This window comes from Niastella yeongjuensis, assembly GCF_900110245.1.
Lineage (GTDB): Bacteria > Bacteroidota > Bacteroidia > Chitinophagales > Chitinophagaceae > Niastella > Niastella yeongjuensis.
The window spans coordinates 1-57,671 of record NZ_FOCZ01000007.1 but is presented as its reverse complement, the minus strand read 5'-3'; the positions used below and the strand labels follow the sequence as shown (position 1 = coordinate 57,671).

At 45.5% G+C, this 57,671-nt stretch carries 51 protein-coding genes and 1 tRNA gene (1 of these 52 running past the window's edge); 19 read left to right on the top strand and 33 right to left on the bottom strand.

All coding sequences use genetic code 11. The features are described 5' to 3' along the window. From BMX95_RS19220 to BMX95_RS19185, 8 genes are all read right to left on the bottom strand, one after another. Positions 1-37: the 5' end (the start) of a DinB family protein gene (locus BMX95_RS19220; protein WP_081204039.1), read on the bottom strand. 464 nt of this gene lie to the left of the window's left edge; only the first 37 of its 501 coding nucleotides appear in the window; it begins with the start codon at positions 35-37; its stop codon lies beyond the left edge, outside the window. Positions 38-116: 79 nt separating this feature from the next. Beyond that, a complete protein-coding gene (locus BMX95_RS19215; protein WP_165759096.1) occupies positions 117-656 on the bottom strand; it encodes a YceI family protein in 540 nt (179 codons plus the stop codon). A gap of 208 nt (positions 657-864) precedes the next feature. Beyond that, on the bottom strand, positions 865-1,563 hold the full coding sequence (locus BMX95_RS19210) for a Crp/Fnr family transcriptional regulator (protein ID WP_081204041.1): 699 nt from the start codon (positions 1,561-1,563) through the stop codon (positions 865-867). Positions 1,564-1,651: 88 nt separating this feature from the next. Further along, positions 1,652-4,618 carry an SBBP repeat-containing protein gene (locus BMX95_RS19205; RefSeq protein ID WP_081204042.1) on the bottom strand — a complete coding sequence of 989 codons (2,967 nt, stop codon included), beginning with the start codon at positions 4,616-4,618 and terminating at the stop codon, positions 1,652-1,654. Between the two features lie 184 nt (positions 4,619-4,802). Beyond that, positions 4,803-5,879 carry a fatty acid desaturase family protein gene (locus BMX95_RS19200; protein ID WP_081204043.1) on the bottom strand — a complete coding sequence of 359 codons (1,077 nt, stop codon included), beginning with the start codon at positions 5,877-5,879 and terminating at the stop codon, positions 4,803-4,805. Between the two features lie 442 nt (positions 5,880-6,321). After that, positions 6,322-6,705, bottom strand: coding sequence for a DUF3037 domain-containing protein (locus BMX95_RS19195; protein ID WP_081204044.1), 384 nt, complete (start codon positions 6,703-6,705; stop codon positions 6,322-6,324). Continuing rightward, entirely contained in the window at positions 6,683-7,477 is a 795-nt protein-coding gene (locus tag BMX95_RS19190; protein ID WP_081204045.1) for a HipA family kinase, read from the bottom strand. The genes BMX95_RS19195 and BMX95_RS19190 overlap by 23 nt, the downstream gene beginning before the upstream one ends. Positions 7,478-7,849: 372 nt before the next feature. Further along, positions 7,850-8,404 (bottom strand): hypothetical protein, encoded by a 555-nt coding sequence (locus BMX95_RS19185; protein WP_081204046.1) that lies wholly within the window; start codon positions 8,402-8,404, stop codon positions 7,850-7,852. 590 nt (positions 8,405-8,994) lie between these two features. Here BMX95_RS19185 and BMX95_RS19180 point away from each other — a divergent pair. Then, entirely contained in the window at positions 8,995-9,813 is an 819-nt protein-coding gene (locus tag BMX95_RS19180; RefSeq protein ID WP_133054068.1) for a hypothetical protein, read from the top strand. 95 nt (positions 9,814-9,908) lie between these two features. Here the strand turns inward: BMX95_RS19180 and BMX95_RS19175 are convergent, their stop codons facing one another. The 4 genes from BMX95_RS19175 to BMX95_RS19160 all read right to left on the bottom strand — a co-directional run bounded on the left by BMX95_RS19175 (position 9,909) and on the right by BMX95_RS19160 (position 13,857). Continuing rightward, positions 9,909-11,261 carry an alpha-L-fucosidase gene (locus BMX95_RS19175; protein WP_081204048.1) on the bottom strand — a complete coding sequence of 451 codons (1,353 nt, stop codon included), beginning with the start codon at positions 11,259-11,261 and terminating at the stop codon, positions 9,909-9,911. 52 nt (positions 11,262-11,313) lie between these two features. Further along, positions 11,314-12,084 (bottom strand): SDR family oxidoreductase, encoded by a 771-nt coding sequence (locus BMX95_RS19170; protein ID WP_081204049.1) that lies wholly within the window; start codon positions 12,082-12,084, stop codon positions 11,314-11,316. Between the two features lie 34 nt (positions 12,085-12,118). Continuing rightward, positions 12,119-12,985, bottom strand: coding sequence for an alpha/beta fold hydrolase (locus BMX95_RS19165; protein WP_081204050.1), 867 nt, complete (start codon positions 12,983-12,985; stop codon positions 12,119-12,121). Between the two features lie 323 nt (positions 12,986-13,308). After that, positions 13,309-13,857, bottom strand: coding sequence for a TetR/AcrR family transcriptional regulator (locus BMX95_RS19160; RefSeq protein WP_081204051.1), 549 nt, complete (start codon positions 13,855-13,857; stop codon positions 13,309-13,311). Between the two features lie 318 nt (positions 13,858-14,175). On the opposite strand from BMX95_RS19160, the gene BMX95_RS19155 reads away from it, so the two are divergent. Both BMX95_RS19155 and BMX95_RS19150 read left to right on the top strand, forming a co-directional pair. After that, positions 14,176-15,210, top strand: a complete 1,035-nt coding sequence (locus BMX95_RS19155) for an LLM class flavin-dependent oxidoreductase (protein ID WP_081204052.1) — start codon at positions 14,176-14,178, stop codon at positions 15,208-15,210. A 123-nt stretch (positions 15,211-15,333) separates the two neighbouring features. Continuing rightward, positions 15,334-16,752 (top strand): alpha/beta hydrolase family protein, encoded by a 1,419-nt coding sequence (locus tag BMX95_RS19150; protein WP_133054069.1) that lies wholly within the window; start codon positions 15,334-15,336, stop codon positions 16,750-16,752. Between the two features lie 262 nt (positions 16,753-17,014). On the opposite strand, the gene BMX95_RS19145 is transcribed toward BMX95_RS19150, so the two are convergent. Both BMX95_RS19145 and BMX95_RS19140 read right to left on the bottom strand, forming a co-directional pair. After that, positions 17,015-17,635: a YciE/YciF ferroxidase family protein gene (locus tag BMX95_RS19145; RefSeq protein ID WP_081204054.1), complete on the bottom strand. Its 621-nt coding sequence runs from the start codon at positions 17,633-17,635 to the stop codon at positions 17,015-17,017. A gap of 104 nt (positions 17,636-17,739) precedes the next feature. Further along, positions 17,740-18,891, bottom strand: a complete 1,152-nt coding sequence (locus BMX95_RS19140; protein WP_081204056.1) for a KGG domain-containing protein — start codon at positions 18,889-18,891, stop codon at positions 17,740-17,742. Positions 18,892-19,537: 646 nt separating this feature from the next. On the opposite strand from BMX95_RS19140, the gene BMX95_RS19130 reads away from it, so the two are divergent. Together BMX95_RS19130 and BMX95_RS19125 are read left to right on the top strand one after the other, a co-directional pair. Next, positions 19,538-20,518, top strand: coding sequence for a glycosyltransferase (locus BMX95_RS19130; RefSeq protein ID WP_081204060.1), 981 nt, complete (start codon positions 19,538-19,540; stop codon positions 20,516-20,518). Next, a complete protein-coding gene (locus tag BMX95_RS19125) occupies positions 20,515-21,849 on the top strand; it encodes a glycosyltransferase family 4 protein (protein ID WP_081204061.1) in 1,335 nt (444 codons plus the stop codon). The genes BMX95_RS19130 and BMX95_RS19125 overlap by 4 nt, the downstream gene beginning before the upstream one ends. 198 nt (positions 21,850-22,047) lie before the next feature. On the opposite strand, the gene BMX95_RS19120 is transcribed toward BMX95_RS19125, so the two are convergent. The 8 genes from BMX95_RS19120 to BMX95_RS19085 all read right to left on the bottom strand — a co-directional run bounded on the left by BMX95_RS19120 (position 22,048) and on the right by BMX95_RS19085 (position 30,459). Then, on the bottom strand, positions 22,048-22,893 hold the full coding sequence (locus tag BMX95_RS19120) for an STM4011 family radical SAM protein (protein ID WP_081204063.1): 846 nt from the start codon (positions 22,891-22,893) through the stop codon (positions 22,048-22,050). Continuing rightward, on the bottom strand, positions 22,890-24,191 hold the full coding sequence (locus tag BMX95_RS19115) for an STM4012 family radical SAM protein (RefSeq protein WP_081204065.1): 1,302 nt from the start codon (positions 24,189-24,191) through the stop codon (positions 22,890-22,892). Before BMX95_RS19115 ends, BMX95_RS19120 begins: the two co-directional genes overlap by 4 nt. Then, positions 24,184-24,984: an STM4013/SEN3800 family hydrolase gene (locus tag BMX95_RS19110; RefSeq protein ID WP_081204154.1), complete on the bottom strand. Its 801-nt coding sequence runs from the start codon at positions 24,982-24,984 to the stop codon at positions 24,184-24,186. The genes BMX95_RS19115 and BMX95_RS19110 overlap by 8 nt, the downstream gene beginning before the upstream one ends. Before the next feature lie 17 nt (positions 24,985-25,001). Continuing rightward, a complete protein-coding gene (locus BMX95_RS19105; protein ID WP_081204067.1) occupies positions 25,002-26,117 on the bottom strand; it encodes an STM4014 family protein in 1,116 nt (371 codons plus the stop codon). A 6-nt stretch (positions 26,118-26,123) separates the two neighbouring features. Continuing rightward, positions 26,124-27,038, bottom strand: a complete 915-nt coding sequence (locus BMX95_RS19100; RefSeq protein WP_081204069.1) for an STM4015 family protein — start codon at positions 27,036-27,038, stop codon at positions 26,124-26,126. 88 nt (positions 27,039-27,126) lie between these two features. Then, on the bottom strand, positions 27,127-27,339 hold the full coding sequence (locus tag BMX95_RS19095) for a heavy-metal-associated domain-containing protein (protein ID WP_081204071.1): 213 nt from the start codon (positions 27,337-27,339) through the stop codon (positions 27,127-27,129). 10 nt (positions 27,340-27,349) lie between these two features. After that, entirely contained in the window at positions 27,350-29,599 is a 2,250-nt protein-coding gene (locus BMX95_RS19090) for a heavy metal translocating P-type ATPase (RefSeq protein WP_081204073.1), read from the bottom strand. Positions 29,600-29,898: 299 nt separating this feature from the next. Beyond that, positions 29,899-30,459, bottom strand: a complete 561-nt coding sequence (locus BMX95_RS19085) for a helix-turn-helix domain-containing protein (protein WP_081204075.1) — start codon at positions 30,457-30,459, stop codon at positions 29,899-29,901. A 58-nt stretch (positions 30,460-30,517) separates the two neighbouring features. Between BMX95_RS19085 and BMX95_RS19080 the strand changes: the two genes are divergently transcribed. After that, complete coding sequence (locus BMX95_RS19080) at positions 30,518-31,858, top strand: ankyrin repeat domain-containing protein (protein WP_081204077.1); 1,341 nt, start codon at positions 30,518-30,520, stop codon at positions 31,856-31,858. 219 nt (positions 31,859-32,077) lie between these two features. After that, positions 32,078-33,679 (top strand): ABC-F family ATP-binding cassette domain-containing protein, encoded by a 1,602-nt coding sequence (locus BMX95_RS19075; RefSeq protein WP_242673250.1) that lies wholly within the window; start codon positions 32,078-32,080, stop codon positions 33,677-33,679. 449 nt (positions 33,680-34,128) lie between these two features. Here the strand turns inward: BMX95_RS19075 and BMX95_RS19070 are convergent, their stop codons facing one another. Beyond that, entirely contained in the window at positions 34,129-37,377 is a 3,249-nt protein-coding gene (locus tag BMX95_RS19070) for an AsmA family protein (protein WP_081204081.1), read from the bottom strand. 251 nt (positions 37,378-37,628) lie between these two features. Here BMX95_RS19070 and BMX95_RS19065 point away from each other — a divergent pair, with 251 nt between their 5' ends. From BMX95_RS19065 to BMX95_RS19050, 4 genes are read left to right on the top strand one after another with little or no spacing between them, the layout of a single operon-like run. Then, complete coding sequence (locus BMX95_RS19065) at positions 37,629-38,429, top strand: SDR family oxidoreductase (RefSeq protein ID WP_081204083.1); 801 nt, start codon at positions 37,629-37,631, stop codon at positions 38,427-38,429. A 42-nt stretch (positions 38,430-38,471) separates the two neighbouring features. After that, positions 38,472-39,383, top strand: a complete 912-nt coding sequence (locus BMX95_RS19060) for a helix-turn-helix domain-containing protein (RefSeq protein ID WP_081204085.1) — start codon at positions 38,472-38,474, stop codon at positions 39,381-39,383. A 16-nt stretch (positions 39,384-39,399) separates the two neighbouring features. Continuing rightward, entirely contained in the window at positions 39,400-40,098 is a 699-nt protein-coding gene (locus BMX95_RS19055) for a DUF1826 domain-containing protein (RefSeq protein ID WP_081204087.1), read from the top strand. Between the two features lie 22 nt (positions 40,099-40,120). Next, positions 40,121-40,915, top strand: coding sequence for a hypothetical protein (locus BMX95_RS19050; RefSeq protein WP_081204089.1), 795 nt, complete (start codon positions 40,121-40,123; stop codon positions 40,913-40,915). A 53-nt stretch (positions 40,916-40,968) separates the two neighbouring features. Here the strand turns inward: BMX95_RS19050 and BMX95_RS19045 are convergent, their stop codons facing one another. Continuing rightward, positions 40,969-41,394 (bottom strand): cupin domain-containing protein, encoded by a 426-nt coding sequence (locus tag BMX95_RS19045; protein WP_165759097.1) that lies wholly within the window; start codon positions 41,392-41,394, stop codon positions 40,969-40,971. A gap of 523 nt (positions 41,395-41,917) precedes the next feature. On the opposite strand from BMX95_RS19045, the gene BMX95_RS19040 reads away from it, so the two are divergent. Beyond that, entirely contained in the window at positions 41,918-42,331 is a 414-nt protein-coding gene (locus BMX95_RS19040; RefSeq protein WP_081204093.1) for a hypothetical protein, read from the top strand. A gap of 346 nt (positions 42,332-42,677) precedes the next feature. Next, positions 42,678-43,778 carry a hypothetical protein gene (locus tag BMX95_RS19035; RefSeq protein ID WP_177193704.1) on the top strand — a complete coding sequence of 367 codons (1,101 nt, stop codon included), beginning with the start codon at positions 42,678-42,680 and terminating at the stop codon, positions 43,776-43,778. A 43-nt stretch (positions 43,779-43,821) separates the two neighbouring features. On the opposite strand, the gene BMX95_RS19030 is transcribed toward BMX95_RS19035, so the two are convergent. The 5 genes from BMX95_RS19030 to BMX95_RS34550 all read right to left on the bottom strand — a co-directional run bounded on the left by BMX95_RS19030 (position 43,822) and on the right by BMX95_RS34550 (position 46,442). Continuing rightward, on the bottom strand, positions 43,822-44,613 hold the full coding sequence (locus tag BMX95_RS19030) for a helix-turn-helix domain-containing protein (protein WP_081204097.1): 792 nt from the start codon (positions 44,611-44,613) through the stop codon (positions 43,822-43,824). Positions 44,614-44,619: 6 nt separating this feature from the next. Continuing rightward, positions 44,620-45,429 carry an oxidoreductase gene (locus tag BMX95_RS19025; RefSeq protein WP_081204099.1) on the bottom strand — a complete coding sequence of 270 codons (810 nt, stop codon included), beginning with the start codon at positions 45,427-45,429 and terminating at the stop codon, positions 44,620-44,622. Between the two features lie 207 nt (positions 45,430-45,636). Further along, positions 45,637-45,924: a hypothetical protein gene (locus BMX95_RS19020; protein ID WP_081204100.1), complete on the bottom strand. Its 288-nt coding sequence runs from the start codon at positions 45,922-45,924 to the stop codon at positions 45,637-45,639. A gap of 176 nt (positions 45,925-46,100) precedes the next feature. Continuing rightward, positions 46,101-46,174: transfer RNA gene (locus tag BMX95_RS19015), tRNA-Pro, on the bottom strand. Positions 46,175-46,301: 127 nt separating this feature from the next. Continuing rightward, on the bottom strand, positions 46,302-46,442 hold the full coding sequence (locus BMX95_RS34550; protein WP_177193703.1) for a RidA family protein: 141 nt from the start codon (positions 46,440-46,442) through the stop codon (positions 46,302-46,304). 62 nt (positions 46,443-46,504) lie between these two features. Here BMX95_RS34550 and BMX95_RS19010 point away from each other — a divergent pair, with 62 nt between their 5' ends. The 3 genes from BMX95_RS19010 (at position 46,505) to BMX95_RS19000 (ending at position 50,271) form a co-directional block, all read left to right on the top strand. Continuing rightward, positions 46,505-47,071 carry an NADPH-dependent FMN reductase gene (locus tag BMX95_RS19010; RefSeq protein WP_081204102.1) on the top strand — a complete coding sequence of 189 codons (567 nt, stop codon included), beginning with the start codon at positions 46,505-46,507 and terminating at the stop codon, positions 47,069-47,071. 126 nt (positions 47,072-47,197) lie between these two features. Beyond that, positions 47,198-49,645 (top strand): ABC transporter permease, encoded by a 2,448-nt coding sequence (locus BMX95_RS19005; RefSeq protein ID WP_081204103.1) that lies wholly within the window; start codon positions 47,198-47,200, stop codon positions 49,643-49,645. A 35-nt stretch (positions 49,646-49,680) separates the two neighbouring features. Then, a complete protein-coding gene (locus BMX95_RS19000) occupies positions 49,681-50,271 on the top strand; it encodes a hypothetical protein (RefSeq protein ID WP_081204105.1) in 591 nt (196 codons plus the stop codon). 52 nt (positions 50,272-50,323) lie between these two features. Here BMX95_RS19000 and BMX95_RS18995 read toward each other — a convergent pair whose 3' ends face one another. Then, the gene (locus BMX95_RS18995; RefSeq protein WP_081204156.1) at positions 50,324-50,674 is read right to left on the bottom strand and encodes a winged helix-turn-helix transcriptional regulator; all 351 of its coding nucleotides are present in this window, start codon (positions 50,672-50,674) and stop codon (positions 50,324-50,326) included. A gap of 68 nt (positions 50,675-50,742) precedes the next feature. Here BMX95_RS18995 and BMX95_RS18990 point away from each other — a divergent pair, with 68 nt between their 5' ends. Further along, complete coding sequence (locus BMX95_RS18990; RefSeq protein WP_081204106.1) at positions 50,743-51,603, top strand: SDR family NAD(P)-dependent oxidoreductase; 861 nt, start codon at positions 50,743-50,745, stop codon at positions 51,601-51,603. Between the two features lie 115 nt (positions 51,604-51,718). Continuing rightward, positions 51,719-52,366 carry a peptidylprolyl isomerase gene (locus BMX95_RS18985; protein WP_081204108.1) on the top strand — a complete coding sequence of 216 codons (648 nt, stop codon included), beginning with the start codon at positions 51,719-51,721 and terminating at the stop codon, positions 52,364-52,366. A gap of 107 nt (positions 52,367-52,473) precedes the next feature. Here the strand turns inward: BMX95_RS18985 and BMX95_RS18980 are convergent, their stop codons facing one another. Both BMX95_RS18980 and BMX95_RS18975 read right to left on the bottom strand, forming a co-directional pair. Beyond that, positions 52,474-53,256 (bottom strand): alpha/beta fold hydrolase, encoded by a 783-nt coding sequence (locus BMX95_RS18980; protein WP_081204109.1) that lies wholly within the window; start codon positions 53,254-53,256, stop codon positions 52,474-52,476. Positions 53,257-53,297: 41 nt separating this feature from the next. Then, positions 53,298-53,750 carry a VOC family protein gene (locus tag BMX95_RS18975; RefSeq protein ID WP_081204111.1) on the bottom strand — a complete coding sequence of 151 codons (453 nt, stop codon included), beginning with the start codon at positions 53,748-53,750 and terminating at the stop codon, positions 53,298-53,300. 127 nt (positions 53,751-53,877) lie between these two features. Here BMX95_RS18975 and thrS point away from each other — a divergent pair, with 127 nt between their 5' ends. Then, positions 53,878-55,821 carry a threonine--tRNA ligase gene (thrS, locus tag BMX95_RS18970; protein WP_081204112.1) on the top strand — a complete coding sequence of 648 codons (1,944 nt, stop codon included), beginning with the start codon at positions 53,878-53,880 and terminating at the stop codon, positions 55,819-55,821. A 169-nt stretch (positions 55,822-55,990) separates the two neighbouring features. On the opposite strand, the gene BMX95_RS18965 is transcribed toward thrS, so the two are convergent. Beyond that, positions 55,991-57,535, bottom strand: coding sequence for an IS1182 family transposase (locus BMX95_RS18965; RefSeq protein WP_081203640.1), 1,545 nt, complete (start codon positions 57,533-57,535; stop codon positions 55,991-55,993). Positions 57,536-57,671: the final 136 nt, after the last annotated feature.

Below are 57,671 nucleotides of genomic sequence, written 5' to 3'. Positions count from 1 at the left end.
GTACAAAAATCGTGTTTACAGCTTGTTGTAATTGCATTGGTCGGTTTTGTTCCTAAATATAAAATTATTTTTCTGTAAAGATTTTGCGTTCTTTTGGTTTTTACCGTATACCCGAACTATACTTTTCTGGCCGTCACTTTTAAGAATACCGTTAGATTATCGCTCACCGTACTTCCCCCGCCTACCTTAAAATCCCGGCGATTTATTTTAAACTCCCCATTGAACAAATATCCATCCTTAACAGGCTGCGCCGTAAAAGGAAAAGAAATATCCTTTGTGACTCCCTTTATGGTAAGCTTACCGGAAACAAATAATGTTCCGTTCTTTTTTGATCCGGTTACCTTTTGTGATACAAACCTGATCTGAGGGTGATTTTTGACATCAAAGTAATCGCTGCCGCGCAGGTGGTCATCGCGCATTTCAACGCCGGTATTAACCGTATTTGCATCAATATGTACATCAAAACTGCAGCCATCCGGGTTGTCGGGGTTGAAGGTGATATTGCCCGCCAGCCCGCTAAAAGAGCCGCCTGTATTGAATCCGAGGTTCTTTATTTTGAAGGTTACTTCCGACGCACTGTCTATCGGCGTCAATGATTGCGAAAAAAGCGGGAACGAAAGGAACAGGCCCAGAACAATAACCATTAATTTCTTCATATATAAAACCATTTAATGTAAAGTACTTCCGGTAAACTATATCAGATGTTAAATCTTTTAACAAAAAGCGGGGAAAACAATCCTCATTTTTACCCATACAGATGGCACAATTTGCTGATTATAAATAGCAATCCCCACAGCCTTTACGTAGTTTTTCAAAGGCCGGTTGTTGCTACTTATTCAATCAGACTTTATTGAAGCCTATCGGTTAGGCACCAGTGTAATGGTTTTGTATTTTTTTAACATCGGGAAAGCAGATCTCCCGGCGGTTGTAGGTAACCAGGCCATCGGTGGCCAGTTCGTTAAAAAGAGTGGTAACGCTTTGCCTGCTCGACCCTATCAGGTTGGCAATGTCTTCATGCGTAAGATAGTTGGGAATGCAGGTACTGCCGGCATTGGAGTCGCCGTGTTTTTGTACCAGCTGCCATAGAAAGTTAAGGAGGCGGCTTTTTACATCTTTGTTCAGTAGGTTCACCAGCCGGCTTTCGATCCGCCTGAGTTTAAACCCCACCATTTTGCTGTATTTAAGCGCCAGCAGCGGCTTTTTTTCCAACAGTTTTTGGAAGTCGTCGATGGCAAAAGCGCAGAGGTTCACTTCGCTTTTGTACGCCTGGGCAAATTCCCCATTCAAACTGTTTTTCTCCAGGGTGATCTGGCCAAACAGTTCGCCCTTCTGAATGATCTCCTTGATCACTTCCCGGCCGCTGTCGTCAATGTAGCCGATGCGGATAAACCCTTCTTTTACGAAATACAGTTTGTTGTGATGAAAAGCCTCAAAGTAAATGTAATCGCCTTTGGGCGCCTCAATAAAGTTGTGCACTATGTTGAGGTCCTCCATTTCCTGATCGGTTAAATGCGCCCACAGATCGTAATTGCGTATTAAAAGCCACTTATCATCTCCTGACATAGGGCGAAATTAAATAAAAAAAGCCCCCCACCAACCTTCGCCCAATAGGGGGAGGCAATGAGGGGCGCTGTATCAGCGTATTTCTGGATTAATTTTTAACCAGTTTCAACAAGATTTTTTCTGATCCCTGCACTATTTCTGCATAGTATACCCCCTTTCCGAAATTACCGCCTGTTCTCAAAGTGCCACTGGGTGCTAAACCAGTCTTCTTTTCTACCTGCCGGCCCATTACATCCGTAATGGTAATATTTACCGGTTTATCGCTGCCACTCCATTGCAGGTTGATGTATTCCGTAAAGGCATTGGGGAATGCCCGCGCGGTCAATTTAACCGCTGCCTGCTGCTCTATAACGCGGTTGTTTAGTTCGGGTATAGTTTCAGCCCGGGTAGTCAGTAGTGGTGTTTGTTCATATTTGATGGTAACATAATCGTTCCCCGTACCATCGCCAACGCTGTAGCCGGTAACATACACATTGCCATTTTTGTCGAGGCCAATAGCCGTGGGCATATCTGTGTGATTGCCTGGTCCGGTATACCTGGCCACCCATTGCTGCACACCCATGGCATTATACTTTACAGTGGCGTAGTCTTCAAACAAATTGTTATCGAGCCGGCTCGATCCCGTTACATACACATTTCCCTGGGCATCTACTGTCACGGCATTGCCTATATCTTCAGAATTGGCGGCATCGTAGCTGGCAGCCCATTGCTGCACGCCTGCTGCATTGTATTTAACGGTGGTAAAGTCAGCTCCGCTTCCGAAGTTCCCGCCGCTTCCTGTTACATACACGTTGCCTGCAGCATCCACGGCCAGGTCATTGGGCACATCGAAACCATTAGCAGGGCTGTCGTACCTCGCCAGCCACTGCTGCACACCTGCCGTATTGTATTTAATGGTGGTATAGTCTATTGTTCCGCTGTTACCCCAGCTATAACCGGTAACCAATACATTGCCTGCCGCATCCACCACCAGTTTTTTGGGTTCATCATCGGCATTATAGGGGGCATTAAATCGAACAACCCATTGCTGGTTTCCATTGGCATCGTACTTAATAGTTGCAAAGTCATCAAAGCTTGTTACTCCATAGCTTTTACCGGTTACATATACATTACCGGAAGCATCTACTGCAATCGACACTGCTTCATCGTAACTGTTCGCCGGGCCATTATACCTTTTCACCCATTTGGTATTTCCAGCTGCGTCGTACTTGATGGTAGCATAATCGCCATATAAATTGCTGGCGGTACTTATTCCTGTAACATATACATTGCCCTGGGCATCCACTGCAATGGCATTTGCGCGGTCAGTTAAATTATCAGGCCCATTATACCTTTTTCCCCACTGGGTATTGCCAGCTGCGTCGTATTTAACGGTGGCAAAATCTTCCAGTGATCCCTTGCCAAAACTGCCTCCGGTTACATATACATTGCCCTGTGCATCCAGGGTAATAGCAGTAGCCTGGTCGGGCCCAACGCCCGGACCGTTGTATGTTTTTTTCCATTCCCTGTCTCCGTTTGTATTATACTTGAAGGTGGTATAATCCGAACCCGTAATGAGCCTGGTCATACCGCCTGTTACATGCACATGCCCGTCCTTATCTACCGCAAGCGCATTTGCCATATCAGCGCCTCCCTTTAGTTCACCACCCGGGCCGTTATACCGCTTTAACCATTTTTGCATACCGGCTGAATTGTACTTAATGGTGGCATAGTCGGCACTATTACCAAGACTGCTTCGTCCGGTGATGTAGACATTGCCATTTTTGTCGACACCAATGGCGCTTGCCCTGTCTATATCATTTGCCGGACCGTCATAGTGGGCCAACCATTGCTGCACGCCATTGGCATTGTACTTAATGGTAACATAGTCCAGTTCAGCCTGAAAGGAACTGCCACCTGTTACATATACATTTCCCGCCGCATCCAATTCCAGGCTGCTGGCAAACGCGTCTGAGCCAAAAAAGCCATAACCAGCACCGCTATATATGGCTACCCATTGTTGTATGCCACTAGTGTTGTATTTGATGGTTACATAGTCGTTTTCCGGATCTTCAACGGTTGGGCCGCTCATCCCGGTTATGTATACATTTCCAGCCTGGTCAATTTTTAACGCATAGGCTTCATCCCGGCTTTGTTTGTTATACACTATTGCCCATTGCTGTACACCCGCTGCATTGTATTTGATGGTGGCCATATCGGTGGCACTGCCTTCACCCTGATTTTCTATTCTGGTAATATAGCCTGTTACGTATACGTTGCCGGCGCCATCAACAGCCAGGGCCCTGGCTATATCGAAATCATTGATGGGTCCATTATACCTGTTTACCCATTGCTGCACGCCATTTTTGTCGTATTTAATGGTGGTGTAATCGCCTCCTGTTCCACTACCGGTACTCCAGCCGGTTACATATACATTACCGTTATTGTCTACGGCAATAGCAGTAGCCTCATCGCTGCTACTTCCGGGGCCATTATACCTTTTCACCCATTTGGTATTTCCATTGATGTCGTATTTAATGGTGGTAATATCGGAACCGGTCCCATTGCCTGTGCTATAGCCCGTTACATATACATTGCCGTCTTCGTCCACAGCAATGGCAGCAGCTTCATCGGCGCCATTACCGGGGCCGTTAAATTGTTTAACCCATTTTGTATTTCCTTCCTCATCGTATTTTATAGTAGCAAAGTCGGTTTCGGTGCCGCTGCCGGTACTATAACCCGTTACATATACATTGCCTTTGCTGTCAACGACAGTAGCAGCGGCCTCATCATCGGCATTACCGGGGCCATTGAACCTTTTTACCCATTTTGTATCTCCCTCGTCGTTGTATTTGATGGTGGCATAGTCGTTACCGGAGCCTTTGCCTTCGCTAAATCCTGTTACGATCACATTGCAATAATGATCAACAGCCAGGGCATTGGCCCAATCGGGATTGTTAGCATCTCCGTTTTGCCGTTTCACCCATTTTTCAGTTACCTGGGCCATACAATTGATAGCCGAAAATAGCACACCCGCCAGAAGCAGTGACTTCCTAAGGCTCAGCACGTTCCTCATAATTTTGGTTTAAGAATTAACAATGGTGGTAAATAGTACTGTAAGCTATTTACACCACGTAGGAAATGAACGTGCTGCTGATATCTATCAGGTAAATACGGAGATATTACTGTTAAACGGCATCCGTTACCGTAAAACAAAAAAGGGCCCGTAAAGGCCCTTTCACAATTATTTGTACGTTGAACTAAGCTGGTTTTTTACCCAATTCACGGATCATGCGATAGTGCGATGCTATGGCCTGCTGCATGGTAGGAAACTCGTTGTAAGCAATGTTGAATTGCGCACAGGTTTGTTTTACAATGCGGTTGATAGCAGGATAGTGTATGTGACTGATACGGGGGAACAGGTGGTGTTCTACCTGATAGTTCAATCCACCCACATACCAGGAAATAAATTTATTACGGGGAGCAAAGTTAGCGGTAGTTCTTACCTGGTGAATAGCCCACTCGTTTTCAATTTTCATAGGTTCCACCTGGTCGGCATGTACGAAATCGGTGTCTTCAACCACGTGTGCCAGCTGAAATACCACGGCCAGGGTTAAACCCAGCGTCAGGTTCAGGGCTATAAAGCCGAACATCCAGGGCAACCAGCCTAATTGCAGAATAGGAATAACCACAAACAATGCAGCATACAGGAACTTGCTCAACCAGAAAATCACGTGTTCTTTGGTATCCATTTTGGTCATGGGTGTCGTGTGTACTTTCTGGTTGAAATATTTTGTAAAGTCCATCACAAAGAACCAGGCCAGTGAAGTGAACGCATACAATACAAAACCATAATAATGCTGGAACCGGTGTGGCGGTAACCATTTTTGGGTTTCGCACTGACGCATCAGCGGGCTGAGTGCGATGTCATCATCAACCCCATCGATGTTGGTATAGGTGTGGTGAACGATATTGTGTTTGAATTTCCAGATGTACGTGTTACCGCCCAGCAGGTTCGAACTAAGGGCCATGGTTTCATTTACCCAGCCTTTGCTTGAATAACTGCCGTGACAGGCATCGTGCATTACATTAAATCCGATACTGGCCAGTACAAAACCCAGGATACAACAAAGGGCAATGGACACAATAACCGGCATGGATAAAAACAGCAGGAATGCGTAGATCAGGATCGCCAGCGGAGCCAGAATAGCAGTTTTGCTATACAGGGCCCAGTTGCCGGTTCTCTTGATATTATGCGTAGCAAAATATTGATCAACGGACGACTTTAGTGTATTGAAAAAGCTCTTGTCTTTATTATTAAAGGTTACTTTAGGCATAATAATGCGAAAATTGTTTTAGTATCAACTTTTTAACTCTAATAAAATGCTACACTCAGGAGCGCTTTATTTGCCGTTTGGGGGAAGATACGTCAGGTTTTTTTAGCGTCGCAAAGGTATGGAAAGAAATGTTAAAGAACCCCCATTTAATACAATGATTTCAAATTGATAATTCTCATTTCTCCGGTTGACAATTGTCATAAAAATGTTGGTAGCCGGCGGTCAAAAAAACACAAATAACTGACAGGAGAGATTGCACTTTTAGTAGTGCAGGCGGGTTCATGAGACGGACGCAAAAAATTCATATGCGATCGGTTTTTACAGCATAAAATCAGAGTCATCGAAGATGAGCAAACTCTATGCCATGACAGATATTGGATATTTTCTAACTGGACCCCTTATAAACGGAATTTTCGCTAAAGAATTGTTCGCTTTGAACCAGTTATAAAACCAATTGCTGGTGAAGCCGTACCAATGCTTCCTGCGGATTTTGGCAAAAGCCCGGATGCACGCGCGAGGTCTGCAAAATGGTGCTGCGTTGGGCGGTTAACCACCGAAAACGCGAGGGCATATCCAACTGGGCAATAGGGCCGCCGTCTTTTGCACCCTGGCAGATCTTTTCAAATGCCTGCAGGTAGGCCAGCACCTCGGGAATGTCTGCTTTTTCATCCAGTGCTTTTACCTTGTTTTCGTTCACGGTATGCATAGCCTGCAAAAACTTTCGCTCTTTGCTGAACAAAATAATGCCCACATTGCAGAATTCTTCCCGTTCTACCCTGGGCACCAAACGGATGATGGCATATTCAAATAAGTATTTTTCCTGCATGTTGGGCTTCTTTTACAAAAATGTGTGACGATGCAATTCGGGTTATTAAAAAATCTGCGTACACCTGGCGGCGTTCAGCAACAGAGGCTTCAGCAAGATCGGTTGCCAGCCATTCATCGGGCACCAGCTCAACAATTGCGCGGATGCGTTCCGGTGTAAGCACCGCCCTGAATTCGGCATCTACTTCGGTGAGTTGTGAAGCCTGCGGCAGTAAAACATGGTCTTTTACCTGCACAAATGGTTTTTGTGCCTGCTCTTTCCAGTTTGGCCAGTTATGGTGGAAATATAAAGTAGCCCCATGGTCAATCAACCACAGCTCTTTGTGCCAGATAAGCATATTGGTATTGCGGGCCGTACGGTCCACATTCATCAGCAAACAATCGAGCCATACGATCCGGGAGGCCAGCAGGGCATCGATCTTTACTACAGCCGGGTCATAGGTGATGGCGCCCGATAAATAGTGCAGGGCCAGGTTCAACCCAACACTTGCTTTCAGCAGGTCCTGGATCTCCTCATCGGGTTCGGTTCTACCAAAAGCAGTATCTAAATTGGCGAATACCAGTTCGGGTATTTTTAAACTCAGTGCCCGGGCCACTTCACCGCCTATCAGTTCCGCGATCAGCGCTTTTATCCCCTGCCCTGCGCCCCTAAACTTGAGCACATACATAAAACCATCATCAGCTTCTGCAATGGCAGGCAGCGAACCACCCTCGCGCAAGGGCGTAACGTAACGGGTTACGTTCACTGTTCTTATTTCTGGTTGTTGTGACATAAAAAATGGGGCTAAAATTAGGGGAAAATGGGCAGAAGGCAAAAAGGGCAGAAGGCAAAGGGCATAAGGCAAATGGCAGAAGGCAGAGGGCAGAGAAAAAGGCAGTAGGCAGTGGGCAGTAGGCAATAGGCAGTAGACCAACCTTAAAACCACAGTACATGAAAAAAGCTACAAGCGTGTGTGCCTGTAGCTTAAGCATGTTTTACAAAAGAGCTTAGGCCTAAAGGTTAAAAAACGTTAGCGTACGAGGGCGACGACGAGGCCGATTGCCTATTGACCATTGCCTTTGGTTTTCCTCCACAGCCTACTGCCCACTGCCTACTGCCTTTTGTATTTCTCTCTGCCCTCTGCCCTCTGCCTTCTGCCCTTCTTTTACTTCTCACTCAAAGCAACACCAACAGAAACGCGGGTATCATCGTAAAACAGATTCAGGGCTGTAGGTTTGGCGCCGGCAGGAATTACATACGTCCAGCTTTCTTCTTTGCCGGTAGCTTCAGGTTGTGCACGCACGTAATCGGTACCAGTTTTGGCAACAACGTTGGTGCCGTTGTCTAATTGCAGGCGGCTGTCAGCATAAGAAACTGAAAAACCGGAACCATCTTTGATAGTTTGTTTATTGGTACCCTGTATTTTTATCACCAGTTCAATGCCATTGTCTTTACCATCGGGGTCGGTCATGGCCATGGCGGTAGCGCCGGTGAGCTTAACAAGAGCTTCTTTCTTTTTGCCTAAAATGGCAGAATCGGGGGTGAAGGCCACATTATATTCTTTGGGCTGGTTGGCAGCCGGTTTGGCTTCTTCACTGGAAGCAGGAGACGAAGAAGCAGTGGCAGCGTTTTCGCCGGTTTCTTCTTTTTTGGCGCCGCCTTTACAAGCTGCTAAAACAAGAACGGAAGCAATAGTACCTAGGAGAATTACTTTTTTCATAAATTAAAATAGTTTAAATAATCCAAGTTGGAAAAGCATGCAAATAAAATGTATTTGATAATAAAGCAATATTATCTGATTGATAAATACCTACTTACCTTAGTATTTGCGGCTTTTGATATCCTTTTTTTAATCGGATTATAAGTAGCCAATTCAATTAATTTGTTACAGCTGTAACGCCCAACCGCCGACTTTTTTCCTGTTCATCCTTACTGTTATACCATGTTTCCCTCAAACAAAGGCTACCTCAGCTATAAGTTACATTCACTTCAGCTTTATCAAACTCTCGTATATGTGCCGTATATGTTCCGTACATGTCTCGTATATGTCTCGTTCCTATAAAGAGACGAGACATGTACGGAACAACAGCTAAATAACTGGGCGTCAATAGGGTGATAGTAGTAAATCTGATATAAGGCTGACCTGAGCCTGGAATAAGGCCGCACAGGCAAAAACATAAGGAAAACGTGGATAAAGCAAGGAGAACACAAGACGCGTGAAAATTCCGAAAATATATAACCTTAACGCGAATGCGCTGTTACATATTTTTTGTAAATTACATGTATTAATTAATCATTAAACCAATTATCATGGGACGAATGAAAAAACCATTTGACCTTACCGGATCTGTAGGTAAGATCTCCATTTACAACATGAGGGGCTTCGATGAACCGATTGTTCGTAGAAAAGGCGGCCCCACCAAAAAGATGGTAAAAAACAGGGCGTCATTTGAAACTACCCGCCGAAACAACAGCGAATTTGGCGGAAGAGCGCACATAGCCAGCCTGGTAATGCAAATCCTTAGGCCGATGAAATATGTGGGCGATTATAATTTAGCCGGGCCGCTGACCTCACTATTCATCCCCATCCAGGTGCTGGATACCGTGAGCGAGCACGGGGAACGAAACATTGAACTTACAAAAAATCCCGGATTGCTGACGGGTTTTAATCTCAACCGGCGCACTCCATTTACCAACATTATTACTAACCCAATTAGCTATACGTTGTCGAAAGAAAAGCTATCGGCCACGGTTACTATCCCTGAACTTATACCAGGGGCCAATTTCTTTCCGCAAGAGCAATTCACCTGGTATAAATTTATCTCAATCCTGGGTGTTGTTGAAGATGTATTTTACGGCGCCAGGGGATATAAGACTAAAGCTGGTTACCCGCTAACACCTGGTTATCGGGTAATTGAACAAACCGGCTGGTTCAATATAACCCCTAAAAGCCAGGCCGTTACACTTACCTGCAGTTTCAACGCATCACCAGCCGAAGTAATAGGTTCCACAGAAATTAACAACTACAGTTGTTTACTGGCCATTGGCATTGCCTATGGATCTATGGAACGCGGGGAAGTTGAAATGGTCAAGTATGTTGGTGGCGGGAAGGTATTAGCTATGGAATAACGCAGGCCTCCCATCTGGCAGAAGGCCGGGAGGCGGCCGGGGGCCGTGCAGGGGTGTATTTCTTTCAGCCCTCTGCCCTCTGCCTTCTGCCCTTATTACATCAGCTCAATCACAATAATCGTATCCGGTTCTGCAATCGCCAGCCCCTCCGTAGAAACTGCTACGCCATTTTTCATTTTTGTGTATTTAACCGGTGTACCCGTACCCAATAGTTTTACCTGTTTAATTTTCATCTTGCCGTCGGGTAACAGAATAACGTCGGCATCAGGTGCTTTGAAAACGTGCAAATAAATGAACTTGCCTTTTTGCGTGGTTACGCCCCAATCCTGCGGTTTAAGCGGACCACCACGGGTTCCATATACGCTTTCGCCATATTGTTGCAGCCACTTGCCTGCTCCGGCCAGCGTATCGGTAAACTCCGATTGTATTACACCTGTAGGCATCGGCCCTACATTCAACAACAGGTTGGCATCCCGACCGGCAGCACCCACCAGTAAACGCACCACCTGGTTCACCGATTTATAATTACGATCGGTGATGTTATATCCCCAGGCGCCATTGGTGGTTTCGCAGGTTTCTAATGGCAATGCGTCTGATGGCTTTTGAAAGCTCAATCCCGACCTGTTCTCACCCGGCAGGTCCCGTTCGAACATTTGAAAATCTTCGCCCGCAAATGGCGTCATATGATGGTTGTTGCCGATCATACATTGCGGTTGCAATTTATGAATGAGCTCATAGATCTCGTTATACTTCCAGTCGATGCGCGAAGAACGATCGGCCTGGCCTTCGGGATTGGTCTGGTCCCAATGCCCATCGAACCAGATACACATGATATCACCGTAGTTCGTCAACAATTCGGTTAACTGGTTCTTCATGAACTGCAGGTACGAGGCGTAATCGCCTTTACCGGTTCTGCCCGTACCCTTTCCCGTACGACCGGTTTCCCAGGGATAATCGGTGCGGTACCAGTCGAGCAGGGAATAATACAGTCCGAGTTTTATGCCTTGTTTGCGGCATTCTTCCGACAACATTTTCAATACATCTTTACCATAGGTTGTATTGGTTATTTTCCAGTCGGAATATTTTGTGTCCCAGTTGGAGAATCCATCGTGGTGGCGGGTAATGAAAACAATGTATTTCATACCCGCGTTTTTGGCCGTAGCTACCCATTGCGCTGCATTGAAATCAACGGGGTTGAACGCATGCAGCAGGCGGGTATAATCAACCACCTTTATGTTCCGGTTATTCATTACCCATTCGCCATCGGCGAGTGTGCTGGATAAACCCCAATGAATAAACATCCCGAATTTATCGACCTGGAATTGTTGCCGGGCCTGCAGGTTTTGCTGCGTGGGCGTGTAACTACTATTGCTGTTGGCAGTAGATTGAGAAAACAGGCAGGCAGAAATAAGCAGTAAGCTGGCAATCGTTGCAAGAAGGTATTTCATGTTATGAAAATACCATTTCCCATTGAGATTTAACGATTGCAAGCCAACTAGTTTATATTGATTTTATTTCGCCGCCATCCATCCGGATAGCAGTACCCATGAGCCATTTGGCCCCGGGCGATACCATAAAGGCGATCAGTTCGGCAATGTCTTCCGGTTCGCCATAGCGCTCCAGGTGTGCTTCTGCCAGGAATTTTGTCTGCGCTGCTGCTATAGAAAGATTATTGGCTGTCGCCCATTTTGTAAGAAACTGCATGCGGCGGTTGCTCATAACGGGACCGGGTAACAGACTATTCACCTGAACACCATCCAGCAGCCCCTGTTCGGCAAAAGCTTTAGCAAGGGCGCAGATGGCCGCATTAAGTGTTGCAACAGCGGCAAAGCCGGGTTTGGGCGCTTCTGCTGAACTACCAGACATAAAAACAACCGATCCTTTAGCCGCTTTCAGCATTGGCCAGGCTTTGATAGTTAGCCTTCTGGCGCCATGCAGTTTACCTTCCGCGCCATCGTTCCATTGTTCATCGGTCATTTCAAACAGGTTGATCTGCGGCACAGCACCGGCGATATTACACAACGCATCGATGCGACCGAACCTATTATTGGTTTCACTGATCACCTGGTCTGCCGCGGCTGCCTGCCTAAGGTCTGCGACAATAATGAGCGGTTCCGCCCCCATTGCCCTGATACTTTCGGCGGTATTTTCCAATTCCTCTGCCCGTCTGCCTACCAATACCACCCGGTTGAAATCCTTAGCCAGTTTTACAGCGGTAGCCCGGCCAATGCCGGCGCTTGCCCCGGTTACTATTGCAACTTTTGTTTCCATAAGTAATGTCTTTACACTTGAATGAATGCGTTTGTTAACGGGGCAGTTTTGCCAGGAAGTTGATTATGTCTGCACCAATTTCGGGCGCATGTGTTTCCAGCGCAAAGTGTCCGGTATTGTAGAATTTTATGGTAGCGTTATGGATGTCTTTTTTATAGGCTTCGGCGCCGGCTGGTAAAAAGAAAGGATCTTTATTGCCCCAGGCAGCCAGAAATGCCGGTTGCTTTTCCCGGAAATAATTTTGAAATGTGGGATACAGGGCCACGTTATTGGCGTAGTCTTTAAACAGGTCCAGCTGAATTTCTACATTGCCTTCCTGATCGAGGAAGTATTGATCGAGGGTATATGACTCGGGTGCAATCAGTGATTCATCCTCCACACCCGTAAAATACTGAAATTTTGTTAGGTCAAGCGTGGTCATCATTTTCAATGCATTCCGGTTTTCGAGGGTGGGTTGCTGCCAGTATTTTTGAATGGGGTTCCAGCCTTCGCTTAATCCTTCTATGTAAGCATTGCCGTTTTGAGAAATAATACCAGTGATCTTTTCGGGATTGGCCACCGCGAGGCGATAACCTACCGGCGCCCCATAATCGAATACATACAGCGCAAACCGTTGCAAGCCCAATTGGTCAATAAACCCCTGGATGTGGCTGGCGAGGTTATCGAACGTATAAGCAAACGCCTTGAGTGATGGTTTATCTGAATAACCAAAACCGGGCAGATCGGGCGCTATCACATGATACTGTTCGCTCAGGATCGGGATCAGGTTCCGGAACATGTGCGAAGAAGTGGGATAACCATGTAACAACAATACTATCGGTGCACCGGGCACACCTGCCTCGCGATAAAAGATGTTTAGTTCATTTACTTTAATGTTGCGATAATTGATTGTAAAACTCATATTTATTGGTTTTATATTTACCGGGCGAATAAATACAGACAAGTCTGTTTTTTATAGCAAAAGAGCGAGGACATGCAAATACCAGGTTAACTATTGTTACGGCTCCTTTGACAAATCAAAGGTAAAGGAAAAGGCTTGAAACAGACAAGTCTGTTTTTATTTATTTAGAAGATTTTGCCGATTTTATGAACAACGGGCAGACGACGCTACTCCTCCGCCAGTTGCCGGATTCGTCGGGCGAGGCAGAAAGAAATGCCAAAGGCAGTGGCAGAGGGAAATACAACCACCCCTGCTCCTCCCGGGAAGGGATTCCTGAAACCGGGCTATAATAAGTGGTTGATGATGTTTTTGGCGCGTTCAATGGGCCATACCCGGTTATGTACTTTATTGGCCATGAGTGAGCCTTCGAACAGTACATAGATCTCATCGGCCAGTTGTTCTTTTCCGATGGGCGTCAACAGCTGCGTGAACAACGTACGCACGTTGTTTTTCTGATGCTGGATCTGTTTTACCACGCGTTCCGTACCGGCCGGGATCTCTGCGATTATATTGAGGAAATTACAGCCGTTGTATTCTTTTTGCTGCACCAGGTCGATCAGGTAATCAAATACCGCCAGTACTTTTTCTTTGGGACTGTTTCCTTTTTCCGAAGCCTGCTTTAATGCCTTATCGGTGGCTTCGCCTGCCGTTTCGAGGTAAGCCATCAGAATGTCTTCCTTGGTTCTGAAAGCCGTATACAAAGAGGACTTCACCACCCCTGACTCCTCCACAATCTGGTTGATACCGGTATTTCCATACCCCTGTTTATAGAACAGGCGGGAAGCAGTATCGATAACAGTCTGTTTTATTGAATTTTTCCTGTCCGTAGTCATACAACAAAGCTACACCAGTTAAATGAAACAGACAAGTCTGTCTGATTTGAAGCCGGGCCGCTTCCCTTTTGTATAGTACGGGGGATGAACGAAATTGATATACTTTTGGTTGATTAGAAGGGCAGAAGGCAAAGGGCAAAGGGCAGAGATGGATTACTCCATTTATCGGGTTCGCGATTAATGGCATTTAGCGTTCAGCTCTCAACTTAGAGCTTTAAACTTTAAACTGTTTTCTCTCTGCCCTCTGCCTTCTGCCCTCTGCCCGCATCTAATACTTATAAGCGAAACAATCATATAAAAAAGAGGAACAATCATAACATGGAAATTGGTATCAGTACGTTTGTTGAATTAACACCCGACCCGGCTACGGGGAAAAGTATTTCGCAACATCAGCGCATGAAAGACCTGATGGAAGAAGTGGAATTGATGGACCAGGTAGGACTGGATGTTTTTGCGGTTGGTGAGCACCACCGGCCCGATTTCATCGCCTCCTCCCCTGCTGTTATTCTGGCTGCAGCCGCTGCCAAAACCAAGAAATTAAAGCTAAGCAGCGCCGTGACCGTCTTAAGTTCTGCAGACCCGGTTCGGGTGTTCCAGGACTTTGCCACGGTTGACCTGATCAGCGATGGCCGGGCAGAGATCATGGCGGGTCGCGGATCATTTATTGAATCGTTTCCGCTGTTTGGGTACAACCTGAACGATTACGACGACCTGTTTGCCGAAAAGCTCGATCTGCTGGTTGAACTGACTAAAAACGAAAAAGTAAGCTGGAAGGGAAAGTTCCGTCCGGCTATCGATAACCTGGGCATCTATCCCCGCCCCTATCAGGCTGAATTACCGGTATGGGTAGCCGTGGGTGGTACTCCGCAATCGGTCATGCGCGCCGCTTCCTACGGCTTACCCCTGGCTATGGCCATCATTGGCGGCAGTCCCGATAACTTTGCCGGTCTGGCACAATTGTACCGGAACACGTATAAGAAATCCGGTCATGATGAGCAAAAACTCCAATTAGCCGTGCATTCACACGGGTATATTGCCGAAACCTCCCAACAGGCTGCAGATGAATTTTATCCTTCCTACAATTATGTAATGACACAGCTGGGAAAAGAACGTGGCTGGCAGCCCATGACGCGCCAGGCCTTTGACCACATGCGCAGCAAACGCGGAGCATTGGTTGTTGGCAGTCCGCAGGAGGTTACTGAAAAGATCCTGTACGAACAGGAACTGCTGGGCCTCACCCGTTTCCTGTTGCATATAAGCGTAGGCACCATGCCGCATGACAAAGTGATGAAAGCTATTGAATTGTTGGGAACAAAAGTAGCGCCGGAAGTGAGGAAATATACTAAGAAGTAAGTTGAAAGTTCAAAGTTTTAAGTTGAAAGTTTAAAGTTGAATGTTTTAAGTTTATAGTTGAAAGGCGGGTCTTTTTGGACCTGCCTTTTGTTTTATTAAAGCTTATTATATCTTTGATGCCATATGAAACTACTCACCTGCACTGGCTTGTTAATGGCTGCTTTTTGGGCCGAAGCCTGCGCCAATAATCCTACTGTGGCTACCGGGCACCGGGTGCCTGTGAAAGATAGCTTTGTAGTTGCACCAGTTGCGCAGATCGATTCTTTTGCGGTTGGTAAAGTGATCGACACCATCACCTGTGTGGCAGATGCGGAGCAGTCATACGCCGCTTATATTCCTGCCATCGGGAATAAAAAAGCCCTGCCGGTGATCTACTTTTTTGATCCGCATGCCAGCGGGGCCCTACCCCTGGAGAAGTACAAAGCACTGGCCGATAAATACGGTTTTCTGCTGATAGGCAGTAATAACTCAAAGAACGGGAACGACTGGCAGGTTACTGATGCCATCTGGCAAATATTGTCGGCCGACACAAAGCAGCGTTTTAAGATAGATCAACAACGGATATATACCGCCGGTTTTTCCGGCGGCGCCAAAGTAGCCGGTTTTGCCGCCTTGAACCATGCCGAAATAAAAGGCGTAATTGCCAATGGGGCTGGTTTGCCGGATGGCGCCGAAGTTAGTAACTATGCATTCAGCTTTACCGGCATAGCCGGCGAGGGTGATATGAACATGAGTGACCTGGTTGCTGTTTCGGCTGCACTCGATAAAACCAACACCCCCCACCGCCTGATGCTCTTCAATGGCAAACATGAATGGGCACCCGAAAAGACAATGGACATCGCTTTCGCCGGTTTTCAATTCGATGCCATGCGCAAAAAACAGTTACCTGTTAATACAACGCTCATCAATTCCTTTGTAGCCGACAGTAAAATAGCTGTAGACATTTACACCAAAGAAAATAACCTGTTGAAAGCAGTGGCTGAATGTACACTGGCCAGCAACCTGCTGAGTGGCTTATCATCTGAAGCTGCCTTCTTTAGTAAGAAAGCGACGTCCCTGATGAACCAGCAAGCCTTTAAAGAACAGAACCAGGAGCGGCAACAATTGCTGCAGGAGGAAGCAACAATAAAGGCCAACTACATGCAGCAGTTTAACGGCGGCGATGTGGAGTACTGGAAAAAGGAAGTGGCCGATCTGCAAACAAAAGCAAAATCGCCTACCGCACGGGGCGCCATGTATCAACGCTTACTGGCGTATTTGTCGCTGGCTTTTTATTCTTTCAGTAATCAACTCGTAGGCAACCACCGCGATGTGGGCGCTGAATATTATGTGAACCTGTATAAACTGGTTGATCCAACCAATAGTGAAGCCTGGTATTTTTCTGCTATCCTTCATGCCCGTTTGAATGATATGGCAGCCGTTGAAGCCGATCTGCTGAAAGCAGTGGAGTATGGCTTTAATGACAAAGCAAGGCTGCATGCGCAGAATGACTTTGCAGGAAGGCCGATCAACTTTGCCAAGATAGAAAGCCTTATGAGATAAGAGAAGGGCAGAAGGCAAAGGGCAGAGGGCAGAGATTTGAAGAAAGGGCAATGGGGCTGTAAGTAGCAAATGCAAGACTAAAGCAAAAGCCTAAAGCAAATACATTAAAGTCCCACCAAATAGAAAATCCCCGGACCATAATGATCCGGGATTTCCGTTTTAAACTTTAAACTGTATTCTCTCTGCCTTCTGCCCTCTGCCCTCTGCCTTCTGCCCTTTGCCCTTTGCCCTTTGCCTTCTGCCCTTTGCCTTCTGCCCTTCATTAAACTACCCATATCTTCTTATCCCAGCTATAGGCTCCTTCGTGCTCGGCTTCTACATTGATGTAGGTTTCGGCAATGTCGGTGAGCATATTGTCGGCACCTTCTTCTTCCATTAAGGTTTTATCGAGGATGTCGGCTGCGCGCTCCATACCCATGGTAACGGCCAGGGCTACCAGTCCGCCGTAGGAGGCTATTTCATAATGTTCTATTTTTTGTGCAGCGATGATCAGGGCGGCATCGCGGGTCATGGTATGTTCTTCCGTTTCCCGTATGATGTTCCTGCATTCCCTGAGTAATCCGTCCATGGCTTCACATTTCTTGCCCTCCGGTTTTTGTCCGATCATATGAAAGATCTTCTCCAGCCGTTTTACATGGCGTTCGGTTTGTTTCATATGGTCTTCTATGGCATCTTCCAACTCTTCGGTAGTGGCCGCATTTTTTACCTCGGGCAATGCCTTTAGTAATTCCTGTTCGGCATAATACATATCCTTTAACTGATCAATAAAAAATTTCTGTAAGAAGGACGGCGATTCTTCCTGTTGCAGGCTGCCCTTCTTTTTTGTTTCTGTTGTATCTGGTGTAAGACCGTTTCTTTTTCCTGTATCTGTAGTTGTTGCCATAATGCCAACTATTTTGGATGATTAAAATGATGGTAAAAGAAGGACAGCGTGTCAAACACGCTATCCTTCGGGGGGATAACCCTGTCTATAAAACAACTAATTATTTATCTCGAACTGCTTTTGCTGCGGTTCGAACCGGAGCGGTTCTTTCTTCCACTGGAACCGGAACCCATTTGGGAACGGTTGCCGGAAGTAGAGCGGTTATTCATGCCCTGGTTTTTATGTGACGCCTCACCGCCCATCCGGCCTATGCGGCGTACTTCTTCTTTTGGCATGCTGGCAAAGCCACGACGTGAAGTGCCGGAGCTGCCATAGCTGCTTCTGCCCATGCCGCGGTTTCCCTGTGGCCATGCACTGTAGTCATCTTCTTCCTCCTGGCCATAACGGCCCTGGCCGGTGTTGTATCCCTGATCGTATGCATGCTCCTGTTCGTATTGGTTGCCCATGCCATACATGCGCTGCCCGTGGCCCTGTTCATGCTGCATGCTGCCAAAACCCCGGCGGGAATGGCCCATCTGGTGTTGCCAGTCTTTATAACCGTCGTCATCTTCATCGAAACCCTCTTCTTCTCCTTCTTCACCATAACGGCCCTGCATATCGTAATCATCATCGTTTTCATCTCCGCCGCGATAATCCTGACCATAATCTTCTTCTTCTTCCTCATTGCCACGATAACGTCCCTGTGAGACCATGGGGTTATAATCTTCATCATAGTCATCTTCACCCTGTCCATATTGGCCATAGCCGCTGTGCTGGCCATATCCCTGGTGTTGTCCCCAACCGCCAGAGCCGCCCTGCATGCCACCCCAGCCTCCCTGACGGCCTTGCTGTCCGCTCCAGCCACCACCACCTTGCTGGCCATATCCACCGTAACCACCTTGCTGGCCTCCGTAACGTCCCCGCTGACCATATTGGCCTTCGTGACCATACCCACCAAAGCCTCCCTGCTGTGAACCATATCCCTGGTTCTGACCCCAGTTTCCGCCTTGTTGATAACCATAGTTGCCACGTTGTCCATAATTTCCCTGGTCATAGTTGCCATACCCTCTATGCTGTCCATAGTCACCTTTGTATCTGTTCCTGTCATTCTGTTCCCTGTAACCATAATTCGTTTGTTGGCCGTAACCACCCATTCTGCCTTGTCCCTGCTGACGTCCAAAGTCTCCATAGTCACCTTGTGATCCGTAACGACCACGGTTTCCTTCATTTTGCCGGCGGCTGTAATCCTGCCGGCTCTGCCGTTCTCTTCTTTGCATAACAAAAGTGTTTAAACGTTAGATAATTGGAATAATAATACCTGCAATTTTGATGCGAAGGGGTTGTTTATATATGCTGTTTAATAATTTTCAACTGGGATTTTCATGCTGAACTATTTCCTCAATATGGTACGTATAGATGTAGCATTCCTGTTCAATTGTACTGGCACATATTTTATAGCTTTTACCATAGATATTTCTCATAAAGGGGTGGTTTTGTAAAGCAAGGTTTATATCCTGAAATATTGGAGTATAAACAGAAATGCGAGATCTGAGAACAGACCCTTATAACCTGATCTGGATAATGCCAGCGAAGGGAGAGAAATTAACAGGGACTCCGGTACATCCGGAGTCTTTTTTTATGCTATAATAAATCGCTTCTCGCCTGGTTGGAGGCTGCTGAATTTTGATAATGCGCGTTCTTTTTTGAGCAGATCGTGTACAGCGCGAGAAATACGTAGAATCATTGCGATGAAAAGCGGGAGGTGTTGCATAATCTTTTCCAGGCAAACCAACCCGTTAAGATGGCCCAAATTCCCAAACAATACAGCGTGACCTGTAGACTTAAAGCTATACTTTTTCCACAAGATCTCGCGGCATTCTTTTTTAAGTCGTTCCTACAGCTATTTCAAATAAGCTATTATTTATGATTTCAAGATCTCATCAGCCTGACAGGTTGAAAATATTTACCTGGCACATTCATGGAAGTTATTTGTACTATTTATCTCAATGCAATTTTGATATTTACATTCCGGTAAATGATAAAAAGAATGAAGGCTATTATGGCCGGGGAAAAACATTTTTATTTGGCGATAATGTAATAGAGGTGCCGGTTTCGCATGTGAAAGCCCTGGATTTTGATTGTATCCTGTTTCAGTCGGAAAAGAATTTCCGCATCGATCAGTATGAAATACTGTCAGCCGAGCAACGAAAATTACCGGCTGTTTATTTAGAGCACAATGCGCCCTCGCCGTATGCGGTAGATTCTTCACATCCATTGTACGATCCCAGGGTGGTATTGGTGCATGTTACCCATTATAATAAGCTGATGTGGAAGAACAATGTACCGATGGTACGCGTCATTCAGCATGGCATTACCGAGGCTTCCCATACTTATACAGGCGAATTAAAGAAAGGAATTGTAGTGATCAACCACATAAAGGAGCGCGGCCGAACAACCGGCTGGGATATTTATGACCGCGTACGCGCAGAAGTACCCATTGACCTGGCCGGCATAGGCACGGAACAATATGGGGGGTTGGGTGAGGTATTGTTTCCCCGTTTAACCGCGTTCACTACCCGTTACCGGTTTTTATTCAATCCCATCCGGCATACCAGTTTTGGTCTTTTCGTATGCGAAGCCATGATGGCCGGTATACCGGTGGTATCGCTCGCCACTACAGAATACGCCAACCTGCTTACCAATGGCGAATCGGCCTTTATCAATACTGATGTCGATGCGCTGATAGCAGGGATGAAATTATTGTTAAATAACCTGCCGTTGGCCACCACCATGGGGCAGCGTGGCCATGCTGTTGCGCAGGAACAATTCAATATGGAACGGTTCATCAGAGAATGGAATGAGGTTTTTGAATTTGCTATCAATAAAAAAATGATGACCGTATGAAGAACATCGCATTTATCAGTGAACATGCTTCGCCCCTGGCCCTGCCGGGCGGCATCGATAATGGCGGACAAAATGTATATGTGGCCGAATTGAGCATGCAGCTGGCACGCAAGGGATACCAGATCGATATTTATACAAGAAGGGACAATACCGAAATGCCCGATATCGTGGAATGGAAACCCGGTGTTCGGGTTATTCATGTTACGGCGGGGCCGCGTTCCTATGTTCCCAAAGAACAGCTGTTGAAGTACATGCAGGAATTTACTTTTCAAATGCTGTTTTTTATGAGCACGCAGGAACTGTATTATGAGTTGATCCATGCGCATTTTTTTATGTCGGCCCTGGTAGCCTCGAACATAAAAAAGGCAACCGGCATACCGTATGTAGTCACCTTTCATGCGTTGGGACTGGTGCGCAAGCTGCATCAGAAACAACAGGATGCCTTTCCACCCGAAAGAACAATTATTGAAAAGCATATTGTAGCCGATGCCAATTTACTGATTGCCGAATGCCCGCAGGACAAAGAAGACCTGATGGAACATTATGACGCCGATCCCGCACGTATTGTAATTGTGCCCTGCGGGTTCAACCCAAGGGATTTTTATCCGGTAGAGCGTTCGGTAGCGCGGGATTTTTTACGGCTGTCGCAACACGACAAAATCATACTGCAGTTAGGCAGGATGGTGCCCAGAAAAGGAGTAGACAATGTGATAAGAGCCGTGGGCATAGCCCGGCATTATACCTGTGGCAATTTGAAATTGCTGGTAGTGGGCGGCGAAAGCGATCAGCCCGATCCCGGGTTAACACCGGAGATAGGCCGGTTACAACAAGTGGCTATTGAAAACGGCGTATACGACCTGGTTACCTTTACAGGACGTAAGCCCCGTTCGATATTGAAATATTATTATGCTGCTGCCGATGTATTTATTTCCACGCCCTGGTACGAACCTTTTGGCATTACGCCACTGGAAGCCATGGCTTGCGGCACGCCCGTGATTGGCAGTAATGTGGGTGGTATTAAATACAGTGTGGTAGATGAGCATACCGGTTTCCTGGTGCCGCCGCACGATCCGGACCAGCTTGCCGATAAAATATGCCAGCTGTTGAATGATGCACCGCTGCATACTGCCCTATGTAAAAACGCCATTAAACATGTGCGTCATACATTTACCTGGTATAAAGTGGCAACCATTATTCAACAGGCCTATAACAGCGTACTGACCGATGTACAGAAACAGACAAAGGCCCCGCCCAGACAAAAGATATCCGATCACGCAGCCCTGCTTCACATTATGAATGTGCTTCCCGTTTTTAAAAGTTCAGTGATATGAAAAAGGCTGTGCAAAAGGCAGTAGCAGAGGGCAGAAAAAAATACAATGCTGCGCGCCACTCGTTTTTCGCACATTCGCCAAAGGCGGACACGCGCTTCTTTATGCAGCACACAATACTGGTTTAGTTTATTGGGGAGGCAGGCTTTTGGCTGTTCCTCTCTGACTTCTGCCCTCTGCCTTCTGCCCTTTACCTTTTAGTTAAGAAACGATCCGTTCCAATTCTTTTCCCTTATACACTTCATACAAACCCAAATCGTTCATATGTACGTAACCGATATGGCAGCCACAGGTGTTGTTGGTGCAGAGGCGGGGTTGTAACAGGGTGGTTAATTCATGCTGGTATAAATTGCCCAGTTTTTCCTTGATGAAATGACAACGGTAAATATTTCCATGGCCATCTACGCTGATCACGGTATCACCGGTTCGACAGGCTTTGCCTTTGCTTTCGTGGTGTACCATGTTATAGGGAACATAGGGATCGACGGCTATTAATCGCTGCCGTTCTTCCTCGTTGTAATAGTCAGCCTGTTTCTTTAATGCATTTACCCATACATATTTTTCAGGGGGCAATAGCGTGCGCATGGTCTCGATTTCAGCAATGGTTTCTTTAAAGCCAACAATTCCTACACTGTATGAAACGCCCAGTTCATCGAGCTGGCGGCATTTATCGAGAAAGGCTTCGCGGCTAACCTGACCGGGATGGTAGGTTGACCACAAGGCTATCTTTTCCTTATTGGCTTTTTGTAACCAGTGCAGCCGGCAGCTGAGATTGGTTTGAATGGCAACTTTTTCTACATGGTCGCAATGACTCAACGCCACCATTGCCTGCTGGTAATAATGGCGGATCAGTCCTTCACCCCAGGGGGTGAAAAAGACCTTGAATTGGATGTGCGGATGCTGTTTGATATAGTCCACAAAACGGGTTACCTGCTGCGCATCGGTGGTCAGCGTTGCGTTGCTGTCTTTCCGTTTGGCGAATGGACAATACGGACAATCGTAATTGCAACTCGACAGATCACCGCGATATAAAATGGAAAGCGTCATTGCAATTCAAATTCTGTGATCAGTTGTTTTATGGGTTCAGAGTACAAAGCCGGACCAATAGCATCGGAATAGTCCAACCCCATACTGGTGAGTTGAAAGATGCCGTTTTGCAGGCTAGCCATGTCAGCCTTTAATAATTCCGGCAACAAAGGATATGCTTCCAGTGCATCGTGTGCATACAGGCTATTGTATCTTTCCAGATCGAGGCCGGTGCCATGTAACACCGACTTGATCACAAACCGCCGTTGTTGTTCTTCTTTATTAAGCTCGATGCCATAATCCACTTCATTAAAGTTGGGGCGGGCAATGTATTGCTGAATAATAGAGCGGATGTTTTGTCGCGCTACTGCATATTCCGAGGAATAATGAACAGCGCTGGTATACGACCGGGCGCCAGCGCCTAAGCCGATCATCCCATCTTCCTGACAGGTATAACTGCGGGCTGCTTGCTTTTGTATTATCCCCTTCTTTTGGAACATCCGCATGGAGACCTGTTTATAACCAGCGGATAACAACAGCTGTTTGGCTTCGCGATAAAAGATAAAGCGATTGTCGTCCTGTGGCTGGCTGAGCCTGGTGATGCCGGTGAGCGGCCGCACGTACAACGGATAAATAAACACTTCTTCCACATTATACCGGATCACTTCCTGTACCGAATGCAACCAGGTTGACAGGGTTTGTCCGTACGTTCCATAAATAAGATCGACATTGATGGTGGCAAAGGGATATTGTTTCAACAGATCGAGGGCCGCATATACTTCTTTATTTTCCTGTGGGCGGCCTAATGCTTTCACTTCATTCTCTAAAAAACTCTGCACGCCCATGCTGATGCGGTCAACGCCCTGTTCGTTGAGCAGGGACAGTTTTTCGCGGGTAACCGTAGCGGGTGACACTTCTACCGAAGTGGGCACCTGTTCCGGCTGCGCGCCCAGTTGTCTTATTATAGTAAACAGCTTTTCCAGTTGCTGCCAGTGTAAAAAGGTGGGGGTGCCACCGCCTACTGCTATTTGTCCAAACGACCGGGGATTGATGTGTTGTTTGATGGCCTTTGCTTCCCGCGCCAGTGTTTTCAGGTAATCGTCTACCATATTGGCCTGTGGATTGGCGATGGTGAACAGGTTGCAGAAACCACAGCGCATTTCACAGAACGGTAAATGCAGATACAGGAAAAGTGCCTCTTTTTTCTCTGCTGACCAAAGCGTTGGCAGAGACAGGTTATTTAACCGGCGGTAGCTGTGTTTATGCGGGTATGTATACGCGTATCCTTCGTAAATAGTATCAAATAAGGTTTTAACCATTGCCTGATTTTTTCAAAATAAAAGTTGACATAGGTACATCCCAAACCGTGGCATGCCCTACGCGATGACCGTAATGATTGTCTTCGCCATATGCAGTGCCATGATCTGAACAAAAAATACAAAACGTATCGCGGTCGCTTTGCCGGAATGCATTCAGCAAAACGGGCAGCTGGCTGTCTACATATTGCATGGCCGCGCCATGCGATTGCAGGGAATCGGTGTCAGCGCCGGGCTGGTAAAAATAATTGGGTTGATGAATGGCCGATACATTGATGAACATAAAAAGCTGTTGCTCCCCCGCCGTTGTTACCAGCCGGGCGGCCTTTTCAAATTGATTGCGGGTTGAGCTTTTGTCTGTAACGCCATAAGCAGGCTCCCAGTAGCTTTCCTGAAAAAGAGAGGGCAATACCCGCCCTAAAGCAGTTTGCCTGTTAAAGAAGCCCACACCGCCAATACAGATGGTCCTGAAGCCGTGTCCGGCAAACCCGGTTACAATATCCGGGGTATCGAACACCAGCGTATGGACACCGGTGGTTTCACTGCCGGCAAAACGGGCTGCAAACAAACGGGGTGCTTTGGCATTGGCCACAGGTGTTGGCAGAAAACCGGCAAAGAAAGCGTGGTGTGCCGCATAGGTAAAACTGCCGGGGGAATGGCAATGCTGCCAGCCTTCCGGAATGTGTTGTTGAAAGTTGGGCGTGGCGGCTTCGCTGAATAAGGCAGCCGCCACATCGTAGCGTAAACTGTCGAGCGTAACAAAGAGCACGTGCATACGCGCCACCACTTCGTTCATATTTATTGGTTGCTCCGTTACCATATAGGCTGTTGTTGCTGTTTTTTGATCATGGCATTTATCTGTGCTTCGTAGCAGGTTTCTCCTTCATCCAGTAAACCCGGCAACAGATCGCCAAAAGCATTTACTTCCAGCACTACTGTTTTTCGCAGGTCGGCCGTAAGCAGGATGTCGATGCCCATGTACAGCGATTTTGGGAAACAGGCAGCGGCCTGTTCCGCCAGGTGTTTTATTTCCTGTAATTTATTATTTCCAATGATGGCGTTGAATTCGTTTAGATCGCCCCGGCGGTTACCGAGGTGTAAATTGGTTAAGATGGTAGCGCTTGTTCTGATAACCGTGTGGCGCGCCTTACCAGCGATCACCAGTACCCGCACATCGAAGAAGCGATCGTGCAGGGTTGCTTTGGGCAGCCACTCTTCGGCAAATACATTCTCCGCAACCATTCTATTCACCAGCGTGGCAATGTCTGCTTCATTCGTATAGGTCAGTACCTTCAGGGAATTGAACAATTGAACGCCCTTGCCAGTCGTAACCATTTCTGCGGCGGTAACGGCCTGCACCCGGTGGCCTGCTTTGCGAAAGGCGATGACACCTGAGGCCGAAGAAGCATGGGCGGGTTTTATAAATACCTTATGTATGTTTCGCTGTTGCATGTACAATACCAGCTCCTCGTAATGGGTGAAGGCAGGTAATCTTTGCGGCACTGGTATGCCCTGTTGTTCCAGTAATTCCTGGCAAACAGGTTTATTGAACTGCAGCTGAATATCTGCCGGATCATTCATCACCTGTAATTCCGGCTGTTCCTGCAGCAGCAGTTGCATTTCCTGCAGCCAGTTACAATAGCCGGCATACCACGCGGGCATGTCTTTTATTTCACCGTGTTCAGCCGGTGTTGTAGTGGCATAAGGAATGTCTTTGCCTTTGGCCACTAACAGCGTTCGCGCCAACTCATCTTCACCGGGAGAATCAATTTTTATAATACTCCCTGCCGGAATGGATGGACGCTTTTTGCGGTTCAACCAATATTTGTATGGGATAACCAGGGCATCCTTATGCCCGAGCTGCGTGAGGGTATCGCAAAATGCGGTGACCCTTCTGTTCTCCGGATTGCCAATGATGGTAAATTGCATGCACGCTTATTCGGCTACTTCAACAAAGCGGTAGTCTTCATCGTCCTCGGTCTGCTTTTCGTCCAGATTAACAGACATGTTCAATGCCTTTAACTGGGCCATCATGTCTTCAGACATAAAATGATAACGCAGGTTCAGGTGTTGCAGGTTACGGATAACCGCACTGTCGCGCAACGCTTCACCGCCTTTATCGGTTAATACACCTTTGGAAAGGTCCAGTACCTGCAATTGGTTTACAACAGGCGCCTGGGCAGCCGCTATAGCGATGTCGTCCTGGATCTCACTATCCATGAGACCGAGGTGCGTTAATTTGGGGAATTGTTTGCCTGATAAGATAGGCGCAAAATCTTCGACTTTGGAAGCGAAACCGTAGTTCCCGGAACCCAGCCACAGTTCCAGCTTTTGCAGGTTGGGCAAACGGGCTGCATTCACCTCCTGGATTACATTTGGTGGCATGCCGCCGGTTTCTATAATGAGTGTATGGAGGTTATCGTGTTGCAGATCGCTGAATGATAACCCATCTCCGCCTCTGATCTGTAAATGCTCCAGTTCCGGATAGGCTTTTAAGATGGGGGTAATATCGGTCTGGTTGATCCAGGAAATTTCGCATTCCTCATACGTCATTTCACCGATGAACAAGGCTTTCAGGTTTTTCAGATCGTGTTTGAGGGAAACCAGTTTATCAATTACTTCAAAACTCGATTCAGACACTTCGTTGTCGAACTGGCCTATGATCAGTTCTGTTATCTTACCTGCCTGTGGGTCGCGTACCAGTGCTTCCAGCAGGTCGCTGATGGTTACGCCTTCATCGTCATAATGTACCTGCAGTCTGTAAACGTATTTCTCCGGGTCAATCACTGATGCGGGCTGAAAATCCTGTACAGGTTTATTAACAAAGGTTTGTAAATGTGCACCAACCATAAGGATATGTTTTTGTAAAAATAAGCGTTTTGGTGATTGACCCGAGGTATACGTTATTGTGAAATGACATTAATTTTTGATGAACAAATTAAATCTTCTCTGCTTTATATCCTGCCTGTTGCAGTTTTTGGATCACTTCATTTTCTTTTGCGGTATCATTGGTATTAACTGTTAAGATCTTATTGGGGTCCTGTGTGTCGACCTGCCAATTGTTTTCGCCTACGGCTTCATTTAAATAAGGCGTTACGGTGGCCACGCAGCCGCTGCATTTAATGGTTGTTTTGAATTTTACTGTTTCCATACTGTTGAATTTAAATTTTAGTTGTTTTTAATCTTAAACTATTGGTCACTACCGAAACGGAACTTAATGCCATGGCAGCACCGGCGATCATGGGGTTTAACAGGAACCCGTTGAACGCATACAAAACACCGGCGGCCAATGGAATTCCAATCAGGTTGTAAATAAATGCCCAGAACAGGTTTTGCCTGATGGTGCGTACCGTTTTGCGCGAAAGCAACAAGGCTTTGGGAATCGATTGCAGATCGGACGTGATGAGCGTCATGGTGGCTACGTCCATGGCAATATCCGATCCCCTGCCCATGGCAATGCTTACATCAGCCTGGGCCAATGCCTGCGAGTCGTTGATGCCATCACCCACCATCGCCACTACCCTGTTTTGCGCCTGCAGTTTTTTTACGAAAGCTGCTTTATCAGCCGGCACCATACCGGCAGAGAAATTCCTGATACCGGCTTCGGCGGCAATGGCCGCGGCGGTTTGTTCATTGTCGCCTGTAAGCATGTATACTTCTATTCCCCTCGCCTGTAATTGCTGTATCGCGTTGGCCGAGGTAGCTTTTATTTTATCGGCAATGGCAATGATGGCCAGCACCTGCTGCGCATCGGCAAAATAAATTACCGTATTGGCCCGTTGTTGTAACAGGGCCGCCTGCTGCAGCAATGTTTCATTTACGTTTATCCGGTATTCATCGATCAGCTGTTTATTACCTACATAATACCGGTTCAACCCAACCATACCGGTAACACCCCGCGCAGTAATGCTTTCAAAATTATTGACAGCGCCCGCCTGCCCCCCCTGTTGTTTCAATGCATGGAGCACTGCTTCGGCCAGGGGGTGTTCTGATTGCACTTCCAGGCTGTACAGAATTTGTTGTAAGGCCGGATCGTTTTCTTTGCCGGTCAGCCAGTTCATTTGGGCCACTACCGGTTTTCCTTCGGTGATGGTACCGGTTTTATCGAGAATAACGGCATCTACTTTATAAGCCAGCTCCAGGCTTTCTGCATCTTTAATGAGGATATTATTTTCTGCCCCTTTACCAATACCTACCATAATGGCGGTGGGCGTAGCAAGCCCTAATGCACAGGGACAGGCAATAACCAGCACCGTAACCGAAGTTAACAGGGCGTGGGTGAAGGCATTGTCACCGCCGGCAATCATCCAAACGATGAAAGTGAGTACAGCAATACCTATGACCACCGGCACAAAGATGCCGGCAATTTTATCTACCAGCTTTTGCACCGGCGCTTTACTGCCCTGCGCTTCCTGAACCATTTTTATAATATGGGCCAGCATGGTGTCGTTCCCCACTTTCTGTGCGGTGAACTGAAAGCTGCCTTTCTGATTTACTGTACCCGCAAACACTTTACTGTCTTTTTCTTTCTGCACCGGTAATGGTTCACCGGTGATCATACTTTCATCAACAAAAGAGGAACCGCTGGTTACCACACCATCAACAGGGATCTTTTCACCTGGACGAACAAGGATGTTATGTCCGGGCAATACATTGGCAACAGGCAGCTCCTGTTCTTTACCTCCTACCAATACGCGCACTGTTTTAGGTTGCAGGCCCATCAGTTTTTTAATAGCCGATGAAGTATTGTGTTTGGCTCTTTCTTCCAGTAATTTACCCAGTGAAATAAAGGCAATGATCACGGAAGCAGCTTCGTAATACACATGCGGGTGAACACCCCGTGCATGCCAGAAGCCTGGCGCCAACGTATTAAAAGCACTGAACAAAAAAGCAATCCCGGTACTTAGGGCTACCAGGGTATCCATATTGGCTTTGCCATGCCGGGCCTGCTTAAAGGCATTGATAAAAAATGAACGGCCAAACCAGCCAATAACCGGCAGCGTTAGTGCCATAGAGATATAATTACCATAGGGCATATTCATAAAGAACATGCCAATGATCACCACAGGCAGTGATAATACCGAAGCCCAAATGGTGCGTTGCTTTAATTCGTTGTAATGGTCCAGCTGCGCGGCTTCCTGTATTTGCTGACTGTTGGCCTCATCGATAACGAGGTCGTAGCCAATGGAGCGGACTGTTTGTTGGAGTGTGGCCGGGGTAGCAATGGCCGGGTCGTATTGTACCCAGGCGTTTTGATTGGCGAAATTCACTCCGGCATCTGATACCCCGGCTGCCGATTTCAGCATCGATTCAACGCTTACTGCACAGGCAGCACAGGTCATTTCCAGAACGGGAAAGGTTTTCCTTACCGTTTTTATTATTGTCGATCTGTCTTTTTCAATGGTACTCATGGGGACTCGTTTGCACAAAGGTCCCACTATGTAGTTAGTGCATTGTTATAACATTTGGCGCGGGAGTTATATAATTTGGAGGGCAGTAGGCAGTAGGCAGTGGGCAGTAGGAAATACAGTTTTAAGTTGAAAGTTTTAAGTTGAGAACCAAACCCAAAGCTGTATTTGCTTGCAGCATAAAGCCGGTGTATTAATTACAGGTTCCAGGTTGCAGCTGTATTTCCTATTTCCTATTGCCCATTGCCTGCCTATTGCCCGTTGCCCATTGCCTTTTTCCTACTGCCTACTGCCTACTGCCTTTACACCTTATCCAACGGCTTCCTGAACTTATCCTTCAGTTCCCTAAACTGCGACGGAGTAAGTCCCGTTTCCTTCTTAAACTGCTGGGAAAGGTGTTGGACGCTGCTGTATTCCATTTGATCGGCGATTTCGCTCAGGCTTAGTTCGTTATAGGTAAGTAATTCCTTTACGCGTTCGATGCGCTGGCGGATGGCATATTTTTCAATGGTGATGCCTTCGGTAGATGAAAACAAATTGGATAAATAATGATAATCGAGTTGTAGTTTTTCTTCCAACAGGGCCGAAAGTTTTTTATTATTACCTTCCCCGCTCCGGTGAACCAGGGAGATTATGATATTCTTAACTTTCTCTACCAGCTTTTCCTTTTTATCATCGAGCAATTCAAACCCAATGGCGGTTAAACCCTTATTCAGGTTGTCGAGCTGGTCTGGTGCAGGCTCATTTTCCAGCTCCACTTCTCCTAAATTTACTTTATGGTAAGGTATGCCTGCTTTGTTCAGCTGTTCTTTGATAACCAGGATACAGCGGTCGCATACCATATTTTTTATATAGAGTTGCATAGTGCAAAGATACGGCTTCCATTTTTTTCGATAATTTAGGGTACTACAATTGCCTCATATGAATGAAGAAAGACGCATAGCCTTTATAAAAGCGGCCATCTGGCATGGTTCGCTGGAAGAAGCAGAGCAAATGCTGGCTGCCCATCCCGAAATAGCTACCAGTGACATATATACGGCTGCCATTACCGGCAATGTGGACCTTGTGCGCGAGTGGCTGGCGGATAATGCGGCCAATGCCACAGTCGTCTCGGAGCCTTATGGCGGTAATGCACTTACCTATCTGTGTCTTTCCAAATACCTGCGATTGAATAAAGAAAAAGAAGCAGATTTTATAGCAGCTGCTACGGCATTGCTCGATAGCGGCGCCGATCCCAATGCCGGGTTCATGACGAATGGCCCCTACCCTGAGTTTGAAACGCCTTTATATGGAGCAGCTGGTGTAGCCCATCATGCAGCACTTACTAAATTGTTGCTGGAACGTGGCGCTGAACCTAACGACGAAGAAGCGGTGTATCATTCCCCGGAGACCTACGACAACGATGCCATGCAACTGCTGGTAGAAACCGGCAGGCTTACGCGGGAGAACCTGTCGATGATGCTGATACGGAAAATAGACTGGCACGATGAGCGCGGTCTGGAATACCTGCTGGCGCATGGAGCTGATGCCAATGGGGAAAGAAGACGGGGCTGGCACGCCCTGCACCATGCATTAAAACGTGCGAATGGATTGTTATTCTTTGAACTGTTGCTCAAAGCCGGCGCCGATCCGCATTTATCGAGCAATGGCATTACGGCCATCACTATGGCCGGCTGTGAAGGCCGGGGTGATGTATTGTCGTTATTTGCGCAACGCGGTTTTGACATAAAACAGCAGGGTGTATTTCAACTGATAGCAGCCTGTGCCCTAAATGATGGTGAGGCGGTGCAACAACTATCCATGCAATCACCTGCCTGTGTTACGCAACTAAAAGAAATGGGTGGTGAATTACTGGCACGGTTTAGCCTTTGCGGCAATGCAGCCGGTGTACAACACCTGCTGAACCTGGGTATTCCACCCAATGAACCTTACCGCAATGGCGACGGGTATTATGGCATTCCCACCGGAAGCCTGGCCATCCATGTTGCCGCATTTCGCGGTTATCCGGAAGTTGTAAAAACGCTGATCGCGGCAGGTTCGCCCGTCGATGTTCCAGATAAAAACGGTCAAACACCATTAGCACTGGCCATCAAGGCCTGTGTCGATTCTTACTGGACCGCACGGCGCTCTCCCGATTCCGTTAAAGCTTTGTTAGATGCAGGGGCTTCGGTAAAACATATACCTTATCCATGTGGGTATAAGGAAGTGGATGTTTTGATCGAAGAAAGGCAGCGGGCAGAAGGCAGAAATGAATACAGTTGAAAGTTCAAAGTTGAAAGTTGAAAGTTGAAAGTTTAAAGTTTAAAGCTTTTAGACTTTAACCCTGTATTCGCTTACAGCTTAGGGCTTATGCTTATAGCTGTTTTTTTCGTACATTTGCATCCTTCTTCATTTATACAGACTTAATGTAGTAGATAATTTCTTTCAGAATTGACATAGTAACGGTACCCGCAAGCGGGCACTGTTTTATTTGTTTAACTATTGAAGAAAGAAATTATGCTATTTCTGCAGAACCTCTCTTATATACATCCCAACAAAGAATTGTTGTTTGAAGGCATTTACCTGACTGTTAACAGCCGGGACAAAATTGCATTGATCGGTAACAACGGTACCGGTAAATCTACTTTATTAAAGATCATAGCCGGTGAATTGCCCCCGCATGACGGACAGCTTATACCCGATACCGTGCCCTATTATATTCCACAGTTATTCGGACAATTCAACCACCTGACCGTTGCCCAGGCCTTACGCATCGATTGCAAATTGCAGGCACTGAAAGAGATCCTGGCCGGACATGTTACCGAACATTACCTGAACCTGTTGAACGATGACTGGACGATAGAAGAAAGATGCCAGGAAGCTTTACAGTACTGGCAATTGAATGACCTGGATTTGTCTCAACCTATGTCGACACTAAGCGGTGGACAGAAAACAAAAGTATTCCTGGCCGGTATACACATTCATCAGCCGCAGTTGGTGTTGCTGGATGAACCCAGTAATCACCTGGACACTGCCGGCAGGGCCCTGCTGTATGAATTCATAGCCACCACTTCCTGCGCATTGATCGTAGTGAGCCATGACAGAAAACTACTGAACGGTTTATCTGCCATTGCGGAACTAAGTAAACATGGGTTAACGCTCTATGGCGGCAATTACGACTTTTACGCAGCACAAAAAGCAATTGCCAATAATGCCCTGGCACAGGATATTCAAAGCAAGGAAAAAGCATTGCGAAAGGCAAAGGAGAAAGAACGCGAAACCATGGAGCGGCAACAAAAGCTGGATGCCCGCGGCAAACGCAAACAGGAAAAAGCAGGCGTTGCCCGCATTATGATGAACACGCTGCGGAACAGCGCAGAAAACAGCACCGCAAAGATCAAAGGTGCCCATGGCGAAAAGATCAATTGGATATCCGATGAACTACAAGCTCTGCGCAATGACTTGCCCGACATAGACAAAATGCAACTGGGTTTTGATAACACCGCGTTACACGCTGGCAAGATGCTTTTTTCTGCAAGGGACATCAACCATGAATATGGTAAACAACGCCTGTGGCAGGAGAACCTTACGCTGCAAATAAACAGTGGGGAACGGATCGCCATAAAAGGCCTGAATGGTTCGGGCAAAACTACCCTTATCAGAATTATCCTGGGTGAGCTGGAGCCAACTACCGGCACCGTATTCCGTGCAGCCAATAAAAACGTTTACATTGATCAGGACTATTCACTGATCAATAATCAGCAAACTGTGTATGAACAGGCACAGCAATACAATAAAACGGGGTTACAGGAACATGAGATCAAGATCAGGCTGAACCGCTTCCTGTTCACGAAAGATGATTGGGACAAAGTAGGGAACACATTAAGTGGCGGCGAACGCATGCGGTTACTTTTGTGCTGTTTAACCATTGGCAATCAGGCACCCGATATTATCGTGTTGGATGAACCGACCAATAATCTGGATATTCAAAATATTGAGATATTGACTGTTGCCATCAATTCATATAAAGGAACTTTGTTAACTGTTTCGCATGATGAGCATTTTCCGGAGCAGGTAAATGTAAAAAGGACAATTAACGTTTAACCGCTTATTGTATCAATAAGAGTTGCTAAATGAAGGCTAAACAGATTTCAAAAAATCTTGATCTGGATCACTTTTGAAAAAAATCTCATTTAATCAATTGTAACAAAAACATTTAAAGAAGAAACACTTCTTATAATTTTCTATTAACTTCAAAACAAAGTTTAGAAAACGTTTTCATTTATTTTATTACTTATTATATTTGAATACTCCTGGTGTACAACCAGACAGTCTTAAGATGGCCCCGTTTTGTCCGATATCTTATGAGTCAATGTTCGATGTTCGGTCCCATGAAAAAGCACACACTCTTTTTTAGTGCAAATTATTGAACCCAAAAACCCCATACTCGATGGGGTTTTTCTATTGTATAAAGTGTAAGACCTGTCAGGTGGACTTTAGCTTACTGAATTTTCAGTTGGCAGCCGTCTACCTGACAGGTCTTTGTTTTATGATTATGCTTTCTTCTTACCTAAACCTACTTTGTAATTATCGGGTGTACCGGTAATAGTCAGGTTCATGAAGCGGATGCGTTTATCCTTATCGCGGTATTCGATGGCATCAACCTGGTCGGGATCTACTTCTTCTTTCTTCTTATGGAACAGCATATTGAAACCTACCGAGGTTACCATCTTCAGCGGAATGCGTACATAATAAGCCATCTTCATATCAAGCGACTGGGTGCCGGAGAATTCCAGAAAGCCCAATGAAGAGTTGATATTCATGGTGGGAATATTCAGCGTATTGTCCTTAAACGTAAGCACATTACTCAGGGTGTCGAACCGGATCTTCGACATGTTCTTATCCTTGAAGTAAGCCGCCATGGCGGCCATGGGCCCAAAGTTCACCAGCTCTCCATTGTAAATGTTTACATTCAGTTCTGCCTGTGACTGGTCGAGCATGGGTGTTAAATCAGGATGTACGCGCATATAACCTCTTATTTGACCGGTTACATGTCCTTTCAGGTTTTTATTGATCACATAATCCTGCCCCAGGTAATCGAGCTTTAACAGCATTTTCTCCAGGTCTATATCGTTTACTTTTATGCGGGTCCTTAAATAGATCTTTTCGGGTGTGCTGCCATTGAAATGTGCGCGGGCATCGATCTTACCACCGGCCATTTCCATGTGCAGGGTATCGAGGTACAGGTGGTGGGTCTCCAGCATACGGATGTTGCTTTCCACGTTCTTGATCCACAGGCGGCGATACTTCACTTTGCCGATATTTATAGCGGCATTGAAATTAAGAAAAGGCGTTTCGAAAATATTGAATGCTTTGGCATGTTTTGAAACAGCCACGGTACGAACCGGGGTCGTTGAATGTGCTGCAACAGCTGCGGTATCGGGCATGGCGGAAGGTGTTTCCTCCATGGCCGTAAACTTGTAATTGGTCAGCTGGTCCACATCGAGCATACGCGAGTTGAACTTCAGGTAATTCTCCTTCATCTTGCGCGCGCTGTCATTACCGGTGTACAACCGCATGTTGATATCGAAATCGCTGCGGCCAATTTTACCCGTGAGCGTATCGATCTTTATAAAGTTATCGGTATTGAATTTTACATTGCCTTTGATGCTGTCCAGTTGAATGGCGTGTTTGGTTAACTGGCCCGAGATATTGGCAATTCTTATATTAGCGAATTTGAACACTGAATCGTACCGCAGCTGACTTTTTGAACGCAACCACAGGTTGGTGGCCACTTCATCGTGCCAGTCTTTAGGCACCATTTTTTTGCTTTTGCGGCTCAACAGGTCCCTCACTGCCAGGCGTGATGACTTCAGGTCGAACGCAATTTCGGTGCGGCCTCTTTTCACTTTATCGAACCAGAGGGCATAGTTGTTTACACGGCCGCTGAACTGTACATCTGAACTATCGATGTGGCCGGCAAAATTCTTTAACCGCAGCATGGTATCGGCGATGGTGAGTTCTGCACCAAACTCCTTGAACTCGTGCGGATATCTTTTAAAGTCGGCGTTAAGGTGTTCAATTTTCACTATTCCTCTTGGCAAGGGGTTGGGATGCAGCAGTTCGTTCACTGAAGTTTCCAGTGATACACCGATGTTGAATCCGTAGATCTCTTCTTTTCCTTTATGTGTTTTGGCGGTATCGATGTTCAACAATTCCCGCAGGATCATCTGGTTGCTGTGTGCATGCAATGTAGCCTGAACGGGTTTGGTTTGTGCGTGGAAAATAGCAGGCAGATCGCTCAGCGAGCCGGCTACATGAAAATCAGAATGCCCGATATTGCAAACCAGTGAGTCCAGCGTAACAAAACCGCTTTTCATGTTGGCATGCAGGTTCAGGTGTTCTATATTATAGGGATAATTCGGAACGCGGAAGGTAAGATTTCGAACAGCCAGTTCACTTTGTATACCCTCAGTTAGTTTGCCCATCGATTGCTCGGGGGCGCTCATGTCCATCAGTTCTTTAAAATTCATTTTTAAACTGATCTGACCGGTGATCCGCTGCAGGTCTTTTATACCCAGGAAGGCGCCAATAAATTCCAGCTCGAGATCGGAGTTAAGTTGCATGAGAATTTTGGGATTCTCAAAATCGCGCATGATGAAATTTCCGTCAAACACGCCGGTACCTGGTTTGGCGTGCATACCCAGTAAACGCAGTTCCGATGTTTTCAGGGTGTGGGCATCGCCATTGGTATAATAGCCTTTAAAGGCCAGTGAATCGAGTCTCTTATTGGTTTCAGAATTGTGCAGCCACGCATCAGAGCAGCCGAAATTCAGGTCTATACGGGGCATTTGTCCATTGGCCAGACTGCCTTTCACCGTTCCATCGAAGTTTACGTGCCCGTCGTATTTAAACCGTTTTATTTCTTTGGCGGCCGATTCGGGTACAAAGGCAAACAGCTGCTGCAGGTCGGGCCTGTCGCCGGCAAATTTGATATCGATGGCATTGTTGTTTTTCTGCAGGCTATAGGAACCAGCCACATTGAACACCGCCGCTTCCAATTTCAGCTTCCCGGTATCGATGGTGATCAATTCGTTGGTTTTGCCATAGGTGACCTTGAAGTTCGTTTCAACGTGTTTATTGCGGAACAGCGTCGGGTAAGCGGGACTGGTATAATCGATGACGAACTTGCCATCGAGCCCGGCTTTTATCTTCAGACTGTCATTCTGGATCGACGAGGTTATCTTTTCAATCGTTGAAACGATGGTTTGATCGTTTTGTTTGTCGATGAAAGAGATTGTCATGCCCTTCAGTACGATCCTTTTGATATCGAGCTTCAGGGGCGACTCGGCGGTATCAGCAGTGGTGGTGGTATCGGGGGCCATGCGACTGGCTTCCACAATGTTCAGCTGGCCGTTCTTTTCTTCAACCAGGTCGAGGTGGCCATTTCTGGTACCAATCACTTTCACTCTATAATTCTGATTCAGGATGTCTGACAGGCTGAAACCGGCAAATACACGCTCTGCGGCAAACAAGGGTTTGTCGCTGGTGCGTTTGGTGGCATAAAAGCGCACATCGCTTAACCGGATGGAGATATAGGGCCAATTATCTAAAAAGGAAATCTCACTTTTTTCAATGGAGATGGTTCCGGGCAGTTTTTTATTGAGCTCTTTTAAGGCCATTTTCACCAGCCTGGTTTGCTGGGTGGTCAGCATAATGAATGCTGTTCCGAACAACAGTACTATTACCAGGATCGGTATTAACAAAAACCGAATGAGCCTTTTACGCGTCTTGCTTTTCATGGACGAATTGGTTTGGGGTTCTAATTGCGGTCAAGCAAAGCCGGTGCAAAAATAACTCTTGATTGCTTAAAAAAATACAAAGCTTCACAGAGAACTACGAGTTTCTCCGTAAAGGTGTGTTGTTAACGAATTATTAAGGGAAAAAGTATGTGGCCGGGCCGGTCATTTCCGCTACAACATATACCAATTCGGCAACATGTCTGCCACAATGGCCTTCTACTTTTGGGGTATTAATTCAAACAGCAAGGAATATGAGAACGATCTTCATTACCGGCGCGTCTGCCGGGTTGGGCAAGGCCACGGCAAAATTATTTCAATCGAAAGGCTGGCAGGTGATTGCCACCATGCGTTATCCCGAAAAGGAAACCGAACTGACCCGGTTAAAAAATGTAATGATCCTGAAACTGGATGTTACCGATGCCGCACAAATAGATAATACGGTTCAACAGGTACTGTCACAGTATCCGGTTGATGTAGTGTTGAATAATGCCGGCTATGGCCTGATTGGACCGCTGGAAGCATTCAGTGATGCGCAGATCACCCGGCAGATTGACACCAACCTGTTGGGTGTTATCAGGGTGACGAAAGCCTTCACACCCTATTTCCGCAATAAAGGGGACGGTGTTTTTATTACCATCTCATCCATGTTTGGGTTGGTGGGTTATCCCACCTGTGCGTTGTATTCAGCCACCAAATGGGCATTGGAGGGATTCTGTGAATGCATGGCCTATGATTTGGCTACCTTTGGCGTACGGGTAAAGACCATTGCACCGGGTGGCATTCAAACTGATTTTGCCGGCCGCTCGCTGGATGGCGCCCAGCATGACGCGTACCTGCCGTTGATGGCAAAAGTGAGTGAAGGGTATAGTGAGGAAAAAATAAACAGTTATTCAACCCCGCAACAAATTGCTGACGTAATTTATGAAGCAGCTACCGATAACAAAGATCAATTGCGATACCTGGCAGGACCGGATGCAGCAGCCTTGTATAATGAGAGGCTGGAACTGGGCCCCGAAACACATTACCAAAAAACAAGGCAGTGGGCTATATAAACCCACCCCCCCGCCGGGATGCCTTAAAACAAGCATTAACAATTGAAAAAAGAGTCGCCTTATATCTTTAATTCAATTTCAGAATTGCACAGGGCTTTGGGTTTACCTAAGCCCCTGCACCCGTTGATAAGTCTGGTCGATTATAAAGATATTGTTGCAGATACCAGTGCCATCTCGAAAGGGATGGTGCTTAACTTTTATAAGATCTCCTTTAAAACAAATTTCAAAGGGAAGATCAAATATGGACAACGGTACTATGACTTTGATGAAGGCGGCCTGTCGTTTATTTCGCCGAACCAGGTAATTGGCGAAACCAGCGAGGAAGCTGATTACAGCGGATACACCCTGTTGATCCATCCCGATTTTATCAGAAACCATTCATTGGGTCAGCAAATAAAAAACTACGGCTTCTTTACGTATGCGACCAATGAAGCCCTCTACCCTTCTGCCAAAGAAAAGGAAATCATCATCGGCGTATTCAGGAATATTGAATACGAACTGAACCAGCACATCGATCATTTTAGTCAGGATGTGCTGATCGCGCATATTGAAGTGCTGCTCAATTACAGCAAACGGTTTTATAACCGCCAGTTTGTAACCCGCAGTCAGGCAAATACCGATCAGTTGACACAATTCGAGGAACTGCTGAACGATTATTTCAACGACGCCACGGCATTAATGACCGGCTTACCATCCGTGACCTTCTTTGCCGAACAACTGCATTGCTCACCCAGATATTTAAGCGACATGCTGCGCTCCTTAACCGGACAAAATACCCAACAGCATATACATGCGCGGCTGATTGAAAAAGCAAAGGAATTACTCAGCACCACCAATCTGTCGATCGGTGAAATAGCATATCAACTGGGGTTTGAACATTCCCAATCGTTCAACAAGCTGTTCAAACAAAAAACAGACTCCTCCCCTGTTGAATTCAGGAAATCGTTTAATTAATAGCTATTTTTGAACCATGATAGATCTATCTCATGCTGAGAACCAAATTCAAAGTGTCACGAATTTTCACGACCTTGTTACTACCCCGTTTCAAGGAGCAATCAATGCGATTTGCTGGACTCGTAAACTAACAGGTGACTTTTCCGAGATCGTTAAAAAGGTAGCGTTAAGCGGAAATATAACGACCATTGAACAAGAGGAACTTCATGCACTTCAGCTGAGTGAACAAGGGCAACTTGCCCGTGACATTCTTTTACATGACCTGGAACTATTGCAAGCGCATGGCGCCTCGCCCATTCTGAATGTGATCAAATATTATGACCGGGATGAAACCTACCCGTTTTTTCCAACTGATGTTTATTCATTTCATGTAGACCGCTCTCCTATACCGGTCGATACATTTTTATGCACTTACCATGGTGACTCCAGTGAAATATTGCCCAATTCACAAGGCATACAAAAAGTACTTATTCCTGAGCTACGTGATGAACTCAGAAAACTATATCATGGACCAGATGAAGGTTTCGAATCATTCTTAAGTGAGCATTTCTTCGACCTGCACTATCAGGCTAAACCCGGTGCACATCCAATAAACTTAGGCCTTGGTCATCTTTGGAGACTGGCGACAGATCATCCTGAAAGTCAGGTTCCGCCCTGTCTTCACCGTGCACCAAAGGAAAAATCGGGACAGAACAGGCTGTTGCTGATCTGTTGAAGCCATCAATATCAGTTTGTTAATGAAATTTTTAATTAACATGGGTGATTGGAATACACTGCACATTTTTAATGACCGTTATTTTTTCGAGCATCTTGTTCCTGATTTCAAAGGAGATGGAACCATATTTAAAAATTATTGGGATTCCCCGTTAGGTAAGAGCATTTTATGGGGGCATGATAATGGCGAAGCCCGTACGCAGCATATGATTGAACTCTGCCGCCAGTTACAACCTGATTTTAAGGTCCATGAAAAGTATTATGAGATCTTAAACAGGAAAAAAAAGCCAACAGAAACGTATGAGGATTTCAGGTTAAAACAGCACCAGGATGAAGATCTATTCCTGCAAATGAATACTACTGCGATCGAAGACCTGAACATACTATTACAGGCGATCATTTTTTCAGAATGTGCTGCTTTTAACCCCCATTTGATTTTGGGCCGCCGGATATTCACTGGTAATATTGAAGCTAAAGACGGGTCAATTGCGGATGAGGTCATCTCACAAGTTATGTACCAAAAATATGGAAGTCTTTATTATTGTTACACTGGCGGGGTGATGAACTGGATAACCTATGAAGAATTGCAATTGATGTGGCTTGATAAAGAAAATTTGCGGGTAGCAGCGGATGGTGCCGAACAGTACCTGCACGAATTTTTAGCATTCGCTGAATTGGCGCTACAGCATACATGTGGCTTTATTTCTGTAACAAATGTAAGGGAAGAGCAACTCAATGCTATTGAAAACCCGCGACTAAAAATCAATCTCGACACTAAAGAAAAAGGTTACAAATATGTGATCAATTATCCTTGCTGAAATAAAAAAGCCCTGAAACGCCTTTTCATTTTACGTGGCAGGGCTTATCATCATTATTTTTTCTCCGGAACAAGAAATGGTGTTCCTTTTGCTCCAATAAAAAATACAAGCAGTTTAGCTTCCCTGGTCTTGCTCACATTTCTGGTCTGCTCATGTAGTCCATTTGGCTCTTCCCAGAAGGTATCACCAGCCTTGTAGGTATATTTTTTACCTTCAAATATAGATTCTATTTCGCCCTCCAGTACATACCCAATTGTTGCCTGTGGATGTCTGTGTGCACTGGCTGCTGCGCCTGGAGCCAGGTTTACAAGAACTACCTTGGCTTCCTGTCCTTTAACATCTGGCAAGGACGTGATTTCTCTTTGGAAAAGTACTTTAGCTGTGTGTTTGGCAGCTTCATTATGGGATGAAGATTGCGCTTTTGCGTTAACTGCAAATACTGTGGACAGAACCACAAAACCAAATGCGAACTTTGTCATAGTTACTATTTTTTTGCAATTGCAAATTGCTACAGGAAGACTATGCATCTGCTTAAACTGGCTTAAGAAATTAAACATTCGCACATATTTGAGTTGTACACAACCATCCCCTGTTAAAAAATGGGCAATGAAAGGTCTTCAATTAATATTACTTTGTTTTTTATTTACTGCCAAAAGCTACGGCCAGGGAGGCCGGATAGTTATATAAGTTACAAAAGATAAGCATAGGAGCTTAAGTGAGGTAGAATGTGACAGTGATCCCGGGTTTGAAATAGACGCAAACCTTGTGCGTGCAGTAAAAAAGTCTGGGAAATGGGTTTCCGGTAAGGGATATATAGTGCGGCCTTACAAGCATTGATAAGGGACTGCGTGTAAATTGAAGCGTATGCATAATTTGACAGCTATAAAATCTTACTGCGCAGTTAGGATGCGTAGAATGGCATTTTCTTGCGGAAGCAATTGCTAATACAAATAATATACATCGGTCAAAGACGGTGCATCAAAACTCTATTCTGAAAACATCATGCATATCTGGAATGTAGACAATACTGACTTTACTAATTTGTTACTATGGCGTAATGAAAGGGACATTTTCAGGGTAATACAGGATGGTAATTACTGTTCTATATTGAATAACGGCAGTTACACCCTTATTAACAAGAAATATGAAGATATCTTTCTACTGGCCTTTGACCAGGTAAATGTCCGACCAGTCAGGATACACGACTACCAGTTTAATTCGGTAGTCGAAGATTATATTGAACTTATCTTTCTAAATATTATCACTCCGGAGACCATAGATTATGAACAAAACGTGGGATATAAGGTATGGGGATTCAATGGACATATTTTTGTATCTCAGGCATTAAAAGATGAGCTGGCACAGGCTTCACGGAACGACCTAAACTTTTCTCCCGGTTTTTCATATTTTTCTTAACCTGATCTGTGCTTTATATTTCAAAAGCCATGATCCCAAAAACTGCTAAAGTTGCCCGCTTTTAGAAAAGAAGGCAACTTTAGAACAGGCTTACTTCCTACCTGCATATCTGATCTGTGTCATAGAATAAACGGCATTAAATAAAATGAAAGGCAGGCTTAGTCGAAAATCTATTATCAAACACTTCCTGCTGGTTCATTTAATATTGATCTCAATTGTTATAAGAATACATGCCCAGAATGATTCACTTAATAATAATGATTTACAAACGTGGGGGGCTATTAACCCGGGAAAGGGTTTTACTTTGGCAAAAACTAAATTCGGCGTACTCAATATAAGCGGTTACATGCTTGCCAGATACATGAACCAGATGCCTGGCTCTCAGGAATATAAAGACCACCTGGGCAACCCACAACAAATGGATGGCCGTAACGACATCCTTTGGCACCGTGTTCAGGCTTTTATACAGGGTTGGATCTATGATCCCCGCCTGAACTACATGATCACGTTATGGACTGTAAATGCTACTAATCAGGTAGCCATAGCCGGTTCCATGAGCTTTCGCTTCAATAAATACTTCAACTTAACTGCGGGCATAAACGCATTCCCTGGTACCCGTTCATTGGGAGGGTCACATCCCTATTGGCTGGGTACCGACCGGGTGATGGCCGACGAGTATTTTAGACCGGGTTTTACCAGCGGGGTATGGGCCACAGGTGAGCCCTTTAAAAATGTGCATTATAATGTTATGGTGGGTGATAATCTCAGTGAGCTTGGAATTTCAGCTGCTAAGTTGAACCGGCATTTGGGGTATGGTGCAAGTATCTGGTGGATGCCTGGTACCGGTGAATTTGGTCCGCGTGGCGCTTATGGCGACTGGGAATTCCACGATAGCCTGGCTACCCGCATGGGCGGTTCCTTTGCACATCACCGGGAAAACCGGTACAGTAATTTATCACAGAACTCTCCGGATAATACCGCAATCCGGTTGTCCGATGCCAGCCTGTTTTTTGCTGGCGGTGCATTGGCGCCTGGCGTAACCGTGCAGGAAGCTAATTTTACACAATACGCCATTGATGCAGGCTTTAAATATAGAGGGGGCTTTCTACAGTTTGAATACTACTTCCGCAACCTCAATAAATTCGATGCTGATGGTACGCTTCCATTAAATTCTATCTTCGATCACGGATTTATGGTGCAGGCAGCCTTTTTTCCCATTCCTAAAAAGCTCGAAGTATATGGGGCTACCTCGCAGATCTACGGGTCATTTAACAATGCCAGTGAATGCCTGCTAGGCGCAAATTTATATCCGTTCAAAACCCGCAATATGCGTTTAAATGGGCAGGTGATTGCAGTGAAAGACTCCCCCGTTAGCAGCGTATTTGGTTATTACACTGGCGGACAAACAGGAACAACCCTGTCAATATCTGCTTCTATTTTATTTTAGTAGATATAATTGAGCAATAGTTAATACAGCGTCCGTTACTGCATTACAAACGGGAAGCGTTTACGCCAAATTCTTTTTTAAAAATCCTGGAAAAGTGTGAGAGGTTTTCAAAGCCAACTTCAAGGTATACTTCCGATGGCTTCCTGTTCTTTTGAGCAATGAGAAAATACGCCATTTCCAATCTGCGTTTTTGCAACCACTTCTCAGGTGTTGTATTGAAAATTTTCGCAAAGTCACGTTTGAACGATGAAATGCTTCGTCCTGTAAGTTTTGCAAATTGCGTAACAGGAACGTTGTACGAAAAATACCTGTTCATATATGCTTCCAGGTCTATTTTGTGCGGTTCGCTGAAATCGAACAAAAAGTTTTTCAACGCAGCATTGCGAAGTAATAGTACAATGGCTTCGGTAGTTTTTATTTGTGCTAAAACCGGTGTCAGTTTTTCGGGTTGAGCAAAATAGGGCATAATTGAATTGAAATAGGATCTCATAAACACATCGTTTTCTAACAGCACAAAAGGTTCGCCTGTGTAAATCCCCTCTGCTTTTACGCCATATTCAGCACTGAATTTTTTCAACGTTTGCTGGTCAATACAAATGCTGATCGACTTAAACGGTTTTTCCCCGTCTGCTTTTTTAGTCGTTTTTATCAACTGATTTTTTCTGATCAAACCCAACGTTCCCTGGGGATACGATACGATCCTTTCATCTGAAAACATTTCTGATCTTCCCGAAACGATCAAAACCAACCAATGCTCATAAACAAAAGGATCATGTCCAAATTCATCAGTTGAACAGGAAAATAACGCGATATTATGTTGCCCTGGTTCCTGCATATAAAACTATCCTTTCATTTGGCTCATAATTATTTTGTCCATTAGTTTATCTGAAACAATTTTTCGTGCCGCCAAAATTTGTTTTGCTCCGAATCCTCCAGCATAACGTGTTTTCGGGTTCCTGGCTTCGATACTCTTTTTAATCAATTTTGCAATTACGATCGGTTCTGGCAAGTTCATATTTGCTGTAGCTTTTTCTGCGTTTGCTGCTATTTCTTTGTAAATCGTATTTCCTGAAATACGCATCATATGTTCATTTGCAATCGCTGCCCATTCTGATCTTATTCCGCCCGGTTCAATCCCAATTACGTCGATGCCGAATGGTTTTACTTCCATTCTCAATGTGTCGCTCAATGCTTCTATGGCAAATTTACTTGCATGATACCAACCAGATAGTGGAAACGCAATTTTGCCGCCAATAGAAGAAATGTTTATGATCTTACCGTATTTATTTTGTCGCATTTTCGGCAGCACTAACTGCGTTAAACGCATTGCTCCAAATACGTTTACTTCCAATTGATAACGTGCGTCGTCCATAGGTACATCTTCAACCGCGCCAGAAGAACCGAAACCTGCATTGTTTACCAAGATATCAATATTTCCTGCTTCTGTGAAGATCTGTTCAATACAAGCCGTAATGCTTCCCTCTTTTGTAACGTCCAATGCAATGGGTTTAATACTGTAATTTTTTAAATCCTGCATTTTTTCAGTTCTGCGTGCAGCGCCGTACACGTTGTAACCGTTTTGTGCCAGATAAATAGCGGTCGCCTTTCCAATTCCTGCCGAAGCTCCTGTAACTAATACTGTTTTTGCCATAATTATTAAACTTGTATGGCACAAAATTAGACTGCCTTTCCGGGTACAGGTTTTCTGAAAAGTCCAAATTTGTTTTCTGAAAGGCCCAGAGGGGAAGTTATTCGGTACGTAATGATTTTACCGTATTAGCCTTTGCCGCCTTCAGGCTATATACAAATGATAAAAGCCCTGAAACGCTTTTCTATTTTACGTGTCAGGGCTTGTCATTTACCAGGTGTAGTACGTTACAAAACGACTCCTGGAACGTTGTTTTACTTCAATAAAACGCTTCTTCATCCATTGTTTTCTGTTCCTGGAAACCAGTTTCCAGTTGGGATGGTTCCTGATCTGTCTTGTATCATTCTCCATATACATTGGTGTATATGGATTGTCAATACAGGTCCGCCAAAAGGTCGGATGCCAGGGACAACGGGAACAAGCTGCATATAATTCTTTTCTTACCAGATTGTAGGTCCGGCTATCGGTGGTTTCTTTCAAACACCTGTGACGTTTCATGTGTAGTTATTTGGTAACTACAAGCCGTCGAATTGCTTTTTCATGGAACTTATTATGATTGAATAGTAACTGAGAACTGATTTCTTAGTCGGGTCTCGCCCAACGTAGCCCGCGTGATAAGGGACTGTTTTAAAAATAAAAAAGCCCGCCATCGCTTAAAGCTCTGGCGGGCGAAGTCGGGTGGACAAGATTCGAACTTGCGACCCCTAGCACCCCATGCTAGTGCGCTACCGGGCTGCGCCACCACCCGAACTCGGCATCTTAAGTTTCAACACCCTCTTTTACAAGGACTTTTACTCCTTACTATTCTGCCTTTGGGGCTGCAAATGTAGCTTAAAAAATTGATTTCCTGAAAAATATGCTGGAAAATGTAAAATTTATTTGGCTGCTACCGCCTCAATTTCCAATTTCCATCCTTTATCGAGCAACTGGCAGCAAATAACCGTTCGGGCTGGTGCATGGCTGCCGAGGTATTTCATCAGTGTTTTTAGGTTTGCTTCCAACAGCTTAAGGGGCATTATGACACTTGTAAAAAGGTAGCACGAAATTTGCGCATTACTCCGACTTAGTCAACCACGTTATGAATACTATCAAAATAATCACCTCAACAACCCGGGAAGGCAGAAAAGGAATAGCCATTGCAAACTGGATTACTGATTTAGCTAAGCAAAATAACAGATATAATATCGAGTTATTGGACCTGGCCCAAATCAATCTCCCTTTCATGGATGAACCAAATCATCCCCGGCTCAAACAATATCATTATGAGCATACAAAAAAGTGGAGCGAAACAATTAATACCGCAGATGCATTTATTATTGTTTTGGCCGAATACAATTTTGGCTTCCCTGCTCCAATAAAAAATGCAATAGATTATCTTTATAACGAGTGGATGAATAAACCGGTTGCGTTTGTAAGTTATGGCGGTGTTTCCGGCGGTCTTCGTGCCACGCAAATGTTGAAGCAGGTAGTTTCTGCCGTTCACATGATGCCTGTTACTGATCAGGTTAACATCCCTTTCTTTGCAAAGCTTATTGACGACAATGGCGTATTTCAACCGGGTGAACCAATCATAAAATCAGCCGAAGCGATGCTAAAAGGATTGGAAAGCTGGAGCGAGGCTTTGAAAACAATGCGAAACAAATAAATAGAAAGCACTTCGGTGCTTTTTTTATATCCAATTCAGTTAAATAATCCATAAAATCACACCCCGGCTGTCGGATTTTATTTCATAAAAAAATTTTAGCACTATTTTGAAATAGAATCTTCCGGCATGATCAAAAATTACCTGACTTCTGCCTGGCGTAATATTACCCGGCATAAAACGTTTGCTGCTATCAATGTTTTTGGCCTCTCCCTGGGCATTAGCACCTGCCTTGTTATTTTTCTTATCACCAGGTTTGAGTTAAGCTTCGATAACTATCATCCTGACAAAAAAAGAATATTCAGGGTCGTTAGTGACACCTATTTATCAGAGTCTGGCGAAGATCACAGCGGCACTATTCCCTCCCCTGCTATACCTGTCATACGGAACGCAGTAACCGGTCTGGAAACGATTGCTGTATTTCTAAATTACGAAGCAACGGTAATTATACAAGACAATGGATTGCCATTAAAAAAATTTGCAAGGCCATTATTCAGAGAAGGACAATCTTCAGATATTGTGGCTACCGAACCGCAATATTTTCGCCTTTTTCATTATGACTGGCTGGCCGGAAATCCTGCCGTCTTAAAGGAACCTAATACGGTGGTACTTACTGAAAGCAAAGCCCGGCAGTATTTTGGTTCACGTACTCCGGCTGATATATTGAATAAAATTGTTACCTATAACGATTCCGTAAACGTTCGGGTGGCCGGCGTTGTGAAAGATCCACCGAAAAACTCTGATTTCTTTTTCAAGGATTTTATCTCCATTACCACACTTAAAATAGATGCAGCTTCGCAATCATGGAACGATGGCTATACCAATCAGCAGGTATTTGTTAAGCTGGCGAACAATGTTCCGCAAGCTAACATCAATACTCAACTGACAAACCTTAGAAGCCGGTATTTAAAACCAGCAAAGGACAGCAAAACAACCTGGCTTCTGCAGCCCTTATCAACTGTACATTTTGATGCCAGGTACACCGATAACTATTCAAGGAAAGTTCATTTGCCGACACTGTATGGCTTAATGGCCATTGCTGGGTTTATTCTTATTGTTGCGATTATTAATTTCATTACATTATCCACGGCCCAATCCATTGACAGGGCCAGGGAAACCGGCATTCGTAAAATTTGCGGCAGTTCGGTCAGGGGACTTGTTGCAAGGTTTTTGAGCGAAACTTTCATCCTGACCTGTTTAGCGCTTGCACTTGCTGTTGCAGGCATATACGGCCTTTTAGCTGTTTTTAAGACTTTTATTCCTGAAGGTGTTACCTTCTCCTTTTTTAGTGCATCAACCTGGTTGTTTTTATTAGCAGTTGGTTTATTCACTACACTACTGGCCGGCATTTACCCTGCTAAAGTCTTATCATCTGTAAAGCCTGCCATTTCAGTGAAAGGAGCCGGAATGCAAAAAGGGAACCGGCGCGGCTATTTTATTAAAGGGTTGATCGTGTTTCAGTTTACCATTTCCATGGTGTTTATTATAGCAACTCTGGTAACCGGTAACCAGTTGCAGTACATGCTACACAAAGACCTTGGTTTTGCGAAAGACGCTATCATTACCATACAAACAGATATGGATTATGCCGCTGATAAAAAAAATGTGCTGGCAGAAAAGATCAGGCAATTGCCGGAGGTAGAAGCGGTAAGTATAAGCGAAGGAACACCACTTGCAAAACTACACTTTTTCAATCCGCTTATATACAGAGGCAAAGTGGAAAGAGGAATAGCCACCATCCTGGAATGGGGTGATGAAAATTTTGTTCCGTTATATGATATAAAATTGTTAGCCGGACGCAATATTCAGGCATGCGATTCCATAAAAGAATTCCTGGTAAATGAAAGCTGTGCAAAAGGATTGGGCTTTACAAAACCAGAAGATGCCGTGGGTAAAACAGTCGAAACAATAGTTCCTCCCGGTGGCGTTGTAAAACGACCCATTGTTGGTGTTATAGCTGATTTTCATTCACAATCTTTACAAGAGCCTTTAATGCCGGTTGTTTTTACCACTTCCAAAGAGTTTACCAGGCTGTTGAATATAAAGTTAAAGACCAGGGGACAACACCCGAGCCATATTAAAACTACCCTTTCAAAAGTTGAAAAGTGCTGGAAAGAAATTTATGCTTATGATCCGTTTAAGTATACTTTTTTTGATGAAGCGATCGCCAAATTTTATGAGAAAGAAAAACAAACTGTCAGCCTGATGAACATCGCCATGGTGGTTTCCATTTGTATCTCCTGCCTGGGCTTGTTCGGACTGGCCACCCTTTCTGCCCGACGGCGCGCCAAAGAACTGGGCATCAGGAAAGTGCTGGGGGCAGGAATTGGACAAATTGTTTTCGTACTAAGTAAGGACACTATTAAACTGGTATTGATAGCTATTGCAGTTGCTTCGCCAATTGCCTGGTATGCGATGCACCAATGGCTGAATGGTTTTGCGTTTCGTATTGTAATAAACTGGTGGGTATTCGTGCTGGCTGGCATTATTGCTGTTTTCATTGCATTCTGCACAGTATGCTATCAATCGATTAAAGCCGCTTTGGTGAACCCTGTTCATGCTTTGCGAAAAGAATAGTATTTTCAAAAGCCAGGTTATAATATAATTGAACCATGTACAAAACTACTTTTCTTATCCTTGCCTTTTCACTTCCGATTGTTGCCTTCTCCCAGAATGGGTATCTGGTTTTAAAAAAAAGGCACAGGCCTCTTCGTTATTTCTGGAAAGATTCCCGAATAACGTTTCAGAGAAATGACGGCGAATGGATCCACGGTATTATTACCAATATTCATAACGATTCATTCTCACTCACCCGTGAATCGATCCGGTACACATTATCCGGGGTAGACACAACTCATTATCGAGGATATATATTTAGCTTGAAAGATATATATGCCCTGCCTACAAAAAAGGAAATGATTGTTCATGATAACAACCGCGTTCGTGTCATCCTGGGGCATGAAAAATTTGTTTGGGTGCGGAATGGCTTTATATTTCAGGTAGCCGGAGCAGGATATGTAGTTTTAAACATTGCCAACGACCTCATCCAGAATGAACCGCCCTTTGAGCAAGAAAAATTAAAAGGGCTTGCCATTGGATCGGCGGTCTTTTTGATAGGCACAATATTGCACTGGAGTTTCTACCCGCATATCCGTATTGGAAAGAAATTTCATCTTGAAGCTGTTGTTATATCTGGCATGTAGTTGCAGTACTACTTTGGTTAACGGCTGTGCATTACTTTGTCATAAAGCTGTTTCAATCATTCCTTGCCTTTTTCAGTTCTGCACGGTGGCGTTCCCCCCATTTGATCATTTCATCCACCATCGGTTTAAGACTTTTGCAATATGGTGTAACGGTGTAGGTAATAGTGACTGGCAGGGAGTCATACACGGTGCGTACCAACAACCGGTTTTCTTCCAGATCTTTGAGTTCTTTGGAAAGTACCCGGGTGGTAATATTGGGCACCGCGCGCTGGATGTCGCGAAAACGCTGATTGCCGTTATTAACAGCCATCATGATGGGCAGTTTCCATTTGCCACTGATCACGAATAACGTGTCTTGCACATACTTGATCTTCTGCTCTATACTTAATTCTTTCTTCGCCATGTTGGTATCCTTTAGGTAACTGGCATCAAAAATATACCATTCTGCTATTAGCTTTGAAAAAAATAAGAATGGCAAAAACGGTATTGATCACTGGTGCCACCAGTGGTATTGGCAGGGCCGCATCACTGGCGCTGGCGAAGCAAGGTTACCTGGTAATCATTCATGGAAGAAACTCCGGAAAAACGGAATTAATAAGAAAAGAGATTATTGCTGTTAGCGGGAACGACCAGATTTATTCGGTGACGGCCGACCTCTATAACCTGGCAGACGTGCGCAGGATGTGTGATGAGATACATGGGCAATTTTCAAGCCTTGATATACTGATCAACAACGCGGGCGGTCTTATGGGCAAAGAGCGGGAGACAACCGGAGAGGGTTTTGAAAAAACGTTTGCAGTTAACGTGTTGGCCCCCTTCCTGATCACGCACTTATTGATGGACTTATTGGTAAAGAGCAATGATGCCCGTATTATCAACGTAGCCTCTAACTCTCACCAATTAAATGCAAAGCCGGACTTTGATGACATTCAGTTAGAAAACCACTACAATCCCTTATGTGCCTATGGCAATGCGAAACTATTCCTGATCTGGAATACCCAGCACCTGGCTGCACAGCTGGAGCGGGATGGCGTTACCAATGTACGGGCCTATACAATTCATCCGGGAGCGGTAGCTACGAGTTTTGGTATAGGCAGTAACCTCGGCCCGGTACTGAATTTTGTCAGCAAGCTGGCCCGATCTTTCTTCCGTAGCCCCGAAACTGGTGCAGACACCATGGTATACCTGACCACAGAACAAAACCTGCCAGGTAAATCAGGTGATTATTTTGTAGACAGGAAACTGGCTAAAAAGAGCACGAAGTATTTCACGCCGGAACGCGAACAACTTATCTGGGACTATTGCCTGCTGCAGACCGGCTTTCGCAGATAACAACTGGTGGTTAAACTATCTGAAATGAGCAAAATGTGATATCTATTGGTTAAGAAACATTAAGTATATGTAGTGATGTAAGTATAACTTCACTCACCTTCTTTAATTTTTCAGCATGAGAATGACGATCATTTCATTATTCATAATCGGCAGCTCATTTGCGGCACAGTCGCAGTACAAACTGCTGCTTACACCAACCGATGCTGCGTTTAAAAAGCAGGCGCCGGCTGCTTTCAACGTCTTGCTGGAAACCACCAGGGGTAATATATTGCTGGCGTTAAAACGCGAGTGGGCACCCAATGGGGTGGACAGGTTTTATAATCTTGTACAGCATGGTTATTATAACGATGCTGCCTTCTTCCGCGTTCGTGCTAAATTATGGGCACAGTTCGGAATAGCCGCCGATCCGGCGATTGCACAGGCATGGCGTAAGGAGAACATCCCCGATGATCCGCGCAAGGAATCCAATACCAGGGGAACACTGGCCTATGCCTTCAAAGATCCTAATGGAAGAACGACACAGATCTTTATCAACCTGCGCGATAACAGTGCAACCCATGATACCGAGCCGTTTGTTCCATTTGCAAAGATCATCAGTGGTATGGAGGTGGCAGACGCACTTTTTTCAGAATACGGGGAACAATCGGGCGGCGGCATAAGGGCCGGTCACCAGGATTCGCTTTTTGCTTCAGGCAACGATTACCTGAAGCGGAATTTCCCGAAACTTGATTATATAAAAAGGGCGAGCGTGGTGAAGGAGTAAAATTACCATGTAAAAATGAGCCGGGTACTGGGGCGGATTATTCCACCTTGAAGCAATGACATCAGGATTTTTATATTTGGGATCCATAATTCATGTTTTAAATTCCGCTAATTACTATTGCCATCAAGGAACTGCAGGGCTGTTGAAGTAAATGGGACTGTGGCATCATAAATGGGAACGTGGTCGCCTCCGGGAATAATCCATAACGAAGCATTTGGTATAGAACGGTAGATGCTTACGGGAATTTCAACAGGAAAAAAGTTGTCGCGATCACCGTGTACCACGAGCGTACGAGCCGAAATGGCTGACAAACTTTGAGCAGTAAAATTCATATCGTCGTAGTTTTCGGCAAACGCGTTGAACTGTGTAATGAGCTGATGAATCTGCTCATCGCCACGTTTTGCACACTCCCTATACATTTCTTTTACCACCGGGGGCATGGTGCCGAATGAAGCTCTGCGCATAATGGTCCTGGCCTGATCGGGGAAATGAGAAGTTGCACTAATTAATACCATGGAGTCGATGCGCTTAGGCTGGCTCGTTGCCATGTGCAATAACGTCATTCCGCCAGAACTCATTCCCATAGCCGAGAATTGACCGATCCCTAACTTTTCCAGCAGGAGGAAAACATCCTGCGCTGCTTCCCGGTGCGTGAACGTGTTCCGGGGATTGGTGGAGTGACCATGGCCGCGCAGGTCTACAATGATCAGTCGATAGCGCGCAGAGAGCGATGTGATAAAGGGATGCCAGTTCTGTGTACACCCGCCAAACCCATGCAAAAGCACCAATGGCTTACCTGCTCCATATTCTTCATAGTATAGCTCAATATCTCTGACTTGAACTAAATGGCCGTGGGTGGTTGTCTGTTTGGGAGCATATGTTTTAGCCATAGGTACGGTTGCTTACAAAGTTGACCGCAATATTACGCTTCTTATTTCTTACCGAGTTCTTCTGCCAGCCCGATGAGCAATCCTTCGTGCCCACGGATGTAGCAGAGCCGGTAAACATCCTCGTACTGAACCACTTCACCAACGAGTGTGGCGCCCTGTTTATAAAGCCTGTTGAGCGTTTCGTCGAGATCGCCAACATTGAACATGATGCGCAGGTATCCGAGTGCGTTGACCGGCGCAGTTCTGTGATCAGCAATCGTTGGCGGGGTAAGAAACCGGGAAAGCTCTAACCGGCTGTGGCCATCGGGGGTAACCATCATGGCGATCTCTACCTGTTGGGAACCCAGGCCGGTAACGCGCCCGGCCCACTCCCCTTCTATGGTGGCCCGCCCTTCCAGCTTCAGCCCTAACTCAGTAAAAAAAGAGATGGCACCATCGAGGGATTCTACAACGATGCCGACATTGTGCATTGTCAAAAGGTTATTTTTTGCCATAGTGTTAAAATCAAAAGTTATAATTGTCTGAAAGTACTACACCTCGCCCTTATTGGGAGCGTTTTACTTCATTATTAGTAATTGATTTTGTAATTTCGCAAGCTAATTATTTGAGAAAAAAGGATTTATGATCAACATTACATTCCCGGATGGCGTAGTCAGGCAGTACGAACAAGGTATTACTGCCATGGACATCGCTAAATCCATCAGCGAAGGGCTCGCCCGCAAGGTGCTGGCAGCAAAAGTAAACGGACAGGTAATAGATGCGTCCCGCCCCATTACGCAGGACGGAACCATTCAACTCCTGACGTGGACGGATGCTGACGGCAAGGCCACCATGTGGCACTCCTCCGCGCATCTCATGGCCGAGGCGCTGGAATCCCTGTATCCGGGAGTGAAGTTCGGCTACGGTCCTCCGCTTGAAAACGGAGGTTTTTACTACGATGTGGACCTCGACGGCCGCCAGATCTCCGAGGAAGAGCTGCGTAGGCTGGAAGTGAAGATGCAGGAACTGGCCAAACAGAACAATCCATACATCCGCCGCGAAGTCCCCAAAGCGGAGGCGATCCGGTATTTCACTGAAAAGAACGATCCCTACAAACTGGAGATCATCGACCGGCTGGAAGATGGCAACATTTCATTCTATACCCAGGGCGGGTTCACCGACCTCTGCCGTGGGCCGCATATCCCGAGCACCGGTTTCATCAAAGCCGTTAAGCTCACCAACATTGCCGGCGCATACTGGCTGGGGAACGAAAAAAACAAGATGCTGACCCGCATCTACGGTGTCACTTTCCCTTCCCAAAAGGAACTGGACGAACACCTGGCACTGATAGAAGAAGCCAAAAAACGTGATCACCGCAAGCTGGGCAAGGAACTGGACCTGTTCGCATTCTCCGAGAAAGTAGGCCTCGGCCTTCCGCTCTGGCTGCCCAAAGGCGCCATGCTCCGCGAACGCCTTCAGAACTTTCTGCAGAAAGCACAGATCGAAAGTGGCTACCTGCCTGTGATCACCCCACATATCGGCAATAAAGCCCTCTACGTAACTTCCGGTCACTATGAGAAATACGGGAAAGACAGCTTCCAGGCCATTCACACGCCGGAAGAAGGGGAAGAGTTCATGCTGAAACCCATGAACTGCCCACACCACTGTGAGATCTACAAAACCTCCCCGCGATCGTATAAAGACCTGCCGATCCGCTTCGCGGAATTCGGTACCGTATACCGTTACGAGCAACACGGGGAGCTTCACGGCCTGACCCGCGTTCGCGGCTTTACTCAGGACGATGCCCACCTGTTCTGCCGGCCAGACCAGGTAAAAGAGGAGTTCATCAAAGTGATCGACCTCGTATTGTACGTTTTTGGCAGCCTCGGTTTTGAAAACTATACCGCACAGATCTCGCTGCGGGATAAAGAGAACCGTTCCAAATACATCGGTTCCGAAGAGAACTGGAACCTCGCCGAACAGGCCATTATCGAGTCCGCCGCCGAAAAAGGACTGAACACTGTAGTAGAATACGGAGAAGCGGCTTTCTACGGCCCGAAGCTGGATTTCATGGTGAAGGATGCCCTTGGCCGTAAATGGCAGCTGGGCACCATTCAGGTGGATTACAACCTCCCCGAGCGTTTCGAACTCGAATACGTAGGGGCGGATAATAAACCGCACCGCCCGGTGATGATCCACCGCGCACCCTTTGGTTCCATGGAACGTTTCATAGCAGTACTGATAGAACACTGTGCAGGCAAATTCCCGCTCTGGCTCACCCCTACGCAGGTAAAACTGCTGCCGATCAGCGACAAGTTTGTGCCGTATGCAGAGAAAGTGGCAGCATTGCTAAAAAAAGTGGAAATACGCGCAGAGATAGACGACAGAGGCGAAAAGATCGGGAAAAAGATCCGCGAGGCGGAACTGGCCAAAATACCGTATATGCTTGTGATCGGTGAAAAAGAAGAAGCCGAGGAAAAAGTAGCAGTACGCCGCCAGGCGAAAGGAGATCTCGGCACCATGAGCGTGGAAGCATTCACGAAACTGGTGCAGGATGAGGTGATCAGCCGTAAACCTTTTGAGTAATCAGCTTATTGTAATAAAGACAATTTTCAAGAAGGCGTCTCAAAAGTAAGAGGCGCCTTTTTTCTGTTTTATGGCGATGTATAGAGCGTAATAGAATTGAAGTAAGATTTTCTTAAAGTAGATGTTTTCGGAAGATATTTTTAAAAAGTTCGAAGTGATTCAAGGGCTTTTAGGCCGCCTTCTTCCTTAAGTTGTGTGCGAGTGCCAGTAAACCGGTTTCAACTGCTACCTTTTCTTTACCTCGTAGCATGAAGCGTTTAAAATTATGATTATATTTAATATTTGCGAACACAGGTTCTGTGTCGAAGCAACGCTGTTTGCGTTTTTGGATGCCTCGTTTACTCTTTAATCGCTTTTCCGCTTTTTCTTTGAGGCGTTGGTTGTTAAGGCTGACCTCTATTATTCGATCACCTTTTTGCCCGTGACAGGTTCCATATAAAAAGCAGCCTTCACAGTTTGAAGCCTTATATTTATCTATCACTTTTGGATAGCCTGTTTTTGTTTCTTCAATCGTCCAACCAACATGTTTCATTGGTTCGCCTATTGGGCAAAGGTATTGGTTGTTCTGTTCTTCATAGATAAGCTTATCTATACTAAATGGAGTTTTATTACGGATTGTTTCATTCTGCATCCGGTCAAACTGGTTGTGCTTCACATAAGCTGTGATGCGCTTTTTTTCCAGCCATTGATAATTCTCTTCACTTCCATAACCTGCATCAGCGGTAACGTTATTGGGCTTTTGTTTGAAGTTGCTTATGTGTTGGCTAAGATGGTCAATCAGGGTATTAGTATCAGTAGTGTTTTGATGGATACTGTAAGAGGCTATGTATTGATTATTAGTACTGATCTGGACGTTATAGGCTGGTTTTAACTGGCCATTTTTCATATGGTCTTCTTTCATGCGCATGAAGGTGGCGTCCTTATCTGTTTTGCTATAACTGTTTCTTTGCTCACCCATTGTTTTTTCCTGCTCTTCATATTTATCCAGGTTGGCTGGCCAGTTCTTTTTTGCATAGTTTAATTTTTGCCTTTTGTCTTTGGCTATTTTCTTATCCTTAAGCGCAGCATTAATCGCATCTACGGTCCGGGTAACACTTTCTGAATCTATTTTGTCAAAGCCCGATGGATCTGTATCATCTAATTCTGAGGCTGCAACAGACTTGGCATATTGCCACAATTCATTTAATTGCTGTTTTATTTTCTCCCTGTTATGTTTGATTGTATTGCCCCATACAAATGTATACCGGTTGGCATTGGCTTCTATCTTAGTACCGTCTGTGTATAAATCTTTGATACTCAGTAGTCCTTCGTCACATAACAATAAGACAACCTGAGTAAAGATGGGTTGTAAAGTTTTTTGAAGACGTTGTCCGCGGAAGCGATTGATAGTATTGTGATCAGGGGTGCTCATGCCCGCTAACCACATGAAGTTTATATTCTGTGATACTGCTTCTTCAATTTTACGGCTACTGTAAATGTTATTGATATATCCATATACCAGCACTTTGAGCAGCATGCGGGGATGGTAACTGCTGGTACCACCAGGTTTGTACTGTTTGATCAACTCACTTATATCCACCTTCTCCAACACTTCGTTTACAACCCGAACTGGATGATTAGCTGCAATCATCTCATTTAAATCAGGCGGAAGTAACATCGCCTGGTTCTGGAAGTTGCTTTTAAATACAACCGATAATGTTTTTCCTCTTGCCATACCCTTAAAAACAACAAAACCAGTTCTTATTACTAATCCCTAAGAAGCTTTAGTTATACAGTGCTTTTGTGGATAAACACGCCTTAAAAACTGAAAATGAAAAAAGGCCGCCTCAAATTACTTTTGAGACAGCCTC

Excerpts from the sequence above, each read along its gene's own strand:
- BMX95_RS19215 (WP_165759096.1), bottom strand. The coding sequence starts at position 656 with ATGAAGAAATTAATGGTTATTGTTCTGGGCCTGTTCCTTTCGTTCCCG.
- BMX95_RS19210 (WP_081204041.1), bottom strand. The coding sequence starts at position 1,563 with ATGTCAGGAGATGATAAGTGGCTTTTAATACGCAATTACGATCTGTGG.
- BMX95_RS19205 (WP_081204042.1), bottom strand. The coding sequence starts at position 4,618 with ATGAGGAACGTGCTGAGCCTTAGGAAGTCACTGCTTCTGGCGGGTGTG.
- BMX95_RS19200 (WP_081204043.1), bottom strand. The coding sequence starts at position 5,879 with ATGCCTAAAGTAACCTTTAATAATAAAGACAAGAGCTTTTTCAATACA.
- BMX95_RS19195 (WP_081204044.1), bottom strand. The coding sequence starts at position 6,705 with ATGCAGGAAAAATACTTATTTGAATATGCCATCATCCGTTTGGTGCCC.
- BMX95_RS19190 (WP_081204045.1), bottom strand. The coding sequence starts at position 7,477 with ATGTCACAACAACCAGAAATAAGAACAGTGAACGTAACCCGTTACGTT.
- BMX95_RS19185 (WP_081204046.1), bottom strand. The coding sequence starts at position 8,404 with ATGAAAAAAGTAATTCTCCTAGGTACTATTGCTTCCGTTCTTGTTTTA.
- BMX95_RS19180 (WP_133054068.1), top strand. The coding sequence starts at position 8,995 with ATGGGACGAATGAAAAAACCATTTGACCTTACCGGATCTGTAGGTAAG.
- BMX95_RS19175 (WP_081204048.1), bottom strand. The coding sequence starts at position 11,261 with ATGAAATACCTTCTTGCAACGATTGCCAGCTTACTGCTTATTTCTGCC.
- BMX95_RS19170 (WP_081204049.1), bottom strand. The coding sequence starts at position 12,084 with ATGGAAACAAAAGTTGCAATAGTAACCGGGGCAAGCGCCGGCATTGGC.
- BMX95_RS19165 (WP_081204050.1), bottom strand. The coding sequence starts at position 12,985 with ATGAGTTTTACAATCAATTATCGCAACATTAAAGTAAATGAACTAAAC.
- BMX95_RS19160 (WP_081204051.1), bottom strand. The coding sequence starts at position 13,857 with ATGACTACGGACAGGAAAAATTCAATAAAACAGACTGTTATCGATACT.
- BMX95_RS19155 (WP_081204052.1), top strand. The coding sequence starts at position 14,176 with ATGGAAATTGGTATCAGTACGTTTGTTGAATTAACACCCGACCCGGCT.
- BMX95_RS19150 (WP_133054069.1), top strand. The coding sequence starts at position 15,334 with ATGAAACTACTCACCTGCACTGGCTTGTTAATGGCTGCTTTTTGGGCC.
- BMX95_RS19145 (WP_081204054.1), bottom strand. The coding sequence starts at position 17,635 with ATGGCAACAACTACAGATACAGGAAAAAGAAACGGTCTTACACCAGAT.
- BMX95_RS19140 (WP_081204056.1), bottom strand. The coding sequence starts at position 18,891 with ATGCAAAGAAGAGAACGGCAGAGCCGGCAGGATTACAGCCGCCGGCAA.
- BMX95_RS19130 (WP_081204060.1), top strand. The coding sequence starts at position 19,538 with ATGATTTCAAGATCTCATCAGCCTGACAGGTTGAAAATATTTACCTGG.
- BMX95_RS19125 (WP_081204061.1), top strand. The coding sequence starts at position 20,515 with ATGAAGAACATCGCATTTATCAGTGAACATGCTTCGCCCCTGGCCCTG.
- BMX95_RS19120 (WP_081204063.1), bottom strand. The coding sequence starts at position 22,893 with ATGACGCTTTCCATTTTATATCGCGGTGATCTGTCGAGTTGCAATTAC.
- BMX95_RS19115 (WP_081204065.1), bottom strand. The coding sequence starts at position 24,191 with ATGGTTAAAACCTTATTTGATACTATTTACGAAGGATACGCGTATACA.
- BMX95_RS19110 (WP_081204154.1), bottom strand. The coding sequence starts at position 24,984 with ATGAACGAAGTGGTGGCGCGTATGCACGTGCTCTTTGTTACGCTCGAC.
- BMX95_RS19105 (WP_081204067.1), bottom strand. The coding sequence starts at position 26,117 with ATGCAATTTACCATCATTGGCAATCCGGAGAACAGAAGGGTCACCGCA.
- BMX95_RS19100 (WP_081204069.1), bottom strand. The coding sequence starts at position 27,038 with ATGGTTGGTGCACATTTACAAACCTTTGTTAATAAACCTGTACAGGAT.
- BMX95_RS19095 (WP_081204071.1), bottom strand. The coding sequence starts at position 27,339 with ATGGAAACAGTAAAATTCAAAACAACCATTAAATGCAGCGGCTGCGTG.
- BMX95_RS19090 (WP_081204073.1), bottom strand. The coding sequence starts at position 29,599 with ATGAGTACCATTGAAAAAGACAGATCGACAATAATAAAAACGGTAAGG.
- BMX95_RS19085 (WP_081204075.1), bottom strand. The coding sequence starts at position 30,459 with ATGCAACTCTATATAAAAAATATGGTATGCGACCGCTGTATCCTGGTT.
- BMX95_RS19080 (WP_081204077.1), top strand. The coding sequence starts at position 30,518 with ATGAATGAAGAAAGACGCATAGCCTTTATAAAAGCGGCCATCTGGCAT.
- BMX95_RS19070 (WP_081204081.1), bottom strand. The coding sequence starts at position 37,377 with ATGAAAAGCAAGACGCGTAAAAGGCTCATTCGGTTTTTGTTAATACCG.
- BMX95_RS19065 (WP_081204083.1), top strand. The coding sequence starts at position 37,629 with ATGAGAACGATCTTCATTACCGGCGCGTCTGCCGGGTTGGGCAAGGCC.
- BMX95_RS19055 (WP_081204087.1), top strand. The coding sequence starts at position 39,400 with ATGATAGATCTATCTCATGCTGAGAACCAAATTCAAAGTGTCACGAAT.
- BMX95_RS19050 (WP_081204089.1), top strand. The coding sequence starts at position 40,121 with ATGAAATTTTTAATTAACATGGGTGATTGGAATACACTGCACATTTTT.
- BMX95_RS19045 (WP_165759097.1), bottom strand. The coding sequence starts at position 41,394 with ATGACAAAGTTCGCATTTGGTTTTGTGGTTCTGTCCACAGTATTTGCA.
- BMX95_RS19040 (WP_081204093.1), top strand. The coding sequence starts at position 41,918 with ATGCATATCTGGAATGTAGACAATACTGACTTTACTAATTTGTTACTA.
- BMX95_RS19035 (WP_177193704.1), top strand. The coding sequence starts at position 42,678 with ATGCTTGCCAGATACATGAACCAGATGCCTGGCTCTCAGGAATATAAA.
- BMX95_RS19030 (WP_081204097.1), bottom strand. The coding sequence starts at position 44,613 with ATGCAGGAACCAGGGCAACATAATATCGCGTTATTTTCCTGTTCAACT.
- BMX95_RS19025 (WP_081204099.1), bottom strand. The coding sequence starts at position 45,429 with ATGGCAAAAACAGTATTAGTTACAGGAGCTTCGGCAGGAATTGGAAAG.
- BMX95_RS19020 (WP_081204100.1), bottom strand. The coding sequence starts at position 45,924 with ATGAAACGTCACAGGTGTTTGAAAGAAACCACCGATAGCCGGACCTAC.
- BMX95_RS34550 (WP_177193703.1), bottom strand. The coding sequence starts at position 46,442 with ATGCCCCTTAAGCTGTTGGAAGCAAACCTAAAAACACTGATGAAATAC.
- BMX95_RS19010 (WP_081204102.1), top strand. The coding sequence starts at position 46,505 with ATGAATACTATCAAAATAATCACCTCAACAACCCGGGAAGGCAGAAAA.
- BMX95_RS19005 (WP_081204103.1), top strand. The coding sequence starts at position 47,198 with ATGATCAAAAATTACCTGACTTCTGCCTGGCGTAATATTACCCGGCAT.
- BMX95_RS19000 (WP_081204105.1), top strand. The coding sequence starts at position 49,681 with ATGTACAAAACTACTTTTCTTATCCTTGCCTTTTCACTTCCGATTGTT.
- BMX95_RS18995 (WP_081204156.1), bottom strand. The coding sequence starts at position 50,674 with ATGGCGAAGAAAGAATTAAGTATAGAGCAGAAGATCAAGTATGTGCAA.
- BMX95_RS18990 (WP_081204106.1), top strand. The coding sequence starts at position 50,743 with ATGGCAAAAACGGTATTGATCACTGGTGCCACCAGTGGTATTGGCAGG.
- BMX95_RS18985 (WP_081204108.1), top strand. The coding sequence starts at position 51,719 with ATGAGAATGACGATCATTTCATTATTCATAATCGGCAGCTCATTTGCG.
- BMX95_RS18980 (WP_081204109.1), bottom strand. The coding sequence starts at position 53,256 with ATGGCTAAAACATATGCTCCCAAACAGACAACCACCCACGGCCATTTA.
- BMX95_RS18975 (WP_081204111.1), bottom strand. The coding sequence starts at position 53,750 with ATGGCAAAAAATAACCTTTTGACAATGCACAATGTCGGCATCGTTGTA.
- thrS (WP_081204112.1), top strand. The coding sequence starts at position 53,878 with ATGATCAACATTACATTCCCGGATGGCGTAGTCAGGCAGTACGAACAA.
- BMX95_RS18965 (WP_081203640.1), bottom strand. The coding sequence starts at position 57,535 with ATGGCAAGAGGAAAAACATTATCGGTTGTATTTAAAAGCAACTTCCAG.